Raw genomic sequence first — 57,671 nt, forward strand, 5'->3', positions numbered from 1 at the left:
TCCGGACTCGTCTTCGGTCGCTGGATAAACAACCGGATGGAGATTCCGCTCCGCGACGCGATGGGGACGTCGACCGAGGAGCTGATGGAGCGCGCGAACCGCTCCTCCGAGAACATCCCCGGGACGCTGGAGGCGGCGCTCCCCATCGTCCTCGCCGTCGTCCTCGTCAGTTCGAAGACGGTCGTCGACACGCTCGTCGCCCTGTACCCCGGTCTCGGCTCCGTCCAACCGGTCGTGGCGTTCATCGGCGACAAGAACGTGGCGCTGACCATCGCGGCCATCGCGGCGGCGCTGACGTACCTCCGCTGGTCCGAACTGACGCGCTCGCAGTGGGAGGACGAACTCACCGAGGCGCTGAAGAGCGGCGGAAACATCGCAGCTATCACGGCGATGGGCGGTGCCTTCGGCGCGCTATTGGCCGCTTCGGGTATCGGTTCGTACATCGCCGGCAGTCTACAGGGCATCGGTATCGGCCTTCTCGTGACCGCGTGGCTCATCGCCGCCATCGTTCGCGTCGCACAGGGCTCAGCGACGGCCGCGATGCTCACCACCGCGGGCATCATGGCTCCGCTCGCTAACCAACTCGCCGTCCACCCCGCGTATCTGGTGATGGCCATCGGCTCGGGCGGCATCATCTGCTCGTGGTACAACGACTCGGGCTTCTGGCTGATGAAGGAGGTCGGCGGCCTCACGCAGGTGGAGACACTGAAGACGTGGACCGCGCTGACGACGGTGCTCTCCATTACCGGCATCGCCTCCGTCCTCGTCTTCTCGACGGTCCTCCCCCTCTCCTGACGGCGCGGCGTCTCCCTCCCCGATACTCTTTTAACGGCATCTATACATCACTGTGTATGCGATACTACCGACTCCCCGGTGGAGAGTCGCGGTCAGACTCCGATTCGCTCGTCGTCGTCGACGACGAGGGGGACGCATACGACCTGTCGACGGCGTCGGACGACCTCGGATCGTTCACCGCACTGGCCCGCGCGGCGAACGCCAGCGACCGGTCTGTCGACGACATCGCTCGCGACCGAATCCCGGACGCGGTCCGGCGCGACTTGAACGACGTCGAGAAGAACGCGCTCCTGCCGGTCGCCCCGGACGAAGTGTGGGCCGCGGGGGTAACTTACAGTATCAGCGAGAAGGCCCGCAAGGCCGAAAGCGGTAAGCCCGAGGTGTACATCGACGTCTACGACAGCGAGCGACCGGAACTGTTCCTGAAGGCGACGCCGTCGCGGACGGTCGGTCCGCACGACGCCATCGGGGTCCGCGGCGACTCCGAGTGGGACGTCCCCGAACCGGAACTCGGCGTCGTCCTCCACCGGGAGGAGGTCGTCGGGTACACCGTCGGCAACGACGTCTCCAGTCGTTCCATCGAGGGGGAGAATCCGCTCTACCTCCCGCAGGCGAAGGTGTACGACCGCTGCTGTTCGCTCGGTCCCTGCGTCGCCACCGAGTCGGTCGTCGAGGACCCCCACGACCTCGAGATGTCGCTGACCATCGAACGCGACGAGGAAGTCGTCTACGAGGACTCCACGTCGACCAGCGAGATGGCGACCACCTGCGAGAAGTTGGTCGAGTATCTCAAACGGCACAACAACCTCCCCGAGACGCTGGTGCTGCTGACGGGCACGGCGCTCGTCCCCCCGGAGTCGTTCACGCTCCAAGAGGGCGACTGCGTCTCCATCGACATCGACCACATCGGCCGTCTCGTCAACGACACCGTCGTCGTCTGAGTCCCGATTCGGGTGCGGACAGCGGCGGACGCGAGAAGAAGAGCGGCGACGAACGGAGAACCGACGACCTACTCGGCGTCCGAGACGGTCGTCTCGGCGAAGTACGTCCGGCCGTTCTGCGGCACTTCCTTTGTTCCGGTCACCTCGAACGACGCCGCGGAGACGACGTCGTCCGCGGAGCGACCGATGCGGAACTCGTAGGGACCCTCCTCGACCGCGAGGTCGAAGTCCCGGTCGTGGTACGCTAGCTGCGTCGCGTCGATATCGAAGGCGACGCGCGCGGACTCCCCCGCGTCGAGCGAGACGCGCTCGAAGCCGACCAGTTCCTGCACCGGACGGGCCTGGTCGGGGTTCTCCGCGCGGGCGTACAACTGAACCACTTCGTACCCGGAGCGGTCGCCCGTGTTCTCCACGGTGACTTCGGCCGCGACGGTACCCGCGGGAGCGAGTTCGTCGCTCGACAGCGAGAGGTCGCCGTACTCGAACTCCGTGTAACTCAGCCCGTGGCCGAACGGGTAGAGCGGGGCGCTCTCGGTGTAGACGTACTCCTCGTTCGCGGTGTTCGGCTTCCTGCTGTAGTGGACCGGTAGCTGCCCGACCGTCCGCGGAATCGAGACGGGGAGGCGGCCGCCGGGGTTGTGCTCGCCGAACAGGACGGCGGCGATTCCCTCACCGCCGCGTTCGCCGGGGAGCCACGCCTGCAACACGGCGGGCACCTCCTCGGCTATCCACTCGATGGCGTGGGGCTTCCCGCTGGCGACGACGACGACGAGGGGCGTGCCCGTCTCGTGGAGTCGTTCGACGAGTCCCTGCTGGACGCCGGGGAGGCCGAGGTCGACCACGTCGCAGCCCTCGCCGCTGGTGGCGACGCTGGGCATGTTCACGCGCTCTCGGTCCGAGTCGGAGAAATCGACCGCCGACCGCGCGCCGACGAACGCGAGGGCAACGTCGGCCGACTCGGCGGCGTCGGCGGCCGCGTCGAAGCCGTCCGTCTCGGGCCCGGTCGTCGTGCATCCCTGTTCGTGCAGCACGTCGAACCCGTGCTCGTCGCCGCGCGCTCGGAGCGCGTCGAGGGGGGTCGTCGCGTCGAGTTCGACCTCCTCTTCGGGGTAGTGAGCGGGGTAGGCGTAGTCGCCCATGAGTTCCTGCGCGTCGTCCGCCTTCGGACCGACGACGGCCACCGAACCCGTCTCCCCGCCGGAGAGGGGGAGCAGGTCGTCCTCGTTCTTCAGGAGCGTCATCGACTCGCGGGCGGCGCGCGTCGTCAGTTCCTCGGCCTCCTCGGTGCCGAAGGCGTCGGCCGCGGCCTCGGCGTCGACCGTCGAGTCGTCGAGGAGTCCGTGTTCGACTTTCGCGCGGAGGACTCGTCGGACGGCCGCGTCGAGCGTCGCCTCGGAGAGTTCGCCGTCTTCGACGGCCTCGGCGAGGTGCTCGCCGTAACAGTCCGTGTACGGGAGTTCGACGTCGATACCGGCCTCGACGGCCATCACGCCCGCCTCGCGTTCGTCGGCGGCGACGCCGTGTTCGCTCCGGAGGAACTCGACGCTGTAGTAGTCGGAGACGACCGTTCCGTCGAAGCCCCACTCGCCCCGAAGTACGTCGGTCAGCAGCCACTCGTCGCTCGCGCACGGGACGCCGTCGATGTCGTGGTAGGCGTTCATCACCGACTTCGCGCCGGCCGTCCGAATCGCCGCCTCGAAGGGGAACAGATGCGTCTCGCGTAGTTCGCGCCGACCCACGTTGACCGAACTGCGGTTCTTCCCGCCCTCGCCGGCCCCGTGACCGGCGAAGTGCTTCAGCGTGGCCGTGATGCCGTCACCGTCTCCCTGCAGGCCGTTCACGTACCCGCACGCCATCGCCGCGACGAGGTACGGGTCCTCGCCGAACGTCTCCTCGACCCGGCCCCAGCGGTGGTCGCGTGCGATGTCGAGCACCGGCGACAGCGCGTGCTTCGTCCCGATGGCTTCCAACTGGGTCCGAATCGTCCCCGTGACCTCTTCGAGGAGGTCCGGCGACCACGTGCTCGCCATCCCGAGCATCTGCGGGAACGTCGTCGCCTCGGGCCCCATGTACCCGCTCAGACACTCCTCGTGTGGTATCGCCGGGATTCCCAGCCGCGTCTCCTCGCGGAGGTACTGCTGGAGTTCGTTCGTTCGCTCGGCCGCGTCGGCGGGCGAGAGGCTCCCCTCGCCGCCGAGTCGCGTGAGGTGTCCGATCCCCTCGGAGAGGTGCTCGTCGACGGCTTCTCGGTCGAGGGTTCCGTCGTCGTCGAGGATGGCTTCGGCGTTCACCGACCCCAACTGCGCCGCCTTCTCCGCGAGCGTCATCCGGTCGAGCAGTTCCTCCACCCGCGATTTAGTGGACGCGTCTCCGCCGCCGCTAGTCGAACCTGTTTGCATCACTCTTCCCGTCACGACGGCGTACCTTAACGATTCGGACGCGAACCTGCTCGAAGTCCTCCCGTCTACCGTTCTCTATACCGGAACAAGTTCGGAGTATCGACATGGTGCATACAACGATTCAGGGGGAGTGATAGCAACCTCTCATATCGAGATACACGCTCAAAGGTTCTTATACGCTCTTTTCTACTCAAATTTTCCATTCCGGATATCAGAACAAACCTCGATTGTCGCTCGACGGGCCGTAGCTCGATAGGTAATATTACGAAGATAGGATTGTAATGAACGTAGCAAAATTGGCCCGGGGATATCTCTCTCCGAACTCTCCGACCCGTTGTTCACCTGCTTCTTTCGCTCGGCGTACGAGGTGGGCCGACCCCCACAACACCAGTTCTCTATCGTAGAACGACGCATGTTCCCCGGTACACGATTCGAAGATTGAACAGAAATAATCGTAATTGGCTCCGGTAACGATAGAGGAACCGGCTCTAATCTGATATAGGCGTTTAACCGACGATACTTTCGTTTTAATCATCTCACGGCTTTCAATATCTATTATCACGGAAGAAATCCGATAGAGATTTCACTTATCTATCTTCCTTTTCCCTTAGCTGACCGTTCGGTTTCGGATCCTCGCTGAAGACGTTCTCTCCTCGAAATCATCTTTCTTTTCTCGTAACGAAATCCCTATTCTTGTTTCGATCCGCAAAATAGATCTCGAACAATACCGAAAAGGCCGAATCCATCTCCCACTAGATATCTCGGATAAAATCCAACTAGTTACGTCAACTAAGTCCCTCGTATCTATTTCTCGGCTCCCCGCAAAGAGATACGACCGAGAAGAACGACCGGGAGGTATGAGGAGGGTATCACGTCGGCGACTACTCCGCCTGTCGGGCGCGGCGGTCGCGGTCGGTCTGGCCGGGTGCAACCGAGGGTCGGATCGCCCCGCGCCGCGGACCGCGACGGCGACGGCAGCGGCGACCGAAACCGAGACCGGGATGCGGACGACAGAGCGGAGGGAGGCGACGGCCACGCCGACGACCGAGACGCCGACCGCGGAGGGCGCGTACACCGAGGCGTACCGTCGGACCGTCGACTCCGTCACGCTGGTGAGTTCGACCGTCGGCGAGGGGTCGGGGTTCGTCTACGACGCGAGGCACGTTCTGACGAACGCCCACGTCGTCGCGGACGACGAATCGGTCGACCTCCGTTTCCGTCGGGGAGAGTGGTCGGAGGGGTCGGTCGTCGGAACCGACCGCTACAGCGACCTGGCGGTGATTCGGGTTCCGGCGGTCCCGTCGTACGCGACCCCGATTCCCCTCCTCGACGGCCAGGCGACGGTCGGACGGGAGGTCATCGTCATCGGTAACCCGTACGGGTTGGACGGCACCGCCACCGCCGGCATCGTCAGCGGCGTCAACCGCTCTATCGACGCCGGGACGGGCTACACCATCCCGGACTGCGTTCAGACCGACGCGGCGGTCAACCCGGGGAACAGCGGCGGTCCCATCGTCTCCCTGAACGGCGAGGTGGTCGCCGTCGTCAACGCCGCCGGGGGAGACAACCTCGCGTTCGGCGTCTCGGCCGCACTGGCGCGGCGCGTCGTCCCCGCTCTCCTCGCGACGGGCCGCTACGCACACCCCTACCTCGGCGTCTCGCTGGCCGACATGACGCCGGCGCTCGCGTCGGCGAACGGCATCGAGTCGCCGGCGGGCGTCTACGTTGCGGCGGTGGTCGCGGGGGGTCCCGCGGACGGCGTTCTGCGGGGCGGGGGCGAGACGGCCGGCGCCGAGGGCGTCCGCGTCTCCGTCGGCGGCGACGTGATCCGCGCGGCGGACGGCGAGGCGGTGCTCACCGTCGACGACTTCGGGAGCTACCTCGCCTTGCGGAAGCGACCCGGCGACTCCCTCTCGCTGACGATTCTCCGCGACGCGACCCGACGGACGGTCGAGGTGGCGGTCGGGTCGCGTGCGGCGCCCTGACGCTCCTGGAGGGATTTCGTCCGTCGCAGCGGTCCCCCGGACGTTCGACCGCACCGCCGTCCTTTGGACACGAGAGTACGCGACGATTCCCGTCGATACCGACCGCGAGACTCTCACGAGAACTCGGGAGTTTCCTTCGTAGCGGCCCAAATTTTTTTGCGCTGATAGACGAGAATATTAGGCAATGGCGTGGCGCGTCCCTCGACCGGCGGTCGGATGCCGCCCGCCGGACCACGAGGCGAACGCCGAGGCGGAGTCTTTCGCGCCGGACCGGGGCCGGCGTCGGGGTGGACGACCCGACGCCCGCGCGTCCCGGTCGGACGGGCGCGCTGACTCGCGCGCGAACCGCGTCTGAGGAACACAGGCGTGGGCGGCGAACCGAAATCACGGAACCCCGACACAGAACATGAGTACGGAGCAATCCGCGAGCCAGACAAGCAGTACCGAGACCGAACCACTCCCGTCCGTGCCGAACGTCGCGGACCCGCGGCCGGGCACCCCCGTGTCCGACGACTTCGAGACCGGAACGGCGAACGACCCCGTGGTGGGGACCCGAGGGACCGAGGAGACGCGAATCACCGTCGACGGCGAGACGGTCACGCTGCCCGAGGGCGCGACCATCTACGACGCTATCGACGAGATAGAGCCCGACAGCTCCGTCCCCGCCCTCTGTAACTACGACGAGGACAACGAGGACGCCGACCGCATCGGTCCGCGCAGCGAGTGTCGGACCTGCATGGTCGACACGGACGAACACGGAATGGTGCCCTCGTGCAGTTTCCCGGCCGAGGACGGACTCACCGTCCACACGAGCACCGAGGAGGCCGAGGAGGCGCGCAGCGTGAACCTCGACCTCATCCTCGGCGACCACAACCTGCGCTGTACGACCTGCGGGCAGAACGGTCGCTGCGAACTGCAGGACGCGTCCATCGAGGAGAACGTCGAGGAACCGCGGTACGGCGTCTTCGACGACCGAGACGCGTACGAACCGATAGACGACTCCTCGCCGTTCATCCAGATAGACCGCAACAAGTGCATCCTCTGTAACCGCTGCGTCGAGGCCTGTAACGACGTGCAGGTGGAGGGCGTCCTCCGCATCGAGGGGAGCGGTCCGGACACGCGCATCGCGTTCCAGAACGGCGCGGACACCATGATGGACTCGACGTGCGTCTCCTGCGGTCACTGCGCGACGGTGTGCCCGACGGGTGCGCTCGTCGAGCAGGGTCTGACCGACATGGCGACCATCCCGCTTCCGGGCTTCAACCAGAAGAACAGCATCGGGAAGGTCATCGGCGAGGACTACGAGCACCAGCCCCGCCAGATGACCCCCATGAAGAAGGACGAGCGACCGAACATGAGTGAGAACGAATGAGCGACCAGCAACCCGACGACACTGGCGAAGAGAAATCCGGCGTCGCAGGCTTCATGTCCCGGGCGAAGGAGATGGCGGAGTCCGCACAGGAACGCGGCGAGACGACGACGAGCCACGGGTCCGACGAGGGGCACGGCGGCCCGTTCGCCCCGGCCGAGCACCTCGCGGAGTCGTTCGCGGCGAACACGATGTCGGAGGGTCGCCTCTTCGACATGGCCGGCGCCATCAGCGACTACCGACTCAACGACGTCGACGTCACCGACACCACCTGCGGCTACTGCGCGGTGGGCTGTCGGTTCGACGTCCTCTCGAAGGACGACGAGGTGCTGGGCGTCCGGCCGAACGCCGAGAAGGCCCCCATCAACGGCATTTCGACCTGCGTGAAGGGCAAGTTCGGCTACGGCTACGCGAACGACGAGGACCGCCTCACGACGCCGCTCATCAAGGAGGACGGCGAGTTCCGCGAGGCGTCGTGGGAGGAGGCGTTGGACCGCGTCGCCGAGGAACTCCAGGAGACGAGAGACGAGTACGGCCCCGACGCGTTGGGGCTCGTCTCCTCCTCGAAGACGTCGAACGAGGCGAACTACCTGATGCAGAAGCTGGCGCGTCAGGTCCTCAAGACCAACAACATCGACAACTGCAACCGGCTCTGTCACTCGCCGACCGTCGCGGGCCTCTCGCAGACGGTCGGCTACGGCGCCGGTTCCGTCGGCACTGAGGCGCTCGGCAACACCGACTGCTACCTCATCACGGGGTCGAACACCACGGAGGCTCACCCCGTCCTCGCAACCGACATCAAGCAGAACCTCAAGGAGGGCGCCGAGGCGTACGTCTTCGACCCCCGAAAGGTGCAGATAGCCGAGTACGCGACGCAGTACGCCCGCGTCCAACCCGGGTACGACACCGTCTGGATCAACGGGCTGACGCGGCACATCCTCGAAGAGGACCTGCAGGACGACGAGTTCATCGAGAACCGCACGGTCGGCTTCGACGAAGTGAAAGAGGGCGTCGAGAAGTTCACGCCCGAGTACGTCGAAGAGCACACGGGCATCCCCCCGGAAAAGCTGAAGAACGCGGCCGAGGCCATCGCCACGGCCGACAGCTGTACGTTCTGCTGGACGCTCGGGCTGACCGAGCACAGCCACGGGACGGAGAACATCATCTCGATGGCGAACCTCGCGCTGATAACGGGCCACGTCGGCACCGAGAAGTCGGGGCTGGCGCCGTTCCGCGGCCAGAACAACGTGCAGGGCGGCGGCGGCGACATGGGTCCCGTCCCGGGCAACTTCCCCGGCTACCAGAAAGTGACCGACGACGACGTCCGCGAGAAGTTCGAGGAGTACTACGGCGTCGACGACCTGCCGGACGAGGTGGGTCTCACCATCACCGAGCAGTTCCTCGCCGCCGACCGCGACAACATCAAGTCGATGTTCGTCGAGGGGGAGAATCCGGTCATCTCCGAACCGAACGTTCAGCACGCCGACGAGGTCCTCGAAGGCCTCGACTTCCTCGCCGTGCAGGACATCTTCCTCACGGAGACGGCGGAGTACGCCGACGTGGTGCTGCCGGCGACGGGCCACGTCGAGACGAACGGGACGTACACGAGTTCGACCCGTCACGTCCAACTCGTCAAGCGGGCCGTCGACCCGCCGGGCGAAGCCAAGCCGGACTGGGTCATCACGCAGGAACTGGCGAACCGCTTCGGATTCGAGTGGGACTACGACTCGCCCAGCGACATCATGGACGAGATAAACGACCTCACGCCCATCTACGGCGGCGTCACCCACGAGCGTCTCGAGAACGGCGAGGAGCTCCAGTGGCCCGTCTGGGACGAGGACCACCCCGGAACGCCGCACCTCTACGAGGAGCAGTTCAACACGGCCGACGGGAAGGCCCACATGTTCCCGACGGATATCTCGGGTCCCGCCGAACGGGAGATGGACGACGGCGACTACCCCATCAAGCTGACGACGGGGCGCGTCCTGTACCAGTACCACACGGGGACGATGACCAACCGCGAGGAGGGCATCCGCTCGTACACGGACGAGTTGTTCGTCGAGATAAACCCGGAGACGGCCGAGTCGCTCGGCATCGCGGACGAGGACCCGGTCCGCATCACCTCGCGCAAGGGCGAGATAGAGGCGATGGCGCAGGTGACCGACCGCATCGGCCCCGATACCATATTCGTGCCGATGCACGTCCTCGGCGACGGCACCGACGTAGTGAACGAACTGACCGACGAGGAGCACCTCGACGAACAGGCGCACGTGCCGGAGTTCAAAGTGACCGACGTGAAGGTGGTCCCGCGGGACCGTCCCACGGCCGTCGACGACGACGCGAGCACGTCTAGCCCCGAGAGCGCCGACGACTGAACCAGAGACCCAACACAACATGACAGACGAATACAACGAAAAGGAGACGCCCGAACAGGACCCGGACAACCCCACCGCGCAGGACCACGAGTGTCAGTTCTGCCACGAGTCGTTCGGCTCGGAGGAGGAGATGCGCGAACACGTCGAGGCGGAGCACTCGAGCGTCGAGAAATCTTCGGATGGAGACTGAATCAGAGAGATGGACGCCACCTACCAGCTCAAGAAACTGTTCGGACTCGCGAACGGCCCCGTCGGTATCGAGAGCGACGACGAGCACGACGTTCACGACTGCACCGTCTGCGACACGCGGTTCGACGCGGGGGACGCGCAGTGTCCCTCCTGCGGGAGCCGCATCTACCGGACGAAGACCGTCGTCCCGAACGCGGCGCTGAACCTGCTCGTCGTCTTCGTCGCCGCCAGCCTGAGCGTCGTCTACAACGTCCTCACCGGGGACATCCCGAAAGAGTCGCCGAAGGAGGAGTGACGCGATTCGAATGAGCCGACAGCGCGCACCGGAATCCGAACGCGGGTCCGACGCCGACGTTCCGCAGGGCACGGACGGCGACGCGACCGCGGACGAATCCCGGCGGTACGACCCCGTCGACACCGTCTGTCCGTCCTGTTCGGTCGGGTGCGGCCTCCGCTACAGCGACCGGACCGGCGGCGCTGTCGGCCGCGAGGAGGCACCCGTCAACCCCGAGGGACGCCTCTGTCCCAAGGGCATCGAGGCGTTCGACGGCCTCGACGAGAATCGACTGACCGAACCCCTCGTGAGGAAAGACGGCGAACTCGTCCCGGCCTCGTGGGAGGAGGCGCTGGACCGGGTCGAACGGGAACTCGGCGGTCTCGTCGACGCCCACGGCCCGGATTCGCTGGCCTTCCTCGGCGCGCCGCGCTGTACGAACGAGGAGAACTACCTGTTCGCCAAACTGGCGCGAACCCTAGGAACGAACAACGTCGACAACCGCGCGCGCATCTGTCACCGCTCGGCGGTGACGGCGACGACGCGCCGGTTCGGGTGCGGCGCGATGACGAACACCTTAGAAGACCTCTCGGAGGCGGACGCGTTCCTCGTCGTCGGGTCGAACCCGGCGGCCCAACAGCCCATCGCGTTCGACGGCTACGTCCGCCCCGCCGTCAACGACGGCGCGACGCTCGTCCACGTCGACCCGCGGGCGAACCGGACGACGCGCGCGGCGGACGTTCACCTCGCGGCCCGACCCGGCACCGACGCCCTGCTGGTGAACCTCCTCGTCGCGGAACTGCTCGAACTCGGCGCCGTCGACCGCGAGTTCGTCGAAGCGCGAACGACCGGATTCGATGCGTTCGTCGACTCCTTCGAGGGGTTCGACGTCGCCGCCGGCGCCGAGCGGACGGGCGTCGAGAGAGAAGAGATACGCCGCGTCGCCCGTACAATCGCCGACGCGGACGGCACCGCGGTCATCGTCGGCACGGGCGCCGAAGCCGACGACCACCGCGGCACCGCGACGGTTGATGCCCTGTTGAACCTCCTGCTCCTCACCGGGAACGTCGGCCGCCGCGGCGCCGGGATGAACGTCCTCCGCGGCCTCAACAACGAACAGGGCGCGAACGACGTGGGCGCCCGACCGACGACGCTCCCCGGATTCGACCCCGTCGACGACTCCGAGGCGCGCGAACGCGTCGCCACCGAGTGGGGGGTCGACCCCTCGGACCTCCCGACCGAACCCGGTCTGTCGGAACTCGAAGCGGTCCGCGCCTTCGGCGACGAGGTCCGCGGCGCGTACGTCCTCGGGGAGAACCCCGCGGTGACGCGGATGGAGACGCAGTTCGTCGCGCGCAAGTTCGAGTCGCTCGACTTCCTCCTCGTGCAGGACATCGCGCCGAGCGAGACCGTCGAACACGCCGACGTGGTGTTGCCGGGGAGCGCGTGGGCCGAGAAGGGCGGCACGGTGACCAACCTCGACAGACAGGTCCAGCGGATGCGCGCGGCGGCCTCGCCTCCCGACTCGGCCCGTCGCGACATCGACGTCGTGCGCGAACTCGGGCGACGGCTGACCGGGACCGCGTTCGCGGCCGAGACGCCCGAAGGGGTCTTCGAGGAGTTGACGCGCGTGAACCCGCTGTACGCCGGCATGTCCTACGCCGGACTCGAATCCGGCAGCCAGCGCTGGCCGTTCCCCGAGGGGGCGACCGAAGGCGTCGGCGTCCTCCATCGGGACCGCTTCGCGAACGGCGAGAAACGCGCACCATTACTCCCGGTCGACGCGGGCGACGGCGACGGGACCGACGGAAAAGACGCCGCCGCCGGCGGCGACTCGCTCGCCGGTCTCGTCGTGCTCACGCGAACGCGACTCAACGAGGGCGGTTCCGGTGCGGACGACGGCGACGCGCCCGAACTCCTCGTCCACCCCGACGACGCCGCGGCGCGCGGCGTCCGCGACGGGACGCGGGTCGTCCTCGACGGCGCCGAGGCGGTCGAAGCCGTCGCGTCGCTCTCCGGGGACGTGCGCGAGGGCGCGGTCTTCCTCGACGCCGAGTGGGCCGACCGACTCCTCGCCGGCCGGGAGTCGAGGTCCGTCGAAGTGCGGACGGCGGACTCGGAGTCGGACTCCGGTTCGGACTCGGGGACGGACCCGACGCCCGCATCTAACTGACCGGTCGCTCTTTTGCCGCATCTCGCTTCCCCGGAGCCGCTTGGTTCGTAGTGCGCGCTTCGGGCCGGTGGAACACTCCTACGTCGGTCGCGCGGTGATTCCTCGGAAGTGGGTCAGAATCGCTGCACCGGTCGGACCTCGGACCGCCCCGCTCCTTCGCTGACCGGTGAAACAGTACAAAAATATACCACTTAACGCTCTCACGGACGATAACATCTACGTAAAACGAACAATCACCGGCGCATCTCACCCGAAAGCAGTGAGTGACGTTGTCTCCCCCGCTCTCGTCTCGCCCTCATCCGGGCGGATTCGGTCCCGCTCTCCGAAATACGGAGAACGACTCACCGCGGCGCGATTCGGTGCGTCGGTCGCGGTCCCCGCGAGTCCGGAACCGCGGACGCCGAACGGAAGCACCCGACGGCGGCGGCGGGCGCTCCGGTAAGTCGCCTGTAACTATCCGCCGGGGTCGCCTGCCGGCTAGCGATGAGAGGAGCGAGACGAGCGTCGCCCTCCGCTCGGCGTCGCGCCCGCAGCGTTCACGAGTTCGTGCGCGCACAACCCAGAACGGCGAGCTACCACGCCTCCGGAAAGGAGGCGCTGTACGTCGGCCTGTCGCTGCTCGACCGGTCGGACGGCGACGAGGTGCTCGTGCCGAGTTACGCGCCGGCCGGCGTCGCCGCCGCCGTGCGCGCGGCGGGGGCGTCACCGCGCTTCTACCGCGTCGAGTCGCCGCACGAACCGGACCTGACGTCCGTCGAGGACGCCGTCTCCGAGTCGACGACGGCGCTCGTCGCCGTCCAGTACTTCGGTTTCCCGCAGACCCGGATGGACGACCTGCGGCGGGTCGCGAGCGACCACGGCGTCGCCCTCGTCGACGACGCCTCACACGGACCGCTCGGCTCCGCCGACGGCCGGGCGCTCGGCGCCCGCGGCGACGTGGGATTCGCAAGCTTCCACAAACCGCTACGCGTGCCCGACGGCGCCGTCCTCTACGTCGACGGCGCCTCGCCGCTCGTCGGCCGCAGGCCCGCCGACGAGCGGACCCGACGCGTCGGAACGCCCGGTCTCCGACCCGGACGCGGCGACCTTCGGTACTACGCCGTCTCGGCGAGCGCGGCACTCCGCGAACGCGTCCCGGCGCTGCGTAGACCGTTCCGCGCGGTCGTCGCGGCCGCCGGCGGTGCGGTCCGCGGTGACGGCGCCGCCGACTCGGAACTCGGTTCGGACGCCGACGCCGCCGGTTCGCGGCGCTCCGCCGGCCGGCGCCCGACGGACGGGGCCGAGTGGCACGGCGGGATGTCGTGGGCGACCCGGCGGGAACTGCGGCGGACGGACCCCGAGGCGGTGCGGCGCGAACGCCGGGACGCGTACCGAATCTGGGCGGCGGCCGCGGCCGACTGCGAGGGCGTCGCGCCCGTCTTCGCGGACCTCCCCCCGGGCGCCTGCCCGTGGGTTTTCCCGGTCGCGGTCGACGCCGACGAGGGCCGGGCCGAGCGGCTCGAATCCCGCGTCGACGACGCGTTCCGGTGGCCCAGACTCCCCGACGCGGTGGCCGGCGACGCGGCCTTCGCGACCGCGAACCGCCTCTCGCGGTCGGTCGTCTGCCTGCCGCTCCGCCGACCCACCGACGAGGCGCACGCCCGGCGACTCATCGGGACGGCGGACGACTGAGTTCCATGGACGTCTCGCGCTCCAGCACCCTCGTCTTCCTCGCCTCGGTCGGAACCACCGTCGCGGGGTTCGTCGGTCACGTCTACTTCGCCCGCGTCCTCGGTCCCGAACTGCTCGGCGCCTTCTTCCTGTTCCAGGCGCTTCTCACCGTCTGCATCGTCGGCACCGACCTCGGCGTCGGCACCGGGGTCGAGAAGCAACTGAGCGGCGCCTCCGACCGCGAGGAGACGTTCTCGACCGCGGTGGTCTTCTACGCGGTCACCGTCGGCGTCGTCGTCTGCGGCATCCTCCTGTTCTCCGATACGATCGACCGCTACGTCGGGATAGAGGTCGCGGCCCTGCTCGCGGTGGCCGTCTGCGCCAAGCAGTGCAAGCGCCTCCTCAACACCACGCTCAAAGGCGAACTCCGGGTCGGCGAGATATCCGGACCGATGCTGGCCGACCGGGTGGGGTGGGTCGCGGTCGGAGCGGCGCTCCTCGCCCTCGGATTCGGCGTCGAGAGCCTCGTGTACGGCACCATATTCGGGTCCGTCGTCGGCCTCGTCTGGATCGCCGCGAAGATAGACACCTCGTTCACCCGGCCGTCCTTCGACCGCCTGCGGTCGCTGCTCGGGTTCGCGAAGTACAACTTCGTCCCCTCGCTGGGGTTGCAGGTCCACAACTGGATGGACGTGCTGGTCATCGGCTACTTCCTCTCGCAGTCCGCCGTCGGCGCCTACGAGACGGCCTGGAAGGTGTCGACCATCACCACCGTCCTCGCCACGTCGGTCAGCACGACGGTCCTCCCGCAGACGAGCGCGTGGGATTCGGGGGAGAAACTCGACCGCATCGAAGACCTGCTCTCTTCGGCCATCACGCCCAGCATCCTCCTCGTCGTGCCGGCGTTCTTCGGCGTCGTCGCCCTCGCGCCTAACATCCTCGGACTGCTGTTCGGCCCGGAGTTCACCGTCGCGTCGCTGGCGCTGGTCGTCCTCGTCGCCGGGAAGGTGCCCGAGGCCATCCAACTGCTCGTCGGGCGGTGTCTGCTCGGGATGGACAGACCGAACCTCGTCGCGCGGGCGACCGTCTGGACCATCGGGCTCAATCTCCTGTTGAACGTCGTCTTGGTCGTCCAGTTCGGTCTCGTGGGCGCCGCCGTCGCCACGACGGCCTCGTTCACCGTCGGGCTAATCCTCCGTGCGAAGTATCTCTCGGCGCTCATGGACCTCCGAATCCCGTACCGCGAGGTGGGGTGGTGCGTCGTCGCCTCGGTCGGGATGTACGCCGCCGTCGTCGGCGTCACCTCCGCCTTCCCCGCCGACACCCTCCCGCGGCTCTTCGGGGTGGTGCTCCTCGCGGCGGTTGTCTACGGTGCCATCCTCCTCCTGTTCGGCCGACTCCGAACCCGCGCGATGGGGTTAGCGCGACGTTTCTCGCCTCTCTGACGCCGAGGCGACTGTTCAGAGCCAAATCAACTCTCGACAAAATATTCACGTAATGGAATAGAAAATCTAAGTGGTAGTTCAGTAGACACTGTCTTTCAGTTAATGTTATTATATTATCAGCTTCTTAGTTTTCCATGCGCCCCGTGAGGGCGATAGCATGGTCGGAATCCAAGGACGGCTTGGTGACGCCGAGCATCCCTCTCCGCATCCCTCCTTGTCTCTCACTGGCGAAGAACGGTGCGACAGGTACGCGGCGGACGGTCTCGGGGTCACGGTCCTCGCCCACGGACGGAGCCGAAACCGGACTCCCGGTTCGGCGGCCAACGGAACGACTCGCTGGTGGGTCGACGGTCGGATACACAGCGTCGAGACGCCTTCGGGGGGGCGGAGCGACGTCAGCGACGGCGGGCGCGCCTGCGCCGACCTGTTCGAGTCGGCCGGTCCGGCGGCCGCCGACCGCCTGAACGGGACGTTCGTCGCCGTGGGGTACGACGGCCGGGAGAACGAGGCGTACGTCGTGACCGATCGACTGGGCACGCGCCCCCTCTACTACGCCCGGACCGACGGCGGCCTCGTGTTCTCCACACACGTCCAGTCGCTCCCCGCCCACCCGGAGGTCGACGCCGACGTCGACCCCGACCTGCTGGCCGAATACTGCTCGCTCGAACGGACCGCGGGAGTGACCACTCCCCTTACCGGCGTGGAGTCGTTTCCCCCGTCGTCGGTGACGACGATAGACCTCGACACGCTCGAAACCCGGAGCGAGCGGTACTGGTCGCCGCACCACGACCCCGAGGACGCCTCGTTCGAGACGTTCGCGCGGCGGTACGCGGAGACGCTGGAGACGGTCATGCGGGAGCGACTCGTCCCCGGCCGGCGGTACGGCTTCCTCGTCAGCGGCGGCAGCGACTCCCGACTCCTCCTCGACATCGCCACGGACGTCCTCCCCCGCGAGGACATCGTCGTCTACCACCTCTCCGACTGGATGAGCGACGAGGCCCGCGCCGCCGAACGCGCCGCGCTGACCGAGGGCGTCGAGTTCCGCTGGCTTCGCCGCGGGGAGGGGCATCAGGAGCGGTTGCTGTCGGCGGCCGCCGAGACCATGAACTTTCAGGGGCGGGCCGAACAGGCCCACGCGCTCTCGCACGTCGACCGCCTGCGCGAGGAGGTCGACTGCCTCGTCACGGGCCTGTACGCGGACACGTTCTTCGAGGCGATGAACGTCGACCGACACGCGGTCGGTCTCGGACCGTTGGGGACGTTTCACTCGCTGACGGCGGTCCCCACCCGGTCGGTCGAGGACCACGTCGAGCGATACGGCGACTCGACGCCGGCCTACGTCGACACCGACCGCTCGCTCCGGGAGATTCTCCGAGAGCGCATCGACGTGCGCGAGGACGGCTCCGTCGTCGACCACGGCGTGTCGTTCCCCTCGCTGCGCGACCTCTCGCTGTACGGCGAGACGTACCCGCTCTGGACCGACGCCGACCAGTTCTACTGGAGCCTCGAACAGACGATGCCGCACTGGACGCCGTTCCTGGACGACCGTATGGTCGACCTCGCGGAGTCGGTCCCCGTGCGGTATCAGCTCAGACGGAAGCTCTCGAACGCCGCGCTCCGGCACCGCGAATCGCCGCTCGCGGCGTTCCCGCTGTCGTCGACGGGCGTCTCGCCGTCCCGCGGGTTCCTCGCGCAGTTCCTCGGCGCCCGCCTCACGGCGCTCGTCCGGCGGTTCTCCGACACCGGCGAACCCCCGCAGCCCTACTTCACGCACGAACCGTGGACGTACGTCCCGGGCGTGCTCGACCACCAGACGTTCGTCGCCGACGTGCTTCGGCGGCGGCAGTCCGACGTCAGGGACGCGCCGTTCCTCCGGTGGGACGGCGTCCTCGACTCGTTCCGGGCCCGACTCGACGGGGAGCGCGGCACTTCTGAACTGTACACACTGCTCTCGCTGCTCGAAATGCCGGTCTTCGAGGACCTCCGCTCGGAGCGCTCCGGCCCGAAGCGACCCGACGCCGCCCCGGCGGAGGACCCGACGTCGGTCCGCGGCGTCGACGGGAACGCGTGGGCGTCGAACCCGCGGCCGGGGCAGGACTGATGGCAGGGACGAACCTCGACGTGCTCCTCGTCGGTATCGACGCCGCCTGCCTCCCCGTCCTGCGTCGCTTGGAAGAGACCGAGTCGATACCGACGCTTTCCTCGCTCCTCGCGGACGGGACGAGCGGCCCGCTGGAATCGCAGCTCCCGCCGTGGACGCCCAGCGCGTGGCCCTCGCTGTACACGGGTACGAATCCCGGCAAACACGGCGCGTTCAGCTTCCTGGAGTACGACGGCTACGACTGGGACGTCGTGGACGCCGCGTCCGTGGCCGAACCGGCGCTGTGGGAAATTCTCGACGCCGAGGGCCTGTCGAGCGTCGTCGTCAACGTCCCGGTGACGCACCCGGCGGCGGACATCGACGGCGCGGTCGTTCCGGGGTTCGTCGGCCCCGAGGACCCGCGCTGCACCCCGCCGGGACTCCTCTCGAACCTCCGCGAGGAACTCGGCGGCTACCGCGTCTACGCGGACAACGAGTTCGCGGGCGACGCCCCGCGCGACGCCCGCGTCTCGGAGTACCGCGACCTCGTCCGTTCGCGCGGCGGGGCGTTCCGCTACCTCGCCGACCGCTTCGACCCGGACTTCGGCTTCCTGCAGTTCCAGCAGACCGACACCGTCTTCCACGACATGCCCGGCGACTTCGACGCCGTCCGCTCGGTGTACGAGGCCGTCGACGAGCAGGTGGCGGAGACGCTGGCGGCGACGGACCCGACCCACGTCGTCCTCGCCAGCGACCACGGGATGGGCGAGTTCGACCGACACGAGTTCCGCGTCAACGAGTTCCTCCGCGAGCACGGCTACGTGGAGACGACGCGGGACGAGGCGGGCATGCCGTCGTGGGTGCCGCTCTGGCGCGACTCGCTCGGCGGGGGCGACGACGCGGACGGCGGAAGCGACGGAGACGAACCCGACTCGGACGCCCCCGGCCTCGCGGAACGGGGCGTGGCCGCGCTGTCGGCTCTCGGCCTCTCGCCCGCCCGCGCCGCGGGCGCCCTCGAAGCGGTCGGCCTCCTCGGCGCGGCCCGGCGGTTCGCCCCCGAGGGCGTCGTCTCCGCGGCGGGCGTCTCCGAACGCGTCGACTTCGCCGAATCGACGGCGTACATGCGCCTCCCGGTCGAGCTCGGGATTCGGCTCAACGTCGCCGGCCGGGAACCCGAGGGCGTCGTCCCGCCCGACGAGTACGAGTCGGTCCGCGCGGACCTCGTCGACCTGCTCTCGGGGGTGACGACGCCGGACGGCGACCCGGTGTTCGAGCGCGTCGTCCCGCGCGAGGAGGTGTTCGACGGCCCGCACGTGGCGGACGCCGTCGACATCGTCACGGTTCCGGCGGGCTTCGAGAACTTCCCCGCCGCGCAACTGCGCGGCGACGTGTTCGGCGCGCCGGGGGAGCCGTGGAACCACAAACTTCACGGCGTCGTCGGCGTCAGCGGCCCCGACGTGCCGGAAAGAGAGACATCCGACGCGCACCTGCTCGACGTGGCGCCGACGGTGCTCTCGCTTCTCGGCGTCCCCCTCAGCGACCGGATGGAGGGGTCGCCGTTGGTCGGCGACCGACCGCCGACGCGGGCGTACGACCGCCCGGACCGCGAACAGACCGACGCCCCAGGCGAGGGCGTCGAAGCGCACCTCGCGAATCTCGGATACCTCGACTGATATGACACTCGACATCGAACCCGCGGACGAAGACGACTGGAACGAAATCGTAGACCGCTCCGAGGAGGCCTCCGTCTTTCACGGCGCCGAGGCCCTCTCGGTGGTCGAAGACCACGCCGGCGCCGAGGTGACGCGTCTCGTCGGCTACAACGGAAACGAACCCATCGGCGTCTTCCCCGTCTTCGAGTCGCGGACGGGGCCGTTCACGCTCGTCACCTCGCCGCCGAAGCTCCTTCACACGTTCCAACTCGGCCCCGCGATGGTCGGGATGGCGGGAATGAAGCGCCGCAAGTGCGAGCAGTATCGCCGCGAGTTCGTCACGGAGTGTCTGGCGTGGGTCGACGAGCATATCGACCCCGACTCGACGTTCGTCCGGACGACGCCGGAGTTCGGCGACATCAGACCGTTCGGCTGGAACGGCTTCGAGGCGACGCCGTTCTACACGTACGCGGTGGACCTCACGACCGACCGCGAGGACCTGATAACAGAGTTCAGCCGCGACGCGCGGAGCAACATCCGCAACGCCGAGGAGGACGAGTACACCGTCGAGGTGGGCGGCAAGGAGACGCTCCGGGAGACGTTCCGCGCGGTGGCGGACCGACACGACGAGACGGGCGCGCCGCTGAAAGTCGACCAGTCGTTCGTCGTCGACCTGTACGAGCGAACCCCCGAGGGTACCGTCCGACCCTACGCCTGCCGCGTCGACGGCGAGTTCGCCACCGGGATGATAACGCTCTGTTCGGACTCGACAGTCTACCGGTGGAAGGGCGGCGGCCGGAGCGACACCGGCCTGCAGGCGACGGACCTGCTCGACTGGCACATCATGTGCGACGCGATGGACCGCGGGCACGAGCGCTACGACCTCGTGGGCGCCAACATCCCCCGCATCTGCGATTACAAGGCCAAGTTCGCGCCCGACGTGCAGACGTACTACACGCTCGACCGGGCGAACAGACTGTTCTCGGCGTCCGCGGCGGTGAAGGGCGCTATCAGCCGGTAGCCGCCGCTCCGGCCGGACCGTACGCTTTTGACGCGATGCGGCGATGTTCCGACTATGCTCGACGACACCGTTGCTATCGTCACCGGCGGTTCGACCGGCATCGGGAAGGCCATCGCGGAGAAGTACCTGGAACACGGCGCGGACGTCGTCGTCTCGAACCGCTCCGAGGAGACGGGGCGGGAGACGGCCGAGGAACTCGGCTGCGAGTACGTCCGATGCGACGTCTCGGAGTACGACCAGGTGGAGGCGTTGGTCGAGGCCACCGTCGAGGAGTTCGGCCGCCTCGACACCGTCGTCAACAACGCCGGCATCGGCCACGCCGCCTCCCTCGAAGAGATGTCCGTCGAGGACTGGCAGCGGGTGCTCAGGGTCAACCTCGACGGCGTCATGTACGGGTCGAAGGCGGCGCTGCCGCACCTCAGGGAGACTGAGGGCTCCATCGTCAACGTCGCCTCCATCTACGGCCTCGTCGCCGGCCCCGGTGCGCCCGCCTACTCGGCGGCGAAGGGTGGTGTGGTGAATCTCATCCGCCAGATAGCCATCGACTACGCGTCCGCGAACGTCCGCGTCAACTGCATCTGTCCGGGGTTCGTCGAGACGCCGATGACCGACGACTACCTCGACCAGAACCAGTTCTACGAGTTCGTCCGCGGCGAGACGCCCCTCGGACGGGTGGCCCAACCAGAGGAGATTTCGGGTATCGCGGCGTTTCTCGCCTCCGACGAGGCGTCCTACATCACGGGCGCGAACATCCCCGTCGACGGCGGGTGGACGGCGCACTGACGCGTCCCCACCTCACAGCAGCGACGACAGCGAGAAGACGATGGAGCCGACGGAGACGACGCCCGCGACGACGGCGGCGCGGCGGAGCGTGAGGTTCCGCGCCTCGCGGATTCCGTACGCGAACAGGTAGCCGACCCAGAGGTAGCCGGCGACGTTCGCCGTCACTTGGAGCAAGACGACCCAGAGCGGCAACTGACCGTGCGTCGGGGTGATGCTCGGGAGGCCGCCGGTCAGGTAGAGGAACCATATCGCACCGGTCGCGACCGCACTCGCGAGCAGGTTCGGAAGCTGTCCCCATCCGACGTTCGCCGCCGTCCGCGCGAGCGACCCTGACCCGCCGAGCAGGCCGCTCAGGACGTAGACGACGGCCGTGAACAGCGCCCAGATTCCGGCCGCGCCGACCGCGCCGCCGAGGAGAACGGCGACCACGACCAGTCCGGCGGACGCGTCGCTCCCGACGGCCTGTTCGAAGAGGGGAACGCCGCTCGCGACGGAGACGACGCCGATGGCGTACACGACGGCGGCCGCGCCGAGCAGCGACGGCGTCCGCTCGGCGAAGAAGCGTTCGGGGTCGAACAGCGGAGTGGAGGGCATCGTCCGACGCGACGGTCTGCGCTCGAATAAGTTTACCTAGTGACATGAACGCGCGGCCCGTCAGCCGAGCCAGTCCCGCAGGACCGCGCCGAACCCGGCCGCACCGATGCCGAACGAGACGATGCCGCCGACGCCCGTCAGCGCCAGCGCACCGTTGAGACCCGCGGCGACCAACAGCGGTTTGGTCCAGCCGTTCTCGCGGCCGACGAGTCGGTCGGCGATGGCCAGGAAAGCGACGGCCGCGCCGACGGCCCAGACGACGTAGGCCACCAACCCGAGCGGGATGGCCAGGAGGACGCCGACGAGGGTGAATATCAACAGTACGGTAACGACCGCGACGGCGACGAGACAGAGCACACCGTAGAGGAACGACTCGACGGGTTCGTCGAGCACCGACGCCATCGTCCGCTCGACGTACTCGGGGACGACGGCGACCAGAATCGCGCCGACGACCAGCGTCGTCAGGAACGCGCCGACCGCTCCCCCGACGACGCCGAAGGCGGGGCCCACGTCGACGTTCACGTCCGTGCCGACCTGCGCGACCTGTGCGAGCGTCCGGCCGACAAGCGGGGAAAATCCGTTCATCGTCCGACCGCAGGACGTCCAGCTACGTATCCCTTGCTGACGCCGCGGTCTCCGAAATCGGGTGCCGCGGGAGAGGGCTGTCGGCTATCGCTCGCCCTCGAAGTCGTCCAGCCACCCGCTCACCATCTCCTGCAGGGCGCCGGTCGTGCTCCCGAGGTGGAGCAGTTGGTAGCCGTTCTCGGCCTTCTCGTTCACGTCGTCCATGCCGAACCCGAGTCCGCCGAGGGGGACGCCGGCGTCGACGGCGGCCGAACGGACCGTCTCGACGGCCTCCTCCACGTCGGGGTGGTCGAGTTCGCCGGGGTGGCCGTACGAGACGGAGAGGTCGAGGGGGCCGACGAACACGAAGCCCAACTCCGGCACGTCCAGAATCTCGTCGATGTTCTCGACGGCGGACTTCGTCTCGACGGTCGTCCCCACGAGCGTCTCGCGGTCCTCCGTGCCCACGTAGTCGTCCGCGAGTCCCCACCGGCGGGCGCGCGGCGCGGCCAGGCCCCGGTGGCCCGGTTCGCCGTCGTACTCGTACCGCGAGGACCGCACCGCCGCGCGGACCGTCTCCGCGTCCTCGACGCGCGGGATGAACACGTTGCGGACGCCCAAATCGAGCGCCTTCCGAACCGAGGTGGGTTCGGAGTCCGACAGTCGGACGAGCAGTTCCGTATCGGTGCGCTCCGCGGCCCGGAGCAGGTCCTCGACCGCCGGTCCGTGGTCGGGCGACGGCCCGCCGTGCTCGAAGTCGATCCAGACGAAGTCCGCCCCGAGTTCGCCGTAGAACTCCACCAGCGCGGGGCTGTAGGCGTTGTCGAGGACACCGAGTGCGACGGTTCCGTTCTCGAAGCGTTCCCGCAGTCCGTTGGTCGGTTGCTCGCCGCTCATAGCCCTCAGTTGTCACCTCGCTAGCTTAAGGGTAGTTGCCGACGGCGTGACTGTCCCCGATTCGAGAACCATCGGCCGATTCCGAGCCGCCGACCGACCGGACCGTTCGCGCCGCCAGACTTTTCACAAACCTGTTCGACGGAGTTCACGATGTTTGATGAACTAAATAATCGTTCGTCATCGAGGCTCCGCAGGCGGGAGTTCGTCGGCGGCATCACGTCGCTGGCGGCGGCCTCCGCGTTCTCGGTGGGCGTCTCCGAGTCGGCCGCGGCGCAGGTGGAGGAGGGGGACGACGAACCCGGCCAGACGCTCGCCTCGCCCGACGGGTCCGTCGAGGTAGCCGTGGACGTGACGGACGGCGTCCCGAGTTACTCGGTGTCGCGCGAGGGGACGACGGCACTCGAGGAGTCGACGCTCGGGTTCGAGTTCGAGAACCAGGCGCCGTTCCGGGACGGTATCGAGGTGACCGGAACCGAGCGCTTCAGCGTCGACGAGCGCTGGACGCCCGTCTGGGACCAGTACGACGAGATTCCGGAGCGATACGAGGAACTCCGAATCGGACTCCGAGAGACCGAGGAACCGAACCGGTCGCTGACGCTCGAACTGCGCGCGTTCGACGACGGCGTGGGCTTTCGGTACGTGTTCCCCGCCGAGAGCGGGTTCGGCGACTTCGCCATCGCCGCCGAGCGAACCGAGTTCGCCTTCGCGGACGACCACACGTCGTGGTGGATAGAGAACGACTTCAACAGCTACGAGTACGCCTACGAGGAGACGCCGCTGAGCGACATCGGCGACCTGAGTTCGTTCGGCGGGGCGCACACGCCGCTGACGACGAAAGCGTCCGAGGACCTCTACCTCAGCGTCCACGAGGCGAACCTCGTCGATTACGCGGCGATGGCCGTCGAACCGACGGCTGACGGCGGCGGGACGACGTTCGAGTCCGTCCTCGCGCCCCTCCCCGACGGGACGAAAGTGACCGCCTCCGTCCCCCACCGGACACCGTGGCGGACGGTGCAACTCGCCTCTCGGCCGGGCGAACTCGTGGAGTCGAACCTCGTGCTCAACCTGAACGAACCGTTCGACCCCGAACTGTTCCCGAAGGGCACCGACTGGATAGAGCCGGGGAAGTTCGTCGGCATCTGGTGGCTGATGATAACCGGCCGCGCGGACTGGGAGTATCAGGGGCCCGAAACGGGCAACCACGGCGCGCAGACCGGCCGGATGAAGCGCTACATGGACTTCGCCAGCGAGCACGGCATCCGAAGCGTCCTCGTGGAGGGATGGAACGAGGGGTGGGATAGCTACCCCGGCGAGGGGGACACGATGGACTTCGACGACCCGTACCCCGATTTCGACTGGGAGGGGGTGACCGACTACGGCCTGAACCTCGACCCGCCCGTGGAGATGACCGCGCACAACGAGACGGCGGGCAACGTCTCGAACTACGAGTCGCAACTGGAGAACTCCCCGAATCCGTTCGCCGACTACGAGGAGAAGGGGATTCGCTCCATCAAGACGGGGTACGTCGCGGACTCGGGCGTCACCATCGACGGCACGACGTACAACCACCACTGCCAACCGCTGGTGAACCACCACCACCTCGTCTACCGCGAGGCGGCGAAACACCGGCAGATGCTGGAGGTGCACGAACCCATCAAACCGACCGGCGAGCGGCGGACGTACCCGAACGTGATGACCCGCGAGGGGGTGCTCGGACAGGAGTACGACTCCTTCGGCTACGTCAGCCCCGACCACCACGTCACGTTCCCGTTCACGCGGATGCTCGGCGGCCCCGTCGAGTACACGCCCGGCATCTTCGACATGGACTCGGGGTCCGGCGGCATCGAGACGACGCGCGCGAAGCAACTAGCGATGTACCCGACGTATCTCAGCGGCCTGCAGATGGTCGCGGACCTGCCGAGTTCCTACCTCGCGGAGCAGGACGCCACACTCGGCGTCGGCGACGTGGCGCAGGCGGAGTTCGGCGACCGAGACGGCCTCTCGCGCGCCGCCCGGTGGGCGAACGCGCAGGGCGGCCGGTACGTCCCGTTCGACCCGAACGCGGCCGACTCGGGTGCGAGCGTCTCGTGGACCGTCGAGGGCGTCCCGGCGGCCGGTGAGTACGACGTACATCTCCGGTACGCCAGCGACGCCGAGGAGAACGCCGTCGACGCCGATACGCCGCGGACGGCCGTCGTCGCCGTCGGGGACTCCGCGACGCAGGTGACGCTCCCGCCGACCGAGTACTGGGACGAGTGGGCGACGACGACGGCGACGCTCTCGTTCGCCGAGGGCGACAACGACCTCTCCGTGACGCTCGGAGCGGACGACACCGGCGGGTTCAACCTCGACGCCGTCGCAGTCACCGAGTCGGGCGCGTCGATGCCGACGCCCGACGAGGACCCGACGCTCGGCCCGACGGTGCCCGAGTTCGAGTTCGTCGAGGACGTGCCCGCCGCCGGGTGGGACGACACGGAGGTGTTGGACGCCGAGATAGGCGAGTACACGCTCACGGCCCGGAAGAAGGACGAGGAGTGGTACGTCGGCGCGATGACCGGCGCGGACGGGCGCGCGCTTGACGTGCCCCTCGACTTCCTCGCGCCCGGCGAGAGCGGAAGCCGAGGCGACGGAGACGGGAACCGGAACGGGAACGGAAAGGGCGCCGGGAAGGCGCCGAGCGGACCGAAGTACGTCGCTGAGATGTACTCCGACGCGGCCGACGCCGCCTACGACTCGAACTTGGACGACGTTCGCGTCGACGAGTTCGTCGTCGACCCGAGCACGACGGTGCTGGCGTCGATGGTTGAATCGGGCGGGACCGCGCTCCGCCTCCGACCGCCGGAGGGCGGCGAGGTCGGCGACCTGCCGCGGTACGAGCGACCCGAACAGGACGTGGACGTCGCCGTCGACGCGGAGACGTTCGTCGAGTCGCCGTTCGTCACCGCCACCGGGTCGAACGCGGGCGATTACGTCGGCGGAACGACGGTCGAGGTGGTCGTCGACGGCGAGGTTCGGGCGACGGCGAACGTCCGCTTCCCGCCGAACGCCTCGGACGAGTCGCGCACGCTCTCGTTCGCCATCGACGACCCCGGGACGTACGACGTAGCGGTCCGGACGCCCGAGGGCGACGTGCTCGCGCGGCGGACGGTGACGGTGAACCCGCCCGTCGAGGTGGCTTCTTTCACCGACCCCGAGGACGACGACGCCGGCCCCGGCGGGTACGTCTACCCCACGAACGAGGCGTTCGAGGACGGCGCGTTCGACCTGCGGTCGTTCGTCGTCTCGCGGACCTCCGAGGTGTACCAGTTCGCCTTCGAGGTCGGGAACCTGTACAACGCCTTCGGGAGTTCGCGCGGGTTCTCCCCGCAGATGTTCGTCGCCTGGATTCGCGACCCGAGCGCCGACGGCGGGCGGACCGACAGCCTCGACGACCTCGGCGCGAACGTGACGTTCGAGGCGCCGTGGCAGTATCGAGTAGAGATCAGCGGCTTCACGAAGAGCGTCGTCGACGCCTCCGGAGCGTCCCTGACGACCGACGACGGGAACGCCGTGACGCTCTCGGAGAGCGTCGACACCGAGGCGGGGACGGTCACGCTCACGCTTCCGCGCGACGCCTTCGGCGGCGTCGACGCGGCCGAGTTGGAGGTCGTGGCGATGGTCCAATCCGAAGATAGAGGGTCGCTCCGGCCGGTCGCGGAGACGGCCGGGGGCTACGTCTTCGGCGGCGCGACGGCCGGCGCCGTCGAGCAGGCGCCGCGGGTGATGGACCTCGTCACCGCGACGGGCGTCGACCAGTCGGCGGCGCTGTCGTACTCCTCGGAGGAGCGAGCGACGCTGCCGTACGTCTCGCTCGGTGGAAGCGAGAGTGGCGACGAACGCGAAACGGAGACCGAAAGCGGCGGGGGCGACTGAGCGCGGGCGACGGCGTTACGCGTCGTTGACGAGCACGATTTTCCCGCGGAGGTCGTCCTCCTCGGCCGTCTCGTGCGCGTCGATGACGTCGCTGAACGCGAAGCGCGCGGAGATTGCGGGCTTTATCGCTCCCTCGTCGACGAGCGAGGCTATCTGCTCCAGTTCGTCGCCGACGCGTTCTTGGTACTCTCCCAGGAGGACGGGCAGGATGACGAGGACGACGCCGAGTTCGAGGGACTTCTGGTGCATCGCCGAGAGGTCCTGCGTCGAACTCGACTCCGTGGAGAGGACGGTGCCGAACGGTCGCACCGCCTCGAAGGACGTCTGGAGGTGGTCGTCGCCGACGGGGTCGAAGACGGTGTCGAAGCCGACGCCGTCCGCGTACTCCTCGACGTACGTCTCCACGTCCGTCTTCGTGTAGTCGACGGTGGCGTCCGCGCCGAGTTCCTCGGCGAACTCGCGTTTGTCCTCGGTGGAGGCCGTCGCGGTCACGGTGGCGCCGAGGTGGTCCGCGAGTTGGACGCCGATGTGGCCGACGCCGCCGCTGGCACCGTAGACGAGGAGGTTGTCACCCTCTTCGGTCTCGGTCTTGTCGGTGAGCATCTCGAACGCCGTGAGGGCGACGACGGGGAGGGCGGCGGCGTCTTCCAGGGGGATGGACTCGGGCGCGTCGGCGAACGTCCCGGCGTGGCCGACGGTGTAGTCCGCGAGCGACCCCTGCCGACCGGCGCCGCCGGGCATCCCGTACACCTCGTCGCCCTCCTCGAACCGGTCGACGTCCTCGCCGACGGCGTCGACGACGCCCGACACGTCGCAGTGGAGCGTCGCCGGGAACTCCGGGGTGAAGTCGGGGATGGCTCCCTGTCGAATCTTGTAGTCGACGGGGTTGACGCTGGAGGCGGCCACGTCGACGCGAATCTCCTCGGGGCCGGGTTCGGGCACGTCGACGGTGGTTCGCTGGAACACGTCCGGGTCGCCGTACTCCTCGATAACGTAGGCGGTCATCTCCGCAGACATTGGGATTCGTCGTTCGGCCCGCACGCACGAATATGCGGCGGCCCCGGAAGCCGAGGAAAAAGCGAGGAACTGATGGTCGGACGCCGAACGCCCGCTACTTCGAGATGCCGTAGGTGTCGCCCGTCCACTCGCGCGCGGGCGTGTCGTAGACGACCTTCTCGCGTTCGATGTCGTCGATTCGTTGTTTATCCTCCTCGTCGAGCGACCAGTCGAACAGGTCGAGGTTCGACCGGACGTGGTCCGGGGAGGAGGACTTCGGCAGGACGACCACGTCGTTCTCGACGGCCCACTTCAGGATTATCTGCGGGGCCGACTTCTCGTACTCCTCGGCTATCTCCTGAACCGTCTCGTCCTCGAACACCTCCGTCCGCCCGAGGGGGGCGGCCGCCTCGACGACGGTGTCCGTCTCGCGGCAGTGTTCCACCACGTCGTCCTGCGTGTTCCACGGGTGGTACTCTATCTGGTTGACCGCGATGGGGACGTCGGAGATGTGCTGCGCACAGCTCAGTTGGTAGGCGCTGAAGTTCGAGACGCCGACGTTCTTCACCATCCCCTCTTCGTGGAGCGTCGCCATCGCGTTCAGCGTCTCGCGGAGCGAGACGGCCGGGTTGGGCCAGTGAATCAGGTAGAGGTCGAGGTGGTCGGTTCCCAACCGGTCGAGCGACTGCCGACAGGAGTCGATAACCGAATCGTAGTTGAGGTTCTTCGGCAGCACCTTCGAGGTGAGAAACACGTCCTCGCGGTCGTAGTCGGCGAGGACGTCGCCTATCTCCGATTCGTTGCGGTAGCCTTCGGCGGTGTCGACGTGGCCGTACCCGGCGTCCAGTCCCGCGCGGACGGAGTCGCGTACGGTGTCGCCGTCGATGTCCCACGTGCCGATGCCGACCATCGGCAGTTCGTCGCCGCTCGGGAGCGTCGTCGTCGGTGGTGTCATCGACCCGTCGTTCTCGGCGTCCCCCCAAAGCAGTTCGGTTCACAGCGACCCGCGGGGGGTTCGAGGCGGCCGCGAACGCGGATTCGGGTCGGTCGTGTCGGTTCTATCCCGTCCGCTCAGGCGTCGACGTCGTCGCGTTCCCGAAGCGTGACGGTCTCGTCCCCCTCGACGGGCGAGTCGTCCGTCGAGTAGACGAGCGCCAGGTTCTTCTCCTCGAACTCCTCGCGGAACGTCTCCCACTCGACCTCGGTCAGGTCCTCGTCGTCGTCGCGGAAGCCGATGCGGAGGAGACCCTCGTCGCCCTGTCCCTCGGATTTCGCCGCGTGGGCCGGGTAGCCGCCGCGGTCCTCGACGACGCTCTGGGCCGTCCACGGGTCGTCGGTGTACTCGGTGGTCGACTCGCTCTGACTCGTCTCGGCCTCGTCGTCGGATGACATCGTCACCGTCCACTCCGCGCGCCGTCGGAAAAGAAGCTACGGCAGACACACCGGAGGGCAGTTCGGCGTCGCCGTCCTCACATCAAACACTAGACAATCCATTTACACGACCGCACGAAAGACGTGACTGCATGTCCCTCCGGCGTGACATCCGCGTCCTCGGATTGGTTCTCCTGATCGTGCTCGGCGGCTGTCTCGGCGGCGGCGCGACGTCGGGTGAGAGCGCTACGAACACCGACGCGGAGACGGGAGCGCCCGCCCCACCCTCGACGCGGACGACCGGCGGGCCGGCCGCCGGAACCCCGACGATGGGGGAGATTCCGACGCCGACCGACCGGACCGAATCGGTGCTCGAAGAGATTCGGCGGAAGCAGGCCGACGTCGAGGGCTACCGCGCGACGGTGACCGAGCGGACGGTGACGCAACTATCGAACGGGAGCGAACTCGTCCGCGAACGGACGCAGTACGTCTGGGTGAAGTACACCGACGAGGGCGTCCTCGCGCGCGTCGAGACGCCGTCGCGGGGGGATTCGTCCGGCGAGCGGCGGGTGTACGTCCGGAACCGTACGGCCAGCGTCACCTACGACCCGGCGCGGGAGGAGTATCTCGTCGACCGGAACGGCGGCGCGTCCGACGCCGACGAACCCGTCAATCTGCACCCGCACCTCCGCTCCGACGGCGGCGAATACAACCTCTACGAGGCGTCGGCGTCCGTCGTCAGCGCGGAGAACGCCGTCTCCTACGAGGGTACCAAGACGGTCCACGGGGAGGAGGCGTACGTGCTTCACCTCGACGGCAACCCCAACGGCGGCGCCCGCGCCTACTACGCCGCCCAGACCCTCTGGGTCGATACGGACACCGGGTTGGTGCTGCGGCAGACGGCGCAGAAACCGCACCTCGACTCGATGCCGAATGTTTCGATGAGCGACGTTCGGAACCCCGAAGAGAACAGCGTCTTCAACGACTCCGACGACGGCCCGAACGCGGTGTACTTCGGCGACAAGACGATAACGACCGCGTACACGAACGTGAGCCTCGGCGTCTCCGACGACGTCTTCGACGCGGACGTTCCCGCGGGTGCGGACGTCGAGAACGTGAGCGACGGGTCGGCGTGACCAGGTTCGGCGGATTCCGATTACTGTCTGCAAGCCGAGAATTTATTGCATAGAGTTATATCAGATAAGCGTACATACGTCTATCGTGCACGACCTCACCGGATTTCAGCGCGACCTGCTCATCGTCGTCGCCGGTCTCGACGAACCGCACGGACTCGCCATCAAGGACGAACTCGAAGAGTACTACGAGAAGAAGATCCACCACGGCCGACTCTATCCGAACCTCGACACGTTGGTCGAGAAGGGATTGGTCGAGAAGGGGACGGTCGACCGGCGGACCAACTCCTACGCGACGACGCGGCGGGGACGGCGGGAACTCGACGCCCGACAGCAGTGGGAAGGGCGGTACCTGACCGGTACGTCTTCGCCGTAACTCTCGGCGGCGCGCCCGCTTCGGTCCCGCCCCGCCGGAACCGCTACGCCCCGAGCACCTGCTGAGGGTTCTCGTAGACGACCTGTCGGATGGTGTCGACGTCGAGTCCCATCCGGTAGAGCTCGAATATCGTCCGCTTGAACGAGAAGACGTCGCTGCGGAGGATGCCGGCGCTGTCCGTCTCCACGAGGACGCGTTCGGGTCCGTACTCCTGAACGACTTCGGCGACGTCGCGGGGCGTCACGCCGAGCAGCCACGGGTAGCTTACGGTGAAACTCAGATAGCAGTCGGTGTCCTCCAGCACGTAGGGGGCGATTCCCCGGTCGGCGTGCGACAGCACCACCTGCTCCTCGGCGAGTCCGGCCTCCCCGGCCAGTTCGACGTCGAGTTCCGTCGCCGCGCGCTTGACGTCCTCGGCTTCGAGGACCGGTTCCTGCTGGTAGCTCATGTCGAGTTCGTAGCCCGGGATGGTCCCGCGCTTTCGGTACGGGATGTCCACGTCTTCGAGGTCCGGCGGCGTGTGGACGACGGCGGGCAAGTCGTGGTCGGCCGCTATCTCCATCTGGCGGCGCATCACCTCCTTCTGGTCTTCGAGCGGCCACGCCGAGACGTGCTGGGAGGCGGTGATTCCGATTTCGCCGACGGCGGCGACTTCCTCCAGCGCGCAGTACTCTGGCATGACGTCCAGCAGTTCCTCGTAGTCCTCGACGCGCGCACCCGTGTGGATGCCGACGCCGAGTTTCGCGTCGAACACGTGCGAGCGCCGTATCTGCGGGAGGCGGTTGAGCGCGTCGTCCCACAGATACCGCACGTCTTCGGGGGCCACCGGCTTGTAAGGGGTCCAGTAGTACGCGGCCGCCATCATCACCATCCCCTGACACCCGCTCAGCGCGAACTGCTCGCGTTCGTTCCACGAGAGCGTGTGCGCGTGGTTGTGGATGTCTATCCACGGGACGTTCGTCAACTCCGGCGGGAACGGCTCGGGGGCCTCCCCGGTCCGGAACGCTGCGTCGGTCGGTCGCTTCGTCGGGTAGTGGGTGTCCATCGTCTATCTCGTATCGAACATCGGGACGCACGTCGGAAATCTGTGGGCGGTCGGAGCGCTGCAAAGGGGTCGGCGGGAACGGGGACGGCCGCGCCCCCGTCAGTCGAGCGTGATGTCCGGCAGTTGCTCGTCGATGTAGTCGACGTCGACGTCGAGCCAATCCGGGACCTTCAGGTTCTCCCCCAGTTCGTCGACGTCCTCGTCGAGCGTCACGCCCGGTCCGGTGGTCGCGAACTCGAACACCGCTCCGCCGGGTTCGGTGAAGTACATCGACCAGAAGTAGTCGCGGTCCTTCCGGGAGGTGGTTATCAGCCCCTCGTCGCGGAACCGGTTGCTCCACTCCTTCTGCTCCCACTTCTCGCCGGCGTCGAAGGCGACGTGGAGGAACGTCCCGGTCCCCATGACGCCCTGCGGCGCGTTCGGCCGGACGAGCACGTCGACGAACTCGGCGCCCGTTCCGTCGCCGGGCGCTTGATACCGGACGCGGTCGCCCGCCTGCGGGTAGTCCTGCCGCCCGACGCGCGTCCAGTCCATCGTCTCCAGCGCACGGAACGTGCCCGCCGGGTCGTTCGAGTGGACCGTCACGCTGTGCAGACCGCAGATGCCGTGCTCGGCCGGCACGTCGCCGCCGTCCCACGGGTCGATGTCGGACTCCCCGGTGACGAGTTCGAACGGGGTGCCGTCGGGGTCGGTGAACTCGATAGCCGTCTCGTCGAACCGCTCCGTGACGACGTGTTCGACGCCGTGGTCCTCGAGGCGGTCCGTCCAGTAGTCGACCGACCCTTCCGGGATGACCAGCCCGCACCCGCTGAGTCCGCCCTTGCCGATGGAGCCCTGCTCCATGTCCTCGATGGGGAAGAACGTGACAATCGACCCCGCCGACCCCGCCTCGTCCCCGTAGTAGAGGTGGTATATCTTCTCCGGGATGTCGAAGCGGACGGTCCGCTTGACGAACCGTAGCCCGAGCACCTTCCTGAAGAAGTCCAGATTCTCCTGCGCGTCGCTCGCGAACGCGGTCACGTGATGGATACCGCCAATTTCTCCCATGATAGTCCGTGTTTGACCAAGCGGTAAACTATCAAGTCGCTACCGTTACCGGAGATTGTTGACGGTTTTTACTGTGGGATGAAGTGCGTCGTCGCCGATACGCACTGATTCGGGCGCGTGTAGGCGAAACGGCCGCCGGTATCGGTGGACGGCCCGGTCGACCTCGCGGACGGGGCTCTCGAATGGAGATGCCGTTCGTGCGGCCGGCCGACCGTTCGACCTGCGCCGAGAGGCGGTGAACCGAACAGATTTACCGACCGGTCAAGTCGGATTCGATGGTGATCGCAGGTGGAACGCGTGTGCCCCGAGGCGAGAGACGGCAGTCTAGGCCTATTCGGGACCGACGTCCCCCCGTCGCGAGGAGACGACGAACTCGGGTTCGAGCAGCGACGCGAGGACGAACTGGTGGACGCTTCGGCGCGCCTGCTCGGGGGCGTCCTCGTGGCCGAGCGAGATGCGTCGCGCGCGGGCGGCGTGGATGACGTCCGTGACGAACTGCGCCGTCTCCTCGGCGTCGACCGGACGGAAGGCGCCCTCGTCGATGCCGCGCTCGATGACCTGAGTGATGCTGTCGCGGATGGCGGCGTAGTGGTCGTTGAATACCTCGCGATGCCGGTCGTTGTGCTGGGCCTGCGAAAACAGTTCGTGGTACACCTTCATCCGCTCCCAGTGGCCGAAGTCGCTGTCGAACTCGGGGCCGAACAGGCACTGGTCGATACGGGCGTTCAGTTCGGTCAGCGGGTCGGCGTCCTCCTCGACGCGCACGCTGCCCTCGTACTGCTCGATGACGTACTCCAGGAACGCGGAGATGAGGTCGTGCTTCCCGTCGTAGTGGTAGTGGATGAGCGTTCGGCTCATCTCGAACTCCTCGCCGATGTCCCGCATCCGGAGGTCGTTGTACCCGTGTTCGCTGAGCGCTCGGAACGTCGCCTCCATTATCGCCTCCCTCGTCTCCGCAGAAGAACCGGATTCGGCCGACGAGTCCATGCGTTCCCGTTCGACGGCCGAGGTCTTATACTCGCGGACTCGTCCGCCCGCGTTCAGAACCCGATGTGCGAGGAGGAACTCGGTCCGCCGTCCCTCTCGATACCGCCCTCGTGTAGATAGCTGTAGCTGTCGTCGACGAGGTGGACGTTCCCGTCCTCCACCGCGACGTCGACGTCCGGGAGCGTCGTCCCGGCGGCCTCCCCGTTGTCGCAGGCGCCCGAGCAGGCGTCGAACATCGACCCGTGCCGCGGACAGATGATCTGTCCGTCCCGCATGGCCGCGCCGGACCCCCGGTCCAGCCGCTGGTCCTCGTGCGTGCAGTTGTTCACCCACGCCTCGACGCCGGGGTCCTCCTCGCACCGCACGAGGATGACCTCTCGCTCGTTGGTGAAGGCGTCCTCGGCGGTGAACAGGTACGACCCGGTCGCCGGCACGTCGTCGACGCTCGCAATCCGCGTTCCGTCGTCCATCGACTCCACCTACTCGACAGACGGGCAAGTAGTCGTCGCTGCGCGACCGTCGCGTCGAAAGAAGGGTCCGACCGGTGATGCCCACGGTCGGAAAAACCGCCGCTCGGGGGAGTTTACTCGAAGAGCTGAACGGCTTCGCCGTAGCGGGAACTGGGTTCCTCCCAGTCGACGACCTCGAAGAAGTTGTCGATGAAGTCGCCACGGTCGGGACCGTAGTCGTGGTAGTAGGAGTGCTCCCAGACGTCCAGCGCGAGGATGGGGTGGGAACCCCAGAGTACGCCCTGGTCGTGTTTGTCGACGACGACGTTCCGCAGCTGGTTCGAGAACGAATCGTAGACGAGGAGCGCCCAACCGCCGGCGTCCTTCGCGGCGGCCTCGAACTCGCCCTTCCAGGCGTCGTAGGAGCCGAAGTCCTCCTCGATGCGGTCGGCGAGGTCGCCCGAGGGCTCCGATCCTCCTTCCGGCGACATGTTCTGCCAGAACAGGTCGTGGAGGATGTGGCCCGAGCCGTTGTGGGTGACGTTACGAAGCGCGCCGCCCGACGAGGAGAAGTCGCCCTCCTCGCGGTTGGACTCCAGCGTCTCTTCGGCGCTGTTCCAGCCGTTCACGTAGCCCTGATGGTGGGTGTCGTGATGCCACGTGAGCACCTGCTCGGAGAGATGCGGTTCCAGTGCGTCGTAGTCGTACGGGAGGGGATCGAGTTCGTAGCTCATCTGTATCGACACTCCGTCGTTGGTCGGGAGCTAGTATGAAGGTTCGCTGAAACGGATTCCTGTATGAGATATTATACAACAGAAACGGAGGAATAAACGGGCAAAAACTGCTCTAAATCGGATATGTAGTATATACATATAGAATATGACAACAGCGAGCTTCCGCTTTCGAGACCATTATCAGCGACGGCGACATTCGTCCGAACATGAGAAGGCGCGAAGCCGAGGACGGGTTCGAGGGGCCCGTCGCCGGACAGACCGTCCGACACGGGACGGGCGTGAACTCGAACCGCGCGTTTCCGACCGACGAGTACCCCTCGAACCTCGACCCGTTCGTCCTGTTCGAGCGGTTCTACGTCGACCCAGAGACGGGGTTTCCGATGCACCCGCACCGCGGGTTCGAGATCGTCTCCTACATGCTCGACGGCGGAATGGCCCACGAGGACTCCCTCGGCGTCTCCCACACGGCCAGAGAGGGGAGCGCGATGCACATCGCCGCCGGGTCGGGCATCGAACACGCCGAACTCCCGGCCGACGACGCGGGGTGTAGCGGTCTCCAACTCTGGGTGAACCTCCCGCGCGAGAAGAAGGGGATGGACGCGTCGTACGCGGACGCCGAGGCGGCGGAACTCCCGACGGTCGACCGGAACGGAGCCACGGTCACGACGGTCGTCGGCGAGGGGTCGCCGCTGTCCCCCGAGACGCCGACGGAGTACCTCGACGTGCGCGTGGACGACGCGTGGACGTGGGACGCACCCGACGGCTGGGCGGGGTTCGTCTACGGCGTCTCCGGGACGGGGACGGTCGACGGCGAGGCGTTCGGCGCGGGCGACGTGCTCCCGATGGCCGAGGCGCGACCGGTCGAACTCCGGAGCGAGGAGGCCCTCCGCGTCGTCACCGTCGCCGGGCGACCGCACGGCGAACCGATCCGACAGCGCGGCCCGTTCGTGCTCTGACCGCGGTCTCCGCGTTCACTCGGCCTCGGCCCGTCCGACCCGTTCTCGGCCCGTCCGTCCGCTGCCGTCGGACAGCGCGGCCGACAGGAGCGTTCGTTCGGCCTTCCGGAGGTGTTCGTGCAGCGTCGCGCGACTGATGCCCAGTTCCTCGGCGAGGCGCTCGTTCGTTATCTTCCGCGGCCAGTCGTAGTACCCGCGCGCGAGGGCTTCGGTCGCGACTTCCCGCTGGCGGTCGGTGACGGGCGAGTCCGCCCCGTCGCTGAACTCCGTGAGCCGACCAAGCGTGACGGTTCCGAACTCCCCCAAATCGTCGATGACGTCCCGGAGGTGGTCGCGCCGGAAGACGAGCACGTTGTACTCCCGTTGTCTCCCCGAGACGGTGTTCGACCGGCGGAGCGTGCCGTGGTTCCGGTAGATGGCGGAGTACGCCCCGCAGGAGGGCTTGGTCACGAGGAGGTTCTCAGCGTCGAGACGCTGGACGTGTTCGACGCGGTCGGTCGCTTCGAGTTCGGCCTGGAAGTCGTCGGCGTGCGCCCCCGCCCGGAGGACGAACGTGACGACGCCGTTCTGTAGCTCCTCGATTTCGATTTCGATGGGGGCGTCGACGCCCGCCGTGAGTCGCCTGAGCACGCACTCGCGGTGCTGCGTGAAGTGTATGGTCGCGATGAACATCTGTGACGGCGGTGACAACGCGTCCCACGACGAAAAGCGTACGTCGCGGACGGGCGTCCGAGGCCTTCGCCGCCGATAGCATATAAGCGGCCAACAGCTGTTGGGACAATCCTTACTCGGGAATCTTCCCTCTGATACGGCGAACGATACCATATGACATACAACCTCGGGGTCGACGTCGGCGGGACGTTCACCGACGTCATCGTCTTCGACGAGACGACCCGCGAACTCACGATAGACAAGGTGCTCTCGACGCCCGCGAACCCCGACGAGGGGGTGCTCCGCGGCGTCGAGGAGGCGACGGAGAAGGCGGGGACGTCGGTGGCGGAACTGGACCTGCTGTTCCATGGCACGACGGTGGTGACGAACATGCTGTTGGAGGAGACGGGGTCGCGCGTCGGCCTCCTCACGACCGAGGGGCACGAGGACATCCTTCACCTGGCGCGGGCGTGGACGCCGGGACCGCTGTACGGGTGGATGGGCATGGAGAAGCCGAACCCGCTCGCAGACCTCGCGGACACGCGGGGCGTCGCCGGCCGGATTCGCTCGCCCGGCGGAGAAGAGTCCGAACCGCTGGACGAGGAGGGGGTCAGGGAGGCGGTCACCGACCTCGCCGACGCGGGGGTCGAAGCGCTGACCGTGGCGCTCTTGAACTCGTATCTGAACCCCGCCCACGAGGAGCGCATCCGCGACATCGCGGCGGAGGTGGCGCCCGACCTGCCGGTGTCCGTCTCCTCCGACATTGTCCCCGAGTACGGCGAGTACGAGCGGACGCTGACGACCGTCATCAACGACTACGCGCGCCCGACGGTCATCCGCTACCTCGACGACCTGGACGACTCGCTCGCGGCGGCGGGGTCGTCGGCGACGATGAACGTCGTCCGCTCGGACGGCGGGCTGATGAGTTCGGCGGCGGCCAAGGAGCGACCGGTCGAACTCGCGCTCTCCGGACCGAGCGGCGGGGTGGTCGGCGCGGCGACCATCGCCGCGAAGAAGGGTGTCCCCGACGTGCTGACGCTCGATATGGGCGGTACCTCGACGGACGTCTCGCTCGTCGAGGGCGGGACGCCGGAGACGACGCGGCGGACGAAGGTGGGCTACCGGGAGTTCACCTCCCGGTCGGTCGACGTGAACACCGTCGGCGCCGGCGGCGGCTCTATCGCCCGCGTCCAACTGAACGGCTCGCTACAGGTCGGCCCCGAGAGCGCGGGCGCCGACCCCGGCCCGGCCTGTTACGGGCAGGGCGGCGAGGACCCGACGGTGACCGACGCGAACGTCGTCCTCGGGCGCATCCCGCCGTCGGTCCGACTCGGCGGTCGGATGGAACTCGACCGGGAGGCCGCTCGCGACGCGGTGGCGACCGTCGCCGAGGAACGTGACACGACCGTCGAGGAGGCCGCCCAGGCCGTCCTCGACATCGTCAACGAGAACATGCACGGCGCGCTCCGGGTCGTCAGCGTCGAACGCGGCTACGACCCCCGCGAGTTCGGCCTCGTCGCCTTCGGCGGCGCCGGCCCGATGCACGCGAACGCCCTCGCGGACGTGATGGGCGCGTACCCCCTCGTCGTCCCCCCCGGCCCCGGCGTGATGTCCGCGTTCGGCTTTCTCACCTCCGACGTGCAGAACGAGTTCGCGGAGACGTACCTGGAGACGGAGGACGACGTCGACGGCGACGACGTGGCCGAGAAACTCGACGCCCTCGAAGCGGAAGCGGACGAGTGGCTGGCCTCCGAGGGCGTCGACGAAACCGACCGCTCCTTCGAACACTACGCCGAGTGCCGGTACTTCAGACAGGACATCCAGATGTCGATTCCGGTCGACGTGACGAACCTGCGCGGCGAGACGGGACTCGCGGAGATAAAGGGCGACTTCGAGGCGCGACACGACAGGCGGTTCGGTTTCTCGCTCGACGCGCCGTTGGAGATAGCGAGTCTCCGCGTCGTCGGGAAGGGAGCCATGCAGGGCGTCACCATCGAGAAACGGGAGACGGCCGGCGCCGACCCGAGCGACGCCGAAGTCGACGTCGCGGAGGTGTACTTCCGCGGCGAGTACCGGGAGACGCCCGTCTACGACCGCGGCGAACTCCGGTCGGGCAACAGGCTCGACGGACCGGCCGTCGTCGTCGACGACGACTCGACCCTCGTGGTCCAACCGGACCACGTCGCGCGGGTCGACCGCTACGGAAACGTCGAGATAACCAGAGGAGAGAGCCAATGAACGGAGAGAACACGGACGAGACCCCCGACTTCGTCGGCGACCACGACGTCGACCGAACCACGCTGGACATCATCGAGAGCACGCTGTCGAACACCCGATACGAGATGGACCGGGTGCTGGAGACGACGGCTATCAGCCCCGTCATCCGCGAGCAGTCCGATCAGTTCCCCCTCATCGCCGACGCGGAGGGGCGCATGGTGATGGGGCAGTTCGGGTCGGCCATCGACACCATCCTCGAACACTCGCCGTTCGAGGTGTCGGACCTCGAAGACGGCGACGTGATAGCGACGAACGACCCGTACGCCTGCGCCGGCGCGGTGTCGCACACGCCGGACATGCTCCTCCTCAGACCCGTCTTCTACGACGGCGACCTCGTGGGTTACGCCAGCCAGTGGGGGAACCTGATGGACGTGGGCGGGAAGACGCCCGGCAGCATGCCCGTGCAGGCGCGGACGATATTCGAGGAGGGGATGCGCCTGCCGCCGGTGAAACTGTACAAGCGCGGCGAGGTGGACGACGAACTGCTGGAGTCGTTCGCGCACAACACGCGCCTGCCCGACCACGCCGAGGCCGACATCAAGGCCCTCGCGGCGGGGACGAAGGCCGCCGAGACGCGCATCCGCGAACTCTGCGACCGCTTCGGGAAGGAGACCTACCTCGAAGCGTGCGACGCCATCCTCGACCGCACCCGCGAGGGGATGATAGACCTCATCCGCGAGTTCGTTCCGGAGGGGGAGCGCTACACGTTCGAGGACCGCGTCGACGACGACGGGATGGGCAACGGTCCGATCACGCTCCACCTCGAAATCTACCGCGAGGGCGATACGGTCCACCTCGATTGGACCGGCACGGACGCGCAGGTGCCGGGGACGGTGAACTTCCTCCTGAACGAGAAGATGTTCAAGATGTTCACCGGGGTGTTCCTCATCATGGCGTTCGACCCCCTCCTGACGTTCAACGACGGCTACTACGACCTCTTCGAGGTGACGCTCCCCGAGGGGTCGGTCGTCCAACCGGAATTCCCGGCGGCCCTCGGCAACCGCCTGCCGACGATGGCCCGGCAGTTCGACGTGCTGCAGGCGACGTTCTCGAAACTCATCGACGACTTCTCCGTCGCCGGAAGCTACGGCACGTCACCGAACCTCGTCTACGCCGGCACCGACTCGGAGGGCAACGACTTCCAGATGCTCGAAATCCTCTACGGGGGAATACCGGCCCGCCCCGGCGGCGACGGCCTCGACGGCCACTCGTGGTGGCCGATGTTCCGCACCGTGCCGGCGGAGTACCAGGAGGCGTACTACCCGCTCTCCATCGACGAGTACAGCACGCGCGCCGACACCGGCGGCCCGGGCGAGTTCCGCGGCGGCCACGGCATCACGAAGGTGTACACCTTCGAGGAGGACGGCGCGATAACGTTCCAGGACGACCGCGCGCACACCTACCCGTGGGGCGTCGACGGCGGGTCCCACGCGCGGACGAGCGAGAAGACGCTGATACGCGCCGACGGCACCGAAGCGGAGTTACCCTCGAAGGTCGAAAACGTCACCGTGGAAGCGGGCGACAAACTCGTCTTCAGCACCGCCGGCGGCGGCGGACTGGGCGACCCTCTCGACCGCGACTCCGCCGTCGTCGCCGGCGAAGTCGAACGCGGACTCGTCTCCGAGCAGGCCGCCCGAGAGGCCTACGGCGTCGTCCTCGACGGCGAGGGCGGCGTCGACGAGGCCGCCACCGCCGACCGACGCGAGGAGGTCCGCGCGACCCGCGAGGACCCCGGACAGTTCGACTACGGACCGCTCCCGCCCGAGGACGAACTCGGAGAACGCATCGCCGAGGAACGGCGGGCGTTCGAGCGCGGACGGGAGTGACTCCCCGGGGGTCCCGACAGAAACCATGAACTGGGCACACGAGTTCGGCGCCGCCGACGGCTACGCCGACTACGAGGAGTCCGACTTCGGCGGGAGCGTCGGCCTCGGCGACCGGCCGGCCCTAGTCGTCGTCGACCTGATAAACGCCTTCACCGACCCCGAGACGAAACTCGGGTCGGACGTGACGGGCGTGGTCGAACAGACCGCTCGACTGCTCGCCGCCTTCCGCGACCGCGACCTGCCGCGGTATTTCACCACCGTCGCGTTCGAGGAGTCGTACGGCGACGCGGGACGCTTCGTCGAGAAGGTACCCGCCCTGCGCGAGTTGCGACTCGGCACCGAGGCCGTCGCGGTCGACGACCGGGTCGCCCCCGAGGGTGACGAGCGGGTCGTCCTGAAGAAGTACGCCAGCGCGTTCTTCGGGACGGACCTCGCCACGGAACTGACGACCCACGGCGCGGACACGCTCGTCGTCGCCGGCGTCACGACGAGCGGATGCGTCCGCGCGACGGCCGTCGACAGCCTCCAGCACGGCTACCGGACGGTCGTCCCCGCCGACGCGGTGGGCGACCGGGCGGAGGGACCGCACCGCGCCAACCTCTACGACATCGACGCGAAGTACGGCGACGTGGTGACCACCGACGCCGTGCTCGAACACCTCTCTACCGATGGATAACGACACTCACCCTACCCACGACGCGAACCAGACCCGACGCACCGATTCGACTCCGACCTCGGCGGACGCCGACTCGACGCCGGCGCCCACGCCGACGACTCCGCCCCGCGCCGACCGACCGGGGGTGCGACGGTGACGGACACCGGCGCGAGGCTCAGGGAGTTGCTCGCCCGCGACGAACCGCTCGTCTGCCCGGGCGTCCACGACCCGCTGACGGCCGCCGTGGCCGACGCCGTCGGCTTCGACGCCGTCTACATGACCGGCTACGGCACCTCGCTGTCGAAGATCGGCTACCCCGACGCGGGCTTCATCACGATGCCGGAGATGATAGACAACGCCGCGAACATCCAAGAGCGGGTGGACGTGCCGCTCATCGCCGACGCGGACAACGGCTACGGCAACGCGACCAACGTCGTCCGAACCGTGCGCGAGTACGTCAAGGCGGGCGTCGGCGCCATCCACATCGAGGACCAGACGTTCCCCAAGCGCTGCGGGCACACGAAGGGTCGGCAGGTGATTCCGCGCGAGGAGGCGGTCGGGAAGATACGGGCCGCGGCGGACGTCCGCGACGAGCGAAGCGAGGAGTTCGTCCTCATCGCCCGGACCGACGCGCGCGGCACCGGCGACGGCTCCCTCGACGAAGCCATCGGCCGGGTGAACGACTTCCTCGACGCCGGGGCCGACGTGGCCTTCGTCGAGGGGCCGACGGACGGGGACGAACTCCGGCGCATCGGCGAGGCGGTGGACGGTCCCCTCGTGTACAACTTCGTCGGCGACCTCGGCTCCTCGCCGTACGTCGACCTCGACTCGCTGGACGAGTGGGGGTTCGACCTCGTCATCTTCCCCGTCGCGTCGACGCTGTCGACCATCGCGAACGTTTACGCCGACCTCGACGCGTTCGCCGAGGACCCCGTCGCGGCGATGCGCGGCATCGACGACGCGTTCGGGGAGACACCGGTCGGGAGCCTCCACGAGTTCTCCGGCTTCCCCGAGGTGGTCGAGTGGGAGCGCGAGTACCTCCCCGAGGAAGACCAGGACAAGTACAGCGGGTCGCTCGGCGACGACGTCGAGTGACGGGCGAGCAACTCGAACGTTCGGCGCCGCCGGCCGCCCCTCAGTGGTCGTCGACGTTTGGTCGAGGGCAGGACTCGGCGGCGGTCACGCCCGTCGCGTCGGCGCCGACGACGGCCTCGCCCGAACAGGTGATTCGCGTGTCCTCGAACCGCCCGGTGCCGTCCTCGAACACGACGCCGTGCTGTCCGTCGGCGTCCAACCGGAGACAGCAGCCGTCGAACACCGTTCCGTCGCGCCCGCGGACGCGGACCGCGGCGCCTCCGGCCCCGCCGTAGCCCGTGACCGAGAGATTCGAGAACGTGACGCGGGTGTCGTCCCACTGGACGTTCGGCGACCCGGCGCTTATGACCTGTCCCACGTCGTCCGAGGTGACGCGGACCCGCGTGTCCCTCACGACGGCGGCGCCGACGCTGTTGCCCACCACGACGGCGCCGGAGGCGCGCCCCGTCTCCATGCGGATGTCGCAGTCCTCGACGAGCAGGTTCGTTCGGTTGGCCAGCCAGACACCGCGGGCGTTGACGACGGGGTCGGGTTCGCTGCCCGACCGCGGCATGATGTCGTATCCGCGTGAGTCCCACGTGTCGCCCGAGGGGTTGCGCTCGTTGACGACGGTGACGCCCTTCACCGAGGAGTCGGTCGTTCCGATCCGGACGTTGGCGATGTTGTTGTTCTTGTAGACGCCGCCGAGGACGTGTACCTCGCCGTCCCCGCGCTCGGTCGTCTCCGTCCCCCTGTAGGAACCGACGTAGCCGGGGGAGGACGCGTAGAGGCCGTTGTCCGACCAGTTCCACACCTCGCAGTCGACCACGTCCAGGCGACCGGCGTGCGAGTCGGCGACGAAGATGCCGTGCGACGGCGAGTCGTACCCGCTCCCGTCGCGGGCGTAGAACCGTTCGACCGTCCCGACGCCGTCGGGGTCGTCGACGGCGACGGCCAACCCGTCCACCGAGTCGGGGGCGATGCCCCGCACGCGGACGTCCTCGACGTGGAAGTCGCCCTCGCGGGCCATGAGTCGAAGCGACCCGCCGTACCCCTCTCGGGTGAAGTCGAACTCGATTCCCGAGACGACGTAGTCGCCGCCGGTCTTCAACAGCAGCGTCCAGTCCTCCGAGTCGGAGACGGGTTCGGCCGGAACGAACACGGGGTCGGCGCCGTCGGCGGCGACGAGGCCGACGTTGTCGGACCGAATCCAACAGGAGTCGACGAGGTACCGACCCGTCGGGAACTCGACGCGGGTGCCGGATTCGACCGTCGCCAGCGTCTCGTCGACGACGGCCCCCTCGTCGGGGTCCAATCCGAGGTCGTCGACGGCGTCGACGGTGCGGTCGAACGTGATGTCGTGGCGCGTCATGTCCCCTCCGGGTCCGTCGTTCTGCGGTTCACGTCTCCGAGAGGTCCGCTTCCTTGGTAGTCGTTCGGGCCGCCCGAACGAGGTCTTTTACCGTGCGACCGGAACTCATGGATTCGAATCAGAATCTACTTCTACCGGTTTTAGATCTATACGCGGGATAAAAAAGATTAAAAGCGATTTTTCTGATAACACTTCCTAAAACTAGAGAACAGTACTGGATCAAAGGGAAATAATATCCGGAAAAGAACTTGTATATCCATCTACTGAGTCTTGAATCCTCGATTTGAGTCTTCTACTACGAAAGTATCGACGTCACAGGAGGTCGTTCTCGATAGATTTCGCGGTGCTGACGACGAGGCCGGTGATGTCCTCTTCGAGCGTCTTACCGGACATCCGGTCGGTCGGACCGGAGACGCCGACGCCGTGCGCCTCCATCACCGCCCGTAGCACCCGGACGTTCGTGTGCGTCGCCTTCACCGGTAGTCGTCGTTCACCGATTCACCTCCTGAGTGCCGCCGTGTTTTATTCTCTCACCAACTCCGTCGTCCGATCGCTCCGACCGCCGTTCTCTATGAGTGAACATAGCTCGAATCGCCGCTAATAGTTATTGTAGACATTGGCCAAGCGTTCGCCTTTCGGATGTGTAGTACCCTTGACGACAGTACCACCCTCAGACCGCCCTCTTTCCTCCACATTAGCACAGATTCGACTTCTCCCCGATGCAGTTGCGTGGACGACCACCGGACGAGAGCGGCACAATATTACAACTGTAAGTTTGTAATTCTGTTGCTCTCTTCTCCGCCTATCCCCGTTCGCCGAATCCGACGCGGAGTCTCGGATACAGTCAAACCGAACCGGCCAACTCAGCTATCCGTTAACCATCGGAGAACGCGATGCGGGCCGCTCCGTGACTGTTCAACGAGTGCGGGCGGCGCGGAAACACCGAATTATCGTAAGCGTTCGGTATAGACATCGGTTCGCTGAGCGGGGGACAGATCCTCGTCCATCAACCAGGTCGAACGACGCGCACAGGAGGGTTGATCTCTCCTTCAGTCCGCTTCTCGGGGGCCGGCACGGACGCGTCGGTACGACAGACGTAGGCGACGCAGTCGTTCTCCCGAACGGAGAAGTGAGCGGCGTGCCCCGTCGTCTCGGCCAACCGAGTGACGACCGGTTCGGCGACGTCCTACGGAAGCCGTTCGCGCGCCACATCCCGATGTGCGGGCCGTTTTCGAGGAGTTCGCGGCCGCAGTAGGAGAATGAGTCGACGGCGCCGCGCACATCGCCGAAGACGAGTTCGAACCGCCGCGTTCGAGACGACGATTCCGCGCTCCGTCTCCTCGCACGCCAGCGGCGACGCTGCCTCAGAAACGGGCAGCGACGGGACGGCGTCCCGTCCGTTCACCGTCGCCGCGCCGGCGCGGGCGTGGACGTCGGCGGTTCGACGGTGGCCCCGTACGACGTGGCGGTCACGGACGCGGCGCCGAACGACCTCTCGGCGGGGGAGCGACCGTGACGCCTCGCGCGCGGTCGTTCCTCGCCCCCGTCTCGGACCCGAAAGACAGTAGTCGCCCGCCCGAGATTTCGCGGTATGGAACCAGAACTCGTGGCCGACTACCCGTGCGAGACCGGCGAGGGGCCGGTCTGGCACGTCGACGAGGAGGCGTTGTACTGGCTCGACATCCCGAACGGACTGCTCTATCGGTACGACCCCGAGACGGGCGAGCACGGGGTCGTCCGCGAGGGCAACCCCGTCGGCGGCGCGACCGTTCAGGCCGACGGGTCGCTGCTGCTGTTCGGCGCGGGCGGCGTCGTCGAACACTGGGACGGGGAGACGACGACGCGCATCGCGACGCTCGGCGAGGCGGCCGACACGCGGTTCAACGACGTCATCGCCGACCCCGAGGGCCGCGTCTTCTGCGGGACGATGCCGACCGAGGACCGCCTCGGGGCGCTCTACCGTCTGGACCTCGATACGGGGTTCACCCGCGTCGTCGACGAGGCGGACATCCCGAACGGCATGGGGTTCTCCCCCGACGGGGAGACGTTCTACTTCACGGTCTCCGAGGAGGAGGCGATATACGCGTTCGACTACGACGTCGAGACCGGCGACCTCTCGAATCGCTCGGTCCTCGTCGACACGAGCGGCGAGGACGGCGTCCCCGACGGACTGACCGTCGACGCCGACGGCGACCTGTGGTCGGCCCGGTGGGACGGCGGCGTCCTCGTCCGGTACTCGCCCGCGGGCGAGGAGCGAGAGCGAGTCGAGTTCCCCGCGCGGAAGGTGTCGTGCCCGGTGTTCGGCGGTCGCTCGCTGGAGGACCTCTACGTCACCACGGCCGGCGGCGACGACCGCCCCGCGGAGGGAGACCTCGCCGGGTCGCTGTTCCGGTACGACCCCGACGCGTCGGGGACGCCCGCGTTCCGCTCCCGCCTCGGACTCGACTGAACGGGCAGGGACGGAGCGGCGCGACCGCCCGACGGCCGGTGCGAGGAGATAAGTCATCGTACGCTGTGCACACATACGAGACCGTCCGCCCGGGAGACGAATCGAACCGAAGACGACAGACGCAGACACCGATTACCGATACACCATGAAGATAGTCGACTACGACCTCTACGCCGTACCGCCCCGATGGCTGTTCCTCCGCGTCGAGACCGACACCGGTCTCGTCGGGTGGGGGGAACCCGTCGTGGAGGGGCGCGCGCGAACCGTCAGGACCGCCGTCGAAGAGTTGATGGACACCTACCTCCTCGGCAAGGACCCGCTCAGAATCGAAGACCACTGGCAGACGATGTACCGCGGCGGCTTCTACCGCGGCGGTCCCGTCCTGATGAGCGCCATCGCGGGCATCGACCAGGCGCTCTGGGACGTCAAGGGCAAACATCACGACGCGCCGGTCCACGAGTTGCTCGGCGGGAAGGCCAGGGACAGAATCCGCGTCTATCAGTGGATCGGCGGCGACAGACCCGACGGCGTCGCCGACGCCGCCCGCGAGAAGGTCGAGGCGGGGTTCACCGCGCTGAAGATGAACGCCACCTCGGAACTCCGGCGCATCGACTCGCCGAAGGCCGTCTCGCGCGCCGCCGACCGTCTCGGCGCCGTCCGCGAGGCGGTCGGCGACGAGGTGGACATCGGCGTCGACTTCCACGGGCGCGTGACGAAGCCGATGGCCAAGCGCCTCGCGGAGGCGCTCTCCGAGTACGACCCCTTCTTCATCGAGGAACCGGTGCTGCCGGAGCACAACGACGCGCTACCCGAAATCGCCGCTCACACCTCGACGCCCATCGCCACGGGCGAGCGGATGTTCTCCCGGTGGGACTTCAAGGAGGTGTTCGAGCAGGGCGTCGTCGACGTCATCCAACCCGACGTGAGCCACGCGGGGGGAATCACGGAGGTGAACAAGATAGCCGCGATGGCCGAGGCGTACGACGTGGCGCTGGCGCCGCACTGTCCGCTCGGCCCCATCGCCCTGGCGGCCTGTCTGCAGGTGGACGCCTGCGCGCCGAACGCCCTCATCCAAGAGCAGAGCCTCGACATCCACTACAACGAGACGAGCGACGTGCTGGACTACCTCGCGGACCAGAGCGTCTTCGAGTACGACGAGGGCTTCGTCGACATCCCGGACGGCCCGGGCCTCGGCGTCGACATCGACGTCGAGGTGGTCGAATCTCGCGCCGGACACGACGACTGGCACAACCCCGTCTGGCGCCACCCCGACGGGAGCGTCGCGGAATGGTAGGCGGGGACCCGACGCCCGTCTCCGGCCGCTTCGAGGGCGACACGGCGCTCGTCACCGGGTCGACGCGCGGTATCGGCGCGGGCGTCGCGGAGCGACTCGCCGCCGAGGGCGCGAACGTCGTCGTCACCGGCCGCACGGCCGAGGCGGGGGAGGCCGTCGCGGAGCGAATCCGCGAGAGCGGCGGCGAGGCGACGTTCGTCAGAGCGGACATGCGCGACCCGGACGACATCGCCGCCCTCGTCGACGCGGCCGTCGAGACGTTCGGCGGCCTCGACGTCCTCGTGAACAACGCGGGCGTCGAGACGGACACCGGCGCCGACGAGGCGTCGATGGACGACTGGGCGTTCGTCCTGGAGACGGATTTCCGCTCCTACTGGCTCTGTGCGAAGCGGGCGTTCGCCGAGATGGACCGCGGGAGCGTCGTCAACGTCTCCTCGAACCACGCCTTCCTCACGATGCCGGGGAAGTTCCCGTACAACGCCGTGAAGGCGGGCATCAACGGGATGACGCGCGCGATGGCGCTGGACTTCGGGCCGACAGTCCGCGTCAACACCGTCAACCCGGGGTGGGTCGCAATCGACCGCACGACCGACGACATGCCCGACGAGCGACGCCGCGAACTGGAGTCGATGCACCCGACCGGTCGCATCGGCACTCCGGATGACATCGCGGGCGTCGTCTCCTTCCTCGCCAGCGACGACGCCGCGTTCGTCACGGGCGCGCACCTCCTCGCCGACGGCGGGCGGACCGCGGTCATGCAGGACGACACGCTCCCGGACTATCGGACGCGAAGAGAAGAAACGTAGCGCAACCCGGTCTACTCCGTCCGCGCGTCTTCGACGGCGCCGACGAAGGCCCGGGCGTTCTCCTCTATCGCCTCGAAGTCACCGCGAGCGACCGCGTCGCCGTCGACGATGGAACTGCCGACGCCGACGGCCGCCGCGCCCGCGTCGAAGAACTCGCGGACGTTGTCGAGGCTCACGCCGCCCGTCGGCACCGTCGGGATGTGACCGAGGGGACCCCCCAGCGCGGAGACGAACCCGGGGCCGAGCGTCCCCGCCGGAAACACCTTCACCATGTCCGCGCCCGCCTCGAACGCGCGGACGGCCTCGGTGGGCGTCGCGATGCCGACCAGCGAGGGCTTCCCGTAGCGGTTCGCCGTCCGGACGACCCCCTCGTCGAACGACGGCGTGACGAGGAACTCCGCGCCCGCGAGCACCGTCGCGCGCGCCGTCTCCCCGTCGAGCACCGTCCCCGCCCCGACGGTCACCTCCTCCGCCGTGAACGACGCGGAGACTTCCCGTATCATGTCGAGGACGTCCTCCGTGTTCGCCGTGATTTCGACCGTCGAGACGCCGCCGCGTCGAATCGCGTCGACCGTCTCGACGGCGGCGTCGGCGTCGGTTCCGCGGACGATAGCGACGATACCCGTCTCCCGGATGCGACTCGTCGTCGTGTCGCTCATACTCGTCACTCGCGGAGCGGTCGCTTAAACGCGGGGGTTGGCGCAGCCGATGACCTCCGGTTCGGTTCGTCGTCCTCGGAGCGCCCCCGTGCCGTTCCCAAACTCCGGAGACCCGATTTTCGATTACTTCTGTTCCGTTCAAATTGGAGAATCGTCGATTGCTTCGATTCCGGATGGAATCTCGAATCGTCAGATACACGCCACAAATACCGGTCTAACGTTCCGTACTCGAAGTATTAGACCTCTCCGTTGCTCGTCAATCCACTCAGCTGCGCCGACCATTGGAAGACATACCAAATTGGACATTTGATAGATTTGCTAGTTTTGATAGATTTTCTTTGTTTGTTCTATCTTATATATCTGCTAGTTTTGCTCTCTTTTCTAGTTTGTCCGTACTCGGCGAATCCCTGTCTCCGAGCGGAACCAGGTCCGGCCGGGCCGACAGACCTGTCCCTTGCTCTCCGAATCACCGTCTACTCGGTAGACGTCGACGAACCCCACTCCGCAGTCATCGGACGGTTCCGGGAGAGACGCCGCGACGCGTCCGTCGCGAACGTCGCTCGGTTACGGTCGTGTCGTCATCTTCCGGGACTCTCACGCCCCCTATTTCGTCTCGGAGCGCTCATCTTCCGAGCGCCGAGATTTTTCGTCAACTGGCCAATTGTTTTTATACGTTCTCGAAGGCATTCCTCGTGACGTTATGTCACAGTCAGTTCACGACCGACGCGCAGACGCTCTCGACGGAGACGCACGAGCGCTGTTGGACGAACTCGTCGAGGTCGGTGCACCGGACCTGACTCACCTCTCTCCGGAGCAGGCCCGGACGCTGCTCGGCGACCTGTTCACGCCGGACGCCGACCCGGAACCGGTCTCTCTGGTCGAGGAGCGGACGATTCCGGCGTACGCGCGCGACATCCGCGTTCGGCTCTACGACCCGAATCCGGACGAGGCGCTTCCGGCCGTCGTCTACTTCCACGGCGGGGGCTGGGTCGTCGGCGGGTTGGACACGCACGACAAGGTCGCTCGCGCGCTCGCCGCCGAAGGGGACTGCGTCGTCGTCTCCGTCGACTATCGGAAGGGGCCGGAGCACCCGTTCCCCGCGGCCGTCGAGGACGCCTACCTCGCGACGAAGTGGACCGCCGACAACGCCGCGGAACTCGGGGCCGGCGGCGGGCTCGCCGTCGCGGGCGAGAGCGCCGGCGGGAACCTCGCCACCGTCGTCGCGCAGATGGCGGCCGAGAACGCCGTCGGCGCGCCGGAAATCGACCACCAACTGCTGTTCTACCCCGTGACCGACCACTCGTTCGACACGCCGTCCTACGAGGAGAACGCCGACGGCTACTTCCTCACCGCCCGGGCGATGGTGTGGTTCTGGAACCACTACCTCGAGTCCGATATCGACGGCGCGAACCCCCGGGCCTCCCCCCTGCGCGCCCCGGCGGACGTCCTCGAAGCGCTGCCGCCGGCGACGCTGTTCACCTGCGGGTACGACCCCCTCCGCGACGAGCAGTTCGCGTACGGCGAGCGGCTCGAAGACGCGGGCGTCGCCGTCGAACACGCGCACTACGACGACATGATTCACGACTTCGCCAACATGAGTCAACTCGCCGACCCCTTCCCGAGCATCGGCGCCGCCGCCGACGCCCACGCCCGCGCCGGCGCGGCGCTTCGAGGGGCCTTCGAGTAGGCGGTCGGAATGTCCGCAAACGACACCACCGCCTACGAGTCGACGGGGTTCTACAGCCGCGGGACCCGCTGTGCGGCATCGCTGTACCGTCCCCCGGACTCCGAGACGGACGCGGACCCGCCCGTCGTGGTGATGGCGAACGGGTTCGGACTGCCACGGCGGGCCGGACTCCCCGCTTTCGCCGAGCGGTTCGCCGCCCGCGGACTGGCCGTCCTCCTGTTCGACTACCGCTCGCTCGGCGAGAGCGAGGGCGACCCGCGAAACCTCGCGCTCCCGTTCGCGCAGGTCGCGGACTGGCGGGCCGCGATTTCGCACGCTCGGACCATCGACGGCGTCGACGGCGACCGAATCGGCGTCTGGGGCTTCTCGCTCGGCGGCGGCGGGGCGCTCGTCGCCGCCGCCCGGGAGGACGTCGACGCCTACGTCGGCCAAACGCCGATATTCGACGGCGCGCGCACGCTCTCCTACATCGTCGGACAGATGGGCCCGACCTACGGGCTCCGTACGACGGCCGCGGGTCTCCGCGACCTCGGGCGGAAGTACACCGGCCGGGAGCCGTACTACATCCCCATCTGGGGGACGTACCCCGACGAACTGCCGGCGCTCCCCACGCCCGGTTCGAAGGAGGGACACGAGGCCGTCGCCGGCGAGGACGCGACCGACCCGTCGGTGAACCGCTGTGCGGCCCGCGCGTTCGTCACGTTCGGTCTCTACCGACCGATAACGAATGCGCGCTCGCTCGACTGTCCGGCGCTCGTCGTCGAGGGGACGCGGGACCAAATCGCGCCGAAGGGAGCCATCTCCGCGACGGTCGACCGACTCCGAGACGTGCGGTGGGTCGCCGTCGACGCCGACCACTTCGGGGCGTTCTTCGGCGAGACGTTCGAGGAAGTCGTCGAGGTGGAGGGCGCGTTCCTCGAACGGCACCTGCTCGGCGAGGGTGAGGCGGCCGTCGTCGAAGACGACGCACTCGCCTGAGCCGTTCGGACGCTCGGCCGTGGCGGTTCCCGCCCGACGCGGAACGGCGTTCAGAAGTCGCCGAGCGCGGTCTGGTTCCGCTTCAGCGCCGTCGCCTCGTAACCGCGCCGCGTCAGGGTCTCCGCGAAGGCGTCCGTCGACCCGTGCTGGGTGTACACTCGGTCGGGGTCGACGGCGTCGACGAGGTCGCAGAGTTCCGCGAAGTCGCAGTGATCGGAGAGGGGAAACGTCTCGTCGAAGTCGCCGCGGAACTTGAACGCGTCGTCGACGGCCCATCCCGAGAATCCCGCCTTGAGGGCGCCCGCCTCTTCGGCGAGGTTCCCGATCCAGTCGATTCGCGCCGTCGTCATCGGGAGGACGAGGGCGTCCCCCGGTCCGAGTTCCGTCTCGGACTCGTACTTCTCGGCGCCGAACGACACGTCGAGGTGCGACTCCACCACGTCGTTCACCCGGAAGACGGCGTCGGTGGTGAACAGGCGCTCGCGGCCTGCCTCTCGGGCGAGCAACTGGAGTTTCTGCGCCCGACCGAGAGCGTAGCCGAACAGCAGCACGGGTTCGTCCGTCTCCCGCAACCAGGAGACGATATCCGAGGCGACCGTCTCGTGGTCGGGGAAGACGTACTCGGGTTCGCCGTACGTCGTTTCGACGACGAGAACGTCGGCGTCCGGCGGTTCGAAGCCGTCGAGGTAGAATCGAGGTCGAGTGCAGACGTCGCCCGTGTAGAGGTAGCGGGTCCCGTCCGGGTCGGTCACGAGGGCGGCCGTCGACCCGGCGACGTGGCCCGCCGGGAACAGTTCGATTCGCTCGTCCGTCGTCGCGTGCAGGGGGATATCGCGGCGCGCCGACGCCAAGTCGGCGGTCAGCGGCGAGCACACCGCCGTCGCCTCGCCCTCGGGGAAGTGGTCGCCGTGCGCGTGGGAGACGACGGTGACGTCGCCGTCCGGATCGTCGGCGTCGCAGACGACGCGCGTGCCGTCGGAGAGCGTTATCTCGATGCCGTCGCGGTACTGGACCGTCACGTTCGGTCGTAGCACCGCGGACGCAAGGCGGTTCCGGGCGGAGCGGGACGAACCGAGGACGTTCACTGTGAGTCGAACAGCGACTCGACCCGGTCCAGCGTGTCCGCATCGCCGCGGCCGAGGTCCGGACGGACGCCGAGGAAGCGCGGGAAGCGGAGCGCGTACCCCGAGTCGTACTCCGTCGAGGACTGTATCTCCTCGTACGCGACTTCGAGCACCACCTCGGGCTTCAGTTCGACGAGGCGCCCCTCCCGGTTCACGACGCGCGCTTCGAGTTCCTCGGTGAGGTCGGCCAGTTCCTCGTCGGTGTAGCCGGTCGAGAGCCGACCGACTTCGCGGTGTTCGTCGGTCTCCGAGTCGTAACAGGCGAGGTAGAGCCGACCCAGCCACTCGCTCCGCCGGCCCTCGCTGTACTTCGCGCGGGTCACCACGAGGTCGAGCGGTTCCATCGTCGGCTTGAGTTTCAGCATGCGCCCGACGCGCCGCCCGGGTTGGTACGCCGCGGCCGCGTTCTTCATCATCAGCCCCTCGTGGCCGCGTTCCAGCGCCTCCTCGTAGAGCGTCGCCGCCGAATCGGGGTCCTCGGGCGACGCCGACGCGGACGCCGCCCGTTCGAGTCCGGCGACGCCCCCTTCGGGGTCCGGGTCGACCGGCGAGAACGCGGCTTCGAGGCGTTCCAGCCGTTCGGCCGCCGGGCGGTCGAGCGTCGTCTCGCCGTCGTAGAGGCAGTCGAACAGGTGGACGACGACGGGAATCTCCCCGACCATCGCCTCGATGTCGGACTCGCGTTTGACCCGCCGGGAGAGCGTCTGGAAGACGACCGGCGAGCGGGATTCCTCCCGAATCGTCTCGGGCGCGTACCCGACGAGTTCGCCGTCGAAGACGGCCCGTTCGGTCGCGGTCCCCGCCGTCCCCTCGCGGACCGCGCGGACGACGTCCGGGAACTGAGTCGTCACCTCTTCGAGACGCCTCGTGAACAGTCGCACGTCGTCGCCGTCGACGTGCACCTGTATCCGGATGCCGTCGTACTTGTACTCACATCTGACCGCCTCCCCGCCGTCCGCCGCGGCGTCGGACAGGCCGTCACCCAGCGTTTCGGCCTTCTCGGCGAGCATCAGCTGAATCGGTCTGAACAGTTCCACGTCGAGTTCTCCGAGGGCGTCGACGCCGCCGTCGCGCGCCGTCTCCGCGACGACGGCGAAGTCGTTCGTCACCTGATAGGCGCGTTCGACCGCGTCGACCGACCCCTCCTCGCCGTCGAGGAAGGCGACGGCGATGGCGTCCCGAATCGTCCCCTCGCCGACGCCGACCCGCAGGTGTCCGAGGGCGGTCCGGACGACGTAGCGGGCCTCGTCGGCCGTCGCGTCGGAGACGAGTCCGGCGAGGGCGTCGACGCGCCGCCCCTGACTCCCCTCCCCCTCGTAGTCGGCCAGTCCGCGCAGGTCGTCGTGGACGCGTTCGACGGTCAACTCGCGGGAGAACAGCGTCTGCTGGCCACCGTTGTCGACGGCCCACGCCGCCGCGTCGCCGAGGTCGCCCGTCTCGCGCCACCGCTCGCGCACCTCCGCTTCGGCGGCGCCGGTCGCCGCGAGGACGGCCTCCAAGGTGAGACTGGAAGAGACGCCGAGTTCCCCGCGGTCGTACGCGGGGAACAGTCGCCCGCGCGCGAGGACGACCAGTCGCGGCAGGAGGTCGCCGGCGCCGGCGAACGCCTCGGCCAGGATATCGCGCTTCTCGTTGTTCGAGGCCGTCGCCGCGAGGCGGTCGTACACGTCGACGAGAGCGGCGTACTCCATCGACGTCGCTAGGGGCGGGAGCGGCAAAAGGCTCTCGCGGCCGGCGGTTCAGAACACCGCCGCGACCGCCGCCCGCACCACCGGAACCCACAGACGCTGGCGACACTGCCCACGCTGGAATCAGACGATACGGAACGTCGGAAACGAGGGGTGAGGGGAGGGCGGTCACCGGCGTCGTCCGCCTCGAACCCGGAGGTTCGCCGACCCGACGTTTCTTACCCGTCGTCCGTGATAGAGTGTACATGGTATCGAGTGACGACGTGCTGTCGCGCGACCCGGACGACACGGTGCGAGTGCTGGACGCCGACGGGGCCGTCGTCGCGCCGGACCTCCTGCCGGACCTGGGCGGGGAGACGCTCGCCTCGATGTACCGCGATATGCTGTTCTGTCGGCGGTTCGACGAGCGGATGATAAGCCTCCAGCGGCAGGGGCGCATCGGGACGTACTCGTCGCTCGCCGGGCAGGAGGGCTCGCAGATGGGGTCGACGTACGCGCTCGCCCCCGAGGACATCGTCTCCTACCAGTACCGCGAGCACGGCGCCGTCGTCGGCCGCGGGTTCCCGTGGGAGTACCTCCTCTACTGGGCGGGCCACGAGGCGGGGAACGCGGCGCTGGCCGACGAGGAGATTCTCCCGCTGAACATCGCCATCGCGGACCACCTCCCGCACGTCGTCGGCGCGGCGATGGCGTTCAAACTCCGGGAGGAGTCGCGGGTGGCCGTGGCGCACTTCGGCGACGGCGCGACGAGCGAGGGGGACTTCCACGAGGCGATGAACTTCGCCGGCGTGTACGACGTGCCCGCGGTGTTCGTCTGCAACAACAACCAGTGGGCCATCTCGACGCCGCGGGCGCGACAGACCGCGAGCGAGACGTTCGCCGGGAAGGCCGTCGCCTACGGATTCGACGGGGTGCGGGTCGACGGGATGGACCCGCTGGCCACCTACGTCGTGACGCGGGCGGCCCGCGAGCGAGCGCTGGACGCCGAGAGCGACGACCCGCGTCCGACGCTCGTCGAGGCGGTGCAGTACCGCTTCGGCGCGCACACGACGGCCGACGACCCCTCCGTCTATCGGGACGACGCGGAGGTCGAAGAATGGAAGAAGAAGGACCCGTTGGACCGCTTCGAGGCGTTCCTCCGCGACCGGGGGCACCTCGACGACGAGCGGAAAGCGGAGATGGAGGCCGAGGTGAAGGAGACGCTGGCGGACGCCGTCGACCGGATGGAGTCGTTCGAGGCCGACCCCGAGTCGATGTTCGACTACACCTACGCGGAGGCGACGCCCGAGATTCGGGAACAGCGCGAACGGTTCCGAGACCTGCGCGAGCGACGGGGCGACGAATCGTTCCTGCGGGAGTAGCGCCGCCGTCGCCCGAGAACGACGGCGGGGAGTCGAGGCGACCGATTCGGCGCTACTCGTACCGGTCGTCGGCGCCGTTGAGCGCCATCCAGTACCGAATCAGCGCCGAGGCGTCCTTCTCCTCGTCGTCGGCGAGGCGGCGGGTCGCGCGGAAGGCCTCGTGGACGACGGCGTTCATCGGGAGGGCCGTCCCCTCCTCGTGGGCGACGGACCGCGCGTAGCCGATGTCCTTGTCCCAGATGGCCCGCGCGCCCAGTCCCTCGACGTCCCGCGTGAAGTCGCCGGTGAGGAAGTTCTCCGCGACGTCCATGCCGAAGAACTCGGCGAACAGCGTCGGGTCGACCCCGTTGTCGCGGGCGAACTCGACTATCTCGGCGTCGAGCGCCCGCCGCCCGGCGTAGCGCATCTGGAGGCCGAGTTTGAGTATCGTCCCGTCGGGGACGGGGCCGACTCTGACGTGCGCGTCCGAGAGCACGTCGAGCAACGGCGTCGCCGCCGCGTAGTGCTCCTCGCTCCCGCCGACCATCATCTGATAGCCCTCCCTCGGCGCCGCGCCGGTGATCGGCGCTTCGACGAACCTCGCTCCGACCTCGGCGCACAGGTCCTCGCAGACCCGCGAGGTGTCCGGGTGCGTGGTCGTGGCGTCGACGAGGAGTTGCCCCTTCGAGAGCGACCCCGCGAGTCCGTCCGCGCCCTCCATCGTCGCCTCCACCTCCGGACTCCCGGGCACCGCCATCACCACCGCGTCGGTGGCCTCCGCGACCGCCGCCGGGGAGTCGGCCGCCGTCGCGCCGCGGTCGACCGCCTCTTCGACTCGTTCGTCGTCGACGTCGTACACCGTCACCTCGCGGTCGGGGAGCAGTCGGTCGAGGAACTCCGTCCCGATGTAGCCGGCGCCGACGAGTCCGATTCGGTCCATGCGTCGTGCCGTCGACGGCGTTCCTCAATAAACCTCGGACGCTCGCCCCTGACCGGCTCCCGACCGATACCCGACCGAGCCACTCCGGTATCCGCTCGGTCGGTGCGCTTTTGGGAGCGACGGGAGACGTTCGGCCGATGGCGCACGACATCGCGGTGATACCCGGCGACGGCATCGGCAGAGAGGTGGTCTCGGAGGCGTTTCCGCTCGTCAGAGACGTAGCCGAGGCGCGCGGTACGACGCTCGCACCGACGGAGTTCGACTGGGGGAGCGAGCGGTATCTGGAGGAAGGAGAGATGATGCCCGAGGACGGACTGGACCGCCTCGAAGCCTACGACTCGATTCTCCTCGGCGCGGTCGGACATCCGGACGTTCCCGACCACGTCACCCTGCACGGACTGCGCCTCCCGATAACGAAGGGGTTCGACCAGCACGTCTGCCGGCGGCCCTCGTACCTCTTCGAGGGGGTGGACAGCCCCCTCCGCGGGTACGACGCCGGCGAGATAGATTTCGTCGTCTACCGGCAGAACACCGAGGGGGAGTACGCCCACGTCGGCGGGCGGGAGCACGAGGGCTCCGACAACGAAGTCGCGGTGCAGAGCGCGGTGTTCACACGGGAGGCGACGGAGCGACTCGTCCGGCCCGCGTTCGAGGCGGCG

The 57,671-nt window shown here is 67.9% G+C and carries 48 protein-coding genes (2 of these 48 cut by a window edge); 29 read left to right on the plus strand and 19 right to left on the minus strand.

Features of this window, described 5'->3' with window-relative positions; all coding sequences use genetic code 11:
* A protein-coding gene (locus NDI79_RS16025) for a GntP family permease (RefSeq protein WP_310929610.1) crosses the window boundary here: on the plus strand, window positions 1-795 show its 3' portion. The gene continues 600 nt to the left of window position 1, outside the view; 795 of the gene's 1,395 nt are visible here — the last part of the coding sequence; its start codon lies beyond the left edge, outside the window; its stop codon occupies window positions 793-795.
* Between the two features lie 56 nt (window positions 796-851).
* Entirely contained in the window at window positions 852-1,736 is an 885-nt protein-coding gene (locus NDI79_RS16030) for a fumarylacetoacetate hydrolase family protein (protein ID WP_310929611.1), read from the plus strand.
* A 68-nt stretch (window positions 1,737-1,804) separates the two neighbouring features.
* On the opposite strand, the gene NDI79_RS16035 is transcribed toward NDI79_RS16030, so the two are convergent.
* Window positions 1,805-4,135: a glycoside hydrolase family 3 N-terminal domain-containing protein gene (locus NDI79_RS16035; protein ID WP_310929613.1), complete on the minus strand. Its 2,331-nt coding sequence runs from the start codon at window positions 4,133-4,135 to the stop codon at window positions 1,805-1,807.
* Window positions 4,136-4,992: 857 nt separating this feature from the next.
* Between NDI79_RS16035 and NDI79_RS16040 the strand changes: the two genes are divergently transcribed.
* From NDI79_RS16040 to budC, 12 genes are all read left to right on the plus strand, one after another.
* Window positions 4,993-6,120 (plus strand): S1C family serine protease, encoded by a 1,128-nt coding sequence (locus NDI79_RS16040; RefSeq protein ID WP_310929614.1) that lies wholly within the window; start codon window positions 4,993-4,995, stop codon window positions 6,118-6,120.
* Window positions 6,121-6,526: 406 nt separating this feature from the next.
* Window positions 6,527-7,492 carry a 2Fe-2S iron-sulfur cluster-binding protein gene (locus tag NDI79_RS16045; protein ID WP_310929615.1) on the plus strand — a complete coding sequence of 322 codons (966 nt, stop codon included), beginning with the start codon at window positions 6,527-6,529 and terminating at the stop codon, window positions 7,490-7,492.
* The gene (gene fdhF, locus NDI79_RS16050; protein WP_310929616.1) at window positions 7,489-9,864 is read left to right on the plus strand and encodes a formate dehydrogenase subunit alpha; all 2,376 of its coding nucleotides are present in this window, start codon (window positions 7,489-7,491) and stop codon (window positions 9,862-9,864) included. Before NDI79_RS16045 ends, fdhF begins: the two co-directional genes overlap by 4 nt.
* Window positions 9,865-9,883: 19 nt before the next feature.
* Complete coding sequence (locus tag NDI79_RS16055; protein ID WP_310929618.1) at window positions 9,884-10,054, plus strand: hypothetical protein; 171 nt, start codon at window positions 9,884-9,886, stop codon at window positions 10,052-10,054.
* A 9-nt stretch (window positions 10,055-10,063) separates the two neighbouring features.
* Window positions 10,064-10,348 (plus strand): hypothetical protein, encoded by a 285-nt coding sequence (locus NDI79_RS16060; RefSeq protein ID WP_310929619.1) that lies wholly within the window; start codon window positions 10,064-10,066, stop codon window positions 10,346-10,348.
* 10 nt (window positions 10,349-10,358) lie between these two features.
* A complete protein-coding gene (locus tag NDI79_RS16065) occupies window positions 10,359-12,500 on the plus strand; it encodes a molybdopterin oxidoreductase family protein (protein ID WP_310929620.1) in 2,142 nt (713 codons plus the stop codon).
* Between the two features lie 546 nt (window positions 12,501-13,046).
* On the plus strand, window positions 13,047-14,171 hold the full coding sequence (locus tag NDI79_RS16070; RefSeq protein WP_310929621.1) for a DegT/DnrJ/EryC1/StrS family aminotransferase: 1,125 nt from the start codon (window positions 13,047-13,049) through the stop codon (window positions 14,169-14,171).
* A gap of 5 nt (window positions 14,172-14,176) precedes the next feature.
* Window positions 14,177-15,595 carry an oligosaccharide flippase family protein gene (locus NDI79_RS16075; protein WP_310929623.1) on the plus strand — a complete coding sequence of 473 codons (1,419 nt, stop codon included), beginning with the start codon at window positions 14,177-14,179 and terminating at the stop codon, window positions 15,593-15,595.
* 157 nt (window positions 15,596-15,752) lie between these two features.
* Window positions 15,753-17,696 (plus strand): asparagine synthase-related protein, encoded by a 1,944-nt coding sequence (locus NDI79_RS16080; protein ID WP_310929624.1) that lies wholly within the window; start codon window positions 15,753-15,755, stop codon window positions 17,694-17,696.
* Entirely contained in the window at window positions 17,696-19,348 is a 1,653-nt protein-coding gene (locus tag NDI79_RS16085; protein WP_310929625.1) for an alkaline phosphatase family protein, read from the plus strand. The genes NDI79_RS16080 and NDI79_RS16085 overlap by 1 nt, the downstream gene beginning before the upstream one ends.
* A gap of 1 nt (window position 19,349) precedes the next feature.
* Window positions 19,350-20,348 carry a lipid II:glycine glycyltransferase FemX gene (locus NDI79_RS16090; protein ID WP_310929626.1) on the plus strand — a complete coding sequence of 333 codons (999 nt, stop codon included), beginning with the start codon at window positions 19,350-19,352 and terminating at the stop codon, window positions 20,346-20,348.
* Window positions 20,349-20,402: 54 nt separating this feature from the next.
* A complete protein-coding gene (gene budC / locus NDI79_RS16095; protein WP_310929627.1) occupies window positions 20,403-21,131 on the plus strand; it encodes a meso-2,3-butanediol dehydrogenase in 729 nt (242 codons plus the stop codon).
* A 12-nt stretch (window positions 21,132-21,143) separates the two neighbouring features.
* Here budC and NDI79_RS16100 read toward each other — a convergent pair whose 3' ends face one another.
* The 3 genes from NDI79_RS16100 to NDI79_RS16110 form a co-directional block, all read right to left on the minus strand.
* On the minus strand, window positions 21,144-21,725 hold the full coding sequence (locus NDI79_RS16100; RefSeq protein ID WP_310929628.1) for a YIP1 family protein: 582 nt from the start codon (window positions 21,723-21,725) through the stop codon (window positions 21,144-21,146).
* 60 nt (window positions 21,726-21,785) lie between these two features.
* Entirely contained in the window at window positions 21,786-22,310 is a 525-nt protein-coding gene (locus NDI79_RS16105) for a DUF8173 domain-containing protein (protein WP_310929629.1), read from the minus strand.
* 84 nt (window positions 22,311-22,394) lie between these two features.
* Window positions 22,395-23,186 (minus strand): HpcH/HpaI aldolase family protein, encoded by a 792-nt coding sequence (locus tag NDI79_RS16110; protein ID WP_310929631.1) that lies wholly within the window; start codon window positions 23,184-23,186, stop codon window positions 22,395-22,397.
* A 150-nt stretch (window positions 23,187-23,336) separates the two neighbouring features.
* Between NDI79_RS16110 and NDI79_RS16115 the strand changes: the two genes are divergently transcribed.
* The gene (locus NDI79_RS16115) at window positions 23,337-27,098 is read left to right on the plus strand and encodes a glycoside hydrolase family 97 N-terminal domain-containing protein (RefSeq protein WP_310929632.1); all 3,762 of its coding nucleotides are present in this window, start codon (window positions 23,337-23,339) and stop codon (window positions 27,096-27,098) included.
* Window positions 27,099-27,113: 15 nt separating this feature from the next.
* Here the strand turns inward: NDI79_RS16115 and NDI79_RS16120 are convergent, their stop codons facing one another.
* The 3 genes from NDI79_RS16120 to NDI79_RS16130 form a co-directional block, all read right to left on the minus strand.
* A complete protein-coding gene (locus tag NDI79_RS16120) occupies window positions 27,114-28,115 on the minus strand; it encodes a zinc-binding dehydrogenase (protein ID WP_310929633.1) in 1,002 nt (333 codons plus the stop codon).
* A 94-nt stretch (window positions 28,116-28,209) separates the two neighbouring features.
* Window positions 28,210-29,049, minus strand: coding sequence for an aldo/keto reductase (locus NDI79_RS16125; RefSeq protein ID WP_310929634.1), 840 nt, complete (start codon window positions 29,047-29,049; stop codon window positions 28,210-28,212).
* A 116-nt stretch (window positions 29,050-29,165) separates the two neighbouring features.
* Window positions 29,166-29,486: a hypothetical protein gene (locus tag NDI79_RS16130; protein ID WP_310929635.1), complete on the minus strand. Its 321-nt coding sequence runs from the start codon at window positions 29,484-29,486 to the stop codon at window positions 29,166-29,168.
* Window positions 29,487-29,617: 131 nt separating this feature from the next.
* Here NDI79_RS16130 and NDI79_RS16135 point away from each other — a divergent pair, with 131 nt between their 5' ends.
* Both NDI79_RS16135 and NDI79_RS16140 read left to right on the plus strand, forming a co-directional pair.
* Window positions 29,618-30,601, plus strand: a complete 984-nt coding sequence (locus NDI79_RS16135; RefSeq protein ID WP_310929636.1) for a LolA-like protein — start codon at window positions 29,618-29,620, stop codon at window positions 30,599-30,601.
* Window positions 30,602-30,686: 85 nt separating this feature from the next.
* A complete protein-coding gene (locus NDI79_RS16140; protein WP_310929637.1) occupies window positions 30,687-30,974 on the plus strand; it encodes a helix-turn-helix transcriptional regulator in 288 nt (95 codons plus the stop codon).
* A gap of 43 nt (window positions 30,975-31,017) precedes the next feature.
* On the opposite strand, the gene NDI79_RS16145 is transcribed toward NDI79_RS16140, so the two are convergent.
* The 5 genes from NDI79_RS16145 to sod form a co-directional block, all read right to left on the minus strand.
* Complete coding sequence (locus NDI79_RS16145) at window positions 31,018-32,019, minus strand: TatD family hydrolase (protein WP_310929638.1); 1,002 nt, start codon at window positions 32,017-32,019, stop codon at window positions 31,018-31,020.
* A 99-nt stretch (window positions 32,020-32,118) separates the two neighbouring features.
* On the minus strand, window positions 32,119-33,066 hold the full coding sequence (locus NDI79_RS16150) for a VOC family protein (RefSeq protein WP_310929640.1): 948 nt from the start codon (window positions 33,064-33,066) through the stop codon (window positions 32,119-32,121).
* A gap of 330 nt (window positions 33,067-33,396) precedes the next feature.
* A complete protein-coding gene (locus NDI79_RS16155; protein ID WP_310929641.1) occupies window positions 33,397-34,053 on the minus strand; it encodes a TetR/AcrR family transcriptional regulator in 657 nt (218 codons plus the stop codon).
* A 53-nt stretch (window positions 34,054-34,106) separates the two neighbouring features.
* A complete protein-coding gene (locus NDI79_RS16160) occupies window positions 34,107-34,523 on the minus strand; it encodes a Rieske (2Fe-2S) protein (RefSeq protein ID WP_310929642.1) in 417 nt (138 codons plus the stop codon).
* Window positions 34,524-34,636: 113 nt separating this feature from the next.
* Window positions 34,637-35,236 (minus strand): superoxide dismutase, encoded by a 600-nt coding sequence (sod, locus tag NDI79_RS16165; RefSeq protein ID WP_310929643.1) that lies wholly within the window; start codon window positions 35,234-35,236, stop codon window positions 34,637-34,639.
* Window positions 35,237-35,442: 206 nt separating this feature from the next.
* On the opposite strand from sod, the gene NDI79_RS16170 reads away from it, so the two are divergent.
* Complete coding sequence (locus NDI79_RS16170; protein ID WP_310929644.1) at window positions 35,443-36,192, plus strand: pirin family protein; 750 nt, start codon at window positions 35,443-35,445, stop codon at window positions 36,190-36,192.
* 15 nt (window positions 36,193-36,207) lie between these two features.
* On the opposite strand, the gene NDI79_RS16175 is transcribed toward NDI79_RS16170, so the two are convergent.
* A complete protein-coding gene (locus tag NDI79_RS16175) occupies window positions 36,208-36,864 on the minus strand; it encodes a helix-turn-helix domain-containing protein (RefSeq protein WP_310929645.1) in 657 nt (218 codons plus the stop codon).
* A gap of 153 nt (window positions 36,865-37,017) precedes the next feature.
* On the opposite strand from NDI79_RS16175, the gene NDI79_RS16180 reads away from it, so the two are divergent.
* The 4 genes from NDI79_RS16180 (at window position 37,018) to NDI79_RS16195 (ending at window position 42,696) form a co-directional block, all read left to right on the plus strand.
* Window positions 37,018-39,081 (plus strand): hydantoinase/oxoprolinase family protein, encoded by a 2,064-nt coding sequence (locus NDI79_RS16180; protein ID WP_310929646.1) that lies wholly within the window; start codon window positions 37,018-37,020, stop codon window positions 39,079-39,081.
* The gene (locus tag NDI79_RS16185; protein WP_310929647.1) at window positions 39,078-40,946 is read left to right on the plus strand and encodes a hydantoinase B/oxoprolinase family protein; all 1,869 of its coding nucleotides are present in this window, start codon (window positions 39,078-39,080) and stop codon (window positions 40,944-40,946) included. The genes NDI79_RS16180 and NDI79_RS16185 overlap by 4 nt, the downstream gene beginning before the upstream one ends.
* Window positions 40,947-40,971: 25 nt before the next feature.
* Complete coding sequence (locus tag NDI79_RS16190) at window positions 40,972-41,622, plus strand: isochorismatase family protein (RefSeq protein ID WP_310929648.1); 651 nt, start codon at window positions 40,972-40,974, stop codon at window positions 41,620-41,622.
* Window positions 41,623-41,754: 132 nt separating this feature from the next.
* Window positions 41,755-42,696, plus strand: a complete 942-nt coding sequence (locus NDI79_RS16195) for an isocitrate lyase/PEP mutase family protein (RefSeq protein WP_310929649.1) — start codon at window positions 41,755-41,757, stop codon at window positions 42,694-42,696.
* A gap of 40 nt (window positions 42,697-42,736) precedes the next feature.
* On the opposite strand, the gene NDI79_RS16200 is transcribed toward NDI79_RS16195, so the two are convergent.
* Window positions 42,737-44,047, minus strand: a complete 1,311-nt coding sequence (locus tag NDI79_RS16200; RefSeq protein WP_310929650.1) for a hypothetical protein — start codon at window positions 44,045-44,047, stop codon at window positions 42,737-42,739.
* A gap of 312 nt (window positions 44,048-44,359) precedes the next feature.
* Complete coding sequence (locus NDI79_RS16205) at window positions 44,360-44,524, minus strand: hypothetical protein (RefSeq protein WP_425499618.1); 165 nt, start codon at window positions 44,522-44,524, stop codon at window positions 44,360-44,362.
* Between the two features lie 1,114 nt (window positions 44,525-45,638).
* On the opposite strand from NDI79_RS16205, the gene NDI79_RS16210 reads away from it, so the two are divergent.
* The 3 genes from NDI79_RS16210 to NDI79_RS16220 all read left to right on the plus strand — a co-directional run bounded on the left by NDI79_RS16210 (window position 45,639) and on the right by NDI79_RS16220 (window position 48,596).
* A complete protein-coding gene (locus NDI79_RS16210) occupies window positions 45,639-46,496 on the plus strand; it encodes an SMP-30/gluconolactonase/LRE family protein (protein WP_310929651.1) in 858 nt (285 codons plus the stop codon).
* Between the two features lie 145 nt (window positions 46,497-46,641).
* A complete protein-coding gene (dgoD, locus tag NDI79_RS16215) occupies window positions 46,642-47,790 on the plus strand; it encodes a galactonate dehydratase (protein ID WP_310929652.1) in 1,149 nt (382 codons plus the stop codon).
* The gene (locus tag NDI79_RS16220) at window positions 47,784-48,596 is read left to right on the plus strand and encodes an SDR family NAD(P)-dependent oxidoreductase (RefSeq protein ID WP_310929653.1); all 813 of its coding nucleotides are present in this window, start codon (window positions 47,784-47,786) and stop codon (window positions 48,594-48,596) included. Before dgoD ends, NDI79_RS16220 begins: the two co-directional genes overlap by 7 nt.
* 11 nt (window positions 48,597-48,607) lie before the next feature.
* On the opposite strand, the gene NDI79_RS16225 is transcribed toward NDI79_RS16220, so the two are convergent.
* Window positions 48,608-49,255, minus strand: coding sequence for a bifunctional 4-hydroxy-2-oxoglutarate aldolase/2-dehydro-3-deoxy-phosphogluconate aldolase (locus NDI79_RS16225; RefSeq protein WP_310929654.1), 648 nt, complete (start codon window positions 49,253-49,255; stop codon window positions 48,608-48,610).
* 700 nt (window positions 49,256-49,955) lie between these two features.
* Here NDI79_RS16225 and NDI79_RS16230 point away from each other — a divergent pair.
* Entirely contained in the window at window positions 49,956-50,942 is a 987-nt protein-coding gene (locus NDI79_RS16230; RefSeq protein WP_310929655.1) for an alpha/beta hydrolase, read from the plus strand.
* A gap of 9 nt (window positions 50,943-50,951) precedes the next feature.
* Entirely contained in the window at window positions 50,952-51,920 is a 969-nt protein-coding gene (locus NDI79_RS16235; protein ID WP_310929657.1) for an alpha/beta hydrolase, read from the plus strand.
* Between the two features lie 50 nt (window positions 51,921-51,970).
* On the opposite strand, the gene NDI79_RS16240 is transcribed toward NDI79_RS16235, so the two are convergent.
* On the minus strand, window positions 51,971-52,939 hold the full coding sequence (locus tag NDI79_RS16240) for an MBL fold metallo-hydrolase (protein ID WP_310929658.1): 969 nt from the start codon (window positions 52,937-52,939) through the stop codon (window positions 51,971-51,973).
* Window positions 52,940-53,001: 62 nt separating this feature from the next.
* Window positions 53,002-54,735 (minus strand): ATP-dependent DNA ligase, encoded by a 1,734-nt coding sequence (locus NDI79_RS16245; RefSeq protein ID WP_310929660.1) that lies wholly within the window; start codon window positions 54,733-54,735, stop codon window positions 53,002-53,004.
* Between the two features lie 242 nt (window positions 54,736-54,977).
* Here NDI79_RS16245 and pdhA point away from each other — a divergent pair, with 242 nt between their 5' ends.
* Entirely contained in the window at window positions 54,978-56,093 is a 1,116-nt protein-coding gene (gene pdhA, locus NDI79_RS16250; protein ID WP_310929661.1) for a pyruvate dehydrogenase (acetyl-transferring) E1 component subunit alpha, read from the plus strand.
* 52 nt (window positions 56,094-56,145) lie between these two features.
* Here pdhA and NDI79_RS16255 read toward each other — a convergent pair whose 3' ends face one another.
* Window positions 56,146-57,012: an NAD(P)-dependent oxidoreductase gene (locus tag NDI79_RS16255; RefSeq protein WP_310929662.1), complete on the minus strand. Its 867-nt coding sequence runs from the start codon at window positions 57,010-57,012 to the stop codon at window positions 56,146-56,148.
* A gap of 137 nt (window positions 57,013-57,149) precedes the next feature.
* Between NDI79_RS16255 and NDI79_RS16260 the strand changes: the two genes are divergently transcribed.
* Window positions 57,150-57,671, plus strand: partial view of an isocitrate/isopropylmalate dehydrogenase family protein gene (locus NDI79_RS16260; RefSeq protein WP_310929663.1) — the 5' end (the start) only. Its footprint extends 540 nt past the window's final position; the window shows 522 of its 1,062 coding nt (coding positions 1-522); its start codon is at window positions 57,150-57,152; its stop codon lies beyond the right edge, outside the window.

It is taken from the genome of Halogeometricum sp. S3BR5-2 (assembly GCF_031624635.1).
In the GTDB taxonomy this organism is placed as follows: Archaea; Halobacteriota; Halobacteria; order Halobacteriales; family Haloferacaceae; genus Halogeometricum; species Halogeometricum luteum.

Coding starts and splice junctions, on each gene's coding strand:
- NDI79_RS16225 (WP_310929654.1), bottom strand. CDS start 49,255: ATGAGCGACACGACGACGAGTCGCATCCGGGAGACGGGTATCGTCGCT.
- NDI79_RS16090 (WP_310929626.1), top strand. CDS start 19,350: ATGACACTCGACATCGAACCCGCGGACGAAGACGACTGGAACGAAATC.
- NDI79_RS16170 (WP_310929644.1), top strand. CDS start 35,443: ATGAGAAGGCGCGAAGCCGAGGACGGGTTCGAGGGGCCCGTCGCCGGA.
- NDI79_RS16055 (WP_310929618.1), top strand. CDS start 9,884: ATGACAGACGAATACAACGAAAAGGAGACGCCCGAACAGGACCCGGAC.
- NDI79_RS16230 (WP_310929655.1), top strand. CDS start 49,956: ATGTCACAGTCAGTTCACGACCGACGCGCAGACGCTCTCGACGGAGAC.
- NDI79_RS16105 (WP_310929629.1), bottom strand. CDS start 22,310: ATGAACGGATTTTCCCCGCTTGTCGGCCGGACGCTCGCACAGGTCGCG.
- NDI79_RS16075 (WP_310929623.1), top strand. CDS start 14,177: ATGGACGTCTCGCGCTCCAGCACCCTCGTCTTCCTCGCCTCGGTCGGA.
- NDI79_RS16210 (WP_310929651.1), top strand. CDS start 45,639: ATGGAACCAGAACTCGTGGCCGACTACCCGTGCGAGACCGGCGAGGGG.
- NDI79_RS16220 (WP_310929653.1), top strand. CDS start 47,784: ATGGTAGGCGGGGACCCGACGCCCGTCTCCGGCCGCTTCGAGGGCGAC.
- budC (WP_310929627.1), top strand. CDS start 20,403: ATGCTCGACGACACCGTTGCTATCGTCACCGGCGGTTCGACCGGCATC.
- NDI79_RS16120 (WP_310929633.1), bottom strand. CDS start 28,115: ATGTCTGCGGAGATGACCGCCTACGTTATCGAGGAGTACGGCGACCCG.
- NDI79_RS16245 (WP_310929660.1), bottom strand. CDS start 54,735: ATGGAGTACGCCGCTCTCGTCGACGTGTACGACCGCCTCGCGGCGACG.
- NDI79_RS16065 (WP_310929620.1), top strand. CDS start 10,359: ATGAGCCGACAGCGCGCACCGGAATCCGAACGCGGGTCCGACGCCGAC.
- NDI79_RS16155 (WP_310929641.1), bottom strand. CDS start 34,053: ATGGACTCGTCGGCCGAATCCGGTTCTTCTGCGGAGACGAGGGAGGCG.
- NDI79_RS16235 (WP_310929657.1), top strand. CDS start 50,952: ATGTCCGCAAACGACACCACCGCCTACGAGTCGACGGGGTTCTACAGC.
- NDI79_RS16135 (WP_310929636.1), top strand. CDS start 29,618: ATGTCCCTCCGGCGTGACATCCGCGTCCTCGGATTGGTTCTCCTGATC.
- NDI79_RS16190 (WP_310929648.1), top strand. CDS start 40,972: ATGAACTGGGCACACGAGTTCGGCGCCGCCGACGGCTACGCCGACTAC.
- fdhF (WP_310929616.1), top strand. CDS start 7,489: ATGAGCGACCAGCAACCCGACGACACTGGCGAAGAGAAATCCGGCGTC.
- sod (WP_310929643.1), bottom strand. CDS start 35,236: ATGAGCTACGAACTCGATCCCCTCCCGTACGACTACGACGCACTGGAA.
- pdhA (WP_310929661.1), top strand. CDS start 54,978: ATGGTATCGAGTGACGACGTGCTGTCGCGCGACCCGGACGACACGGTG.
- NDI79_RS16080 (WP_310929624.1), top strand. CDS start 15,753: ATGGTCGGAATCCAAGGACGGCTTGGTGACGCCGAGCATCCCTCTCCG.
- NDI79_RS16060 (WP_310929619.1), top strand. CDS start 10,064: ATGGACGCCACCTACCAGCTCAAGAAACTGTTCGGACTCGCGAACGGC.
- NDI79_RS16100 (WP_310929628.1), bottom strand. CDS start 21,725: ATGCCCTCCACTCCGCTGTTCGACCCCGAACGCTTCTTCGCCGAGCGG.
- NDI79_RS16035 (WP_310929613.1), bottom strand. CDS start 4,135: ATGCAAACAGGTTCGACTAGCGGCGGCGGAGACGCGTCCACTAAATCG.
- NDI79_RS16045 (WP_310929615.1), top strand. CDS start 6,527: ATGAGTACGGAGCAATCCGCGAGCCAGACAAGCAGTACCGAGACCGAA.
- NDI79_RS16085 (WP_310929625.1), top strand. CDS start 17,696: ATGGCAGGGACGAACCTCGACGTGCTCCTCGTCGGTATCGACGCCGCC.
- dgoD (WP_310929652.1), top strand. CDS start 46,642: ATGAAGATAGTCGACTACGACCTCTACGCCGTACCGCCCCGATGGCTG.
- NDI79_RS16130 (WP_310929635.1), bottom strand. CDS start 29,486: ATGTCATCCGACGACGAGGCCGAGACGAGTCAGAGCGAGTCGACCACC.
- NDI79_RS16150 (WP_310929640.1), bottom strand. CDS start 33,066: ATGGGAGAAATTGGCGGTATCCATCACGTGACCGCGTTCGCGAGCGAC.
- NDI79_RS16200 (WP_310929650.1), bottom strand. CDS start 44,047: ATGACGCGCCACGACATCACGTTCGACCGCACCGTCGACGCCGTCGAC.
- NDI79_RS16115 (WP_310929632.1), top strand. CDS start 23,337: ATGTTTGATGAACTAAATAATCGTTCGTCATCGAGGCTCCGCAGGCGG.
- NDI79_RS16255 (WP_310929662.1), bottom strand. CDS start 57,012: ATGGACCGAATCGGACTCGTCGGCGCCGGCTACATCGGGACGGAGTTC.
- NDI79_RS16160 (WP_310929642.1), bottom strand. CDS start 34,523: ATGGACGACGGAACGCGGATTGCGAGCGTCGACGACGTGCCGGCGACC.
- NDI79_RS16180 (WP_310929646.1), top strand. CDS start 37,018: ATGACATACAACCTCGGGGTCGACGTCGGCGGGACGTTCACCGACGTC.
- NDI79_RS16125 (WP_310929634.1), bottom strand. CDS start 29,049: ATGACACCACCGACGACGACGCTCCCGAGCGGCGACGAACTGCCGATG.
- NDI79_RS16030 (WP_310929611.1), top strand. CDS start 852: ATGCGATACTACCGACTCCCCGGTGGAGAGTCGCGGTCAGACTCCGAT.
- NDI79_RS16175 (WP_310929645.1), bottom strand. CDS start 36,864: ATGTTCATCGCGACCATACACTTCACGCAGCACCGCGAGTGCGTGCTC.
- NDI79_RS16185 (WP_310929647.1), top strand. CDS start 39,078: ATGAACGGAGAGAACACGGACGAGACCCCCGACTTCGTCGGCGACCAC.
- NDI79_RS16040 (WP_310929614.1), top strand. CDS start 4,993: ATGAGGAGGGTATCACGTCGGCGACTACTCCGCCTGTCGGGCGCGGCG.
- NDI79_RS16110 (WP_310929631.1), bottom strand. CDS start 23,186: ATGAGCGGCGAGCAACCGACCAACGGACTGCGGGAACGCTTCGAGAAC.
- NDI79_RS16145 (WP_310929638.1), bottom strand. CDS start 32,019: ATGGACACCCACTACCCGACGAAGCGACCGACCGACGCAGCGTTCCGG.